Here is a 54,660-nt window from a genome sequence, read left to right as displayed (position 1 = left end):
AGCAGAAAGGTTGCCGGCATTTCCAGCCGGTGAAAAGTCACGGTTGATTTTTTCGCGCGTTGCATCCCGCCGCGCGACGCTTACGGACATTCCGTTTCTGCGACGGCTTTACTGGTCATTCCGTATGGAGGAAATGGAACCCGTGCCGTGGCTGCAGGAGATGAAGCGGGCCTTCATCGACCGGCAATTTGATCTCCAGCACCGCCACTATGTCACGGTATTTTCAAATGCCGATTTCCTGATCGTGCAAGACAAGCGTAAGCAGATCGGACGGCTCTATGTCGATTCCACCGCCCAGCGTTGGCACATCATCGATATCGGGTTCCTACCTGAATGGCGCAATCGCGGCCGAGGGCTCGCCATGCTGAAGGCAATTCAACGCCAGGCGCAAAGCTGTTCGGCATCAAGCGTTTTCCTGCATGTTGAGCGGCGCAACATTCGTGCGCAGGCTCTCTACCGCCGCCTTCATTTTCACGAAGTCGATGCTACCGATACTCATATCGGGATGCAGTGGTCTACGGCCTGATCGCTCCGACTGGCTCTTCTTCAACCAGGCCTGTGGCCTCAATTGAAGACCGCCTGATAAACGATCCCTTCCTTGTCCCTGGCGACAGGGACAAGGAATATCTCGAGGTTGCCGAGAGTTGCGTTTTTCAACTTATAGAGTTTTTGCGGCAGCACGATCGGTGAGCCGCTTCGGAACATCAAGGAAAAGGGCGATCGACGCATTCCTGGAAACCCACTTTCAGGCAGTGGTCTGGCCTCCGACAGCGTCAGCGCCATCGAACTCTGCCCCATGTCGATGTCGAACGCACTGCCTACACAGCTGGCGAAGTGTTCCAGTGTCACAAGCCCCATAAGCTCATTGTCCTCAAATCGCACGCGATCCGGTCGATCACGCTCGGGTGTGCTAGTCTCTGATAGCGCGCGGTCCCGGCTGTTAATATCGCCCTGCCGCACCATACGAAAGACTTGGTGAATTTTTCAATACAGGCGAGACTTTGGATCGAAGCACTTGCGGTCGACTGTGTGCGAAAGCAGCATCCGCCAATATCGATTTCTAAACGAGCTGACAGATTGAGCCGATGCGCTTGATCGTGCGACGCAGTGTGAAAGGCCCTATGCCGGGGCTTTAAGCGCCAAAAGCCTTTGCGCCTCGACCACCACCTCCGCCGGCGTCACACTTTCCCCAGGCGCTGCCAAAAGCGTCGACGCATAGGGCCCGCGCGGACCGGTGAGACCGGGCTCGGTTGCCAGGAACACCGCGACCGTCGGCAGTCCGAAAGCGCTGGCGAGGTGGGTCAGCCCGGTGTCGGCGCCGATGACCAGCGTCGAGCGGCCGATATATGCGGCAACTTCGGCCAGTGGTGATTTCGGCACCACGATCGTTGATGGAACGGCTTTCGCGATCGCTTCAGCCACGGCCTTCTCCCGCTCGTTCGACCATGTGGTGACCGGCGCCATGCCGCGATCCACAATGAGGCGGGCGGTTTCGATCCAGTCATGGACGGGCCATTTCTTGTCTTCGCGGCTGGTGCCGTGCAGCAGGAAGGCGATTTTCCCGGAAATGCCGGCCAGAGTGCCGGCAGGCGGCACGATGCCGGAGTCCAGCGTCGAAAGGTCGGGCTGATAGCCGAGCGCCAGGCCGAACAGCCGCCGCGTCCGCTCGATGGCGTGCAGGTCGCGGGGCACGGCATAGGTGACGTCGTAGAACAGCGTCGCCGAGGGCTCGCGCGCGCTGGAGCGGTCGAAGCCGGCAATGGGGGCGCCTGCCTGTCTTGCCACCAGGGCCGATTTCAACAGGCCTTGCGCGTCGATGACAAGGTCGTAGCGGCAATCGCGCAAGGTGCGGCGCAAGGCGGCCGCCTCGCGCCATGTGCCGCCGTCGAGCAGCGCCTTGCGCCAGCGCCGGATCGCCACAGTGTGGATGCTGTAGATCGCCGGGTGCAGCGCGACGATGCCGGCGAATGCCTCTTCGACGCACCAGTCGAAGGTTATGTCCGGCAGCTGGCGGCGGGCGTCCTCGACGGCGGGAAAGGTGTGGATGACATCGCCCATCGACGATGTCTTGACGATCAGCACCTTCATGCCGCGGCCGGAATTTCCAGCAGCCGGTCCGCTGCCGCCGCGACCTGGCCGACTTCAAGCGTCTTCAGGCAGTTGAGGTGGCCGAGCGGGCAGACCTTCTGATGGCAGGGCGAGCAGGACAGGCCGAGCCAGACCAGTTCCCGATGCTCGGCCAGCGGCGGCGTGTTCTCGGGCGAGGTCGAGCCATAGACGGCTACGATCGGTGTGCCGACTCCCGCCGCGACATGCATCAGCCCGCTGTCATTGGACACCGCCAGCCTCGCGGCTGATATCAGGTCGATGGCGTCCTCCAGCCGCGTCTGCCCGGCGAGGTCGACAACGCCAGGGGCAAGGGCTGCGATCTCCGCCGTCACGTCGCGGTCGTTCTTTGAGCCGAACAGTGCGACCTTCAAGCCTTTGTCCATGAGATAGCGGGCAAGCCCGGCATAGCTTTCGCTCGGCCAGCGCTTGGCCGGGCCGAATTCGGCGCCAGGCATAAGTGCCACGAATTTCTGGGGCGCCAGCCCGAAGCGGTCGAGCAGGGCGACCTGGTTTTTCGTGTCCACGCTCAGCCGGGGCGCCCGGAAGCTGCCGCCCTGGGCGAGGCCGAAATAGGCCTGCGCGGTGCGTCGTTTGACGCTGTCGGGCAGCGGCACGATATAGGTCAACAGGCCATAGCGCATCTCGCGCAGATTGCCGACACGGCGCGGAATGCGGGCAAAGAACGGGATCAATGCCGACTTCCAACTGCCCGGCAGGATGTAGGCCATGTCGTAGCGGCCGCGCAGCAGGCGGCCGAAGCGGCGGCGATGGGTGAATTCGAGCGCGCCGGGTTTGAGCGGAAAGTCGATCTGCTGGCGGATTTCGGGCATGCGCTTGACCAGCGGCGCGGCCCATGCCGGCGCCAGCACATCGATGGCTGCGTTGGGATGCAACTCCTTCAGCGCCGAGAACAGGCACTGCGCCATCACCATGTCGCCCACCCAGCGTGGGCCGATCACGAGGATCGTTGGGCTTTCAGCCATTCGACATAGTCTCTGACACCGGTTTCCACTGTCCGGAATTGGCCATTGTAACCGGCCGCGCGCAAACGGGACATATCAGCTTGCGTAAAGCTCTGGTAGCTGCCCTTGAGGTGGTCGGGGAATTCGATGAACTCGATCTCGCCCTTGCCTAGCGTGTCGATCACCGTTTCTGCGATGGCGCGGAAGGGCTGGGCGCGGCCGGTGCCGCAATTGAAGATGCCGCTTGAGCCCCGTTTCCACAGCCACAGATTGACGTCGGCGACATCGCCGACATGGATGAAGTCGCGGCTCTGTTCGCCAGGTCCGAACCCGCCATAGGCGCCGAACAGTTTCGGGTTTTCGCCCCGATCGACCTGGTTGAACAGATGGAAGGCGACCGAGGCCATGGCGCCCTTGTGCGCTTCGCGCGGGCCATAGACGTTGAAGTAGCGCAGGCCCGCGACCTGCGAATGGTCGGTGTCGAAGACGATGCGCCTGACATAGTCGTCGAACAGTTTCTTCGAATAGGCATAGACGTTGAGCGGCCGCTCGAGCGCCGGGTCCTCGCGAAACTCCGAGCCGCCGCCATAGACGGAAGCCGAGGAGGCGTAGAGGAAGGGCACGCGCAGCGCCTGGCTTGCATGCAGCAGCCGCTTGGAGAAGCCGTAATTCACCTCCATCATGAACTTGCCGTTCCACTCGGTGGTGGTCGAGCAGGCGCCCTGGTGGAAGACGGCCTCGATGCGGCCGAGCGAGCCGGCCTCCATGCGAGGCAGGAAATCGTCCTTGTCGAGATAGTCGGCGACCTGCAAGTCGGCGAGATTGGCGATCTTGTGGCCGTCTGTGAGGTCGTCGACGACGAGGATGTCGTCATGGCCTTCGGCATTCAGCGCGGCGACGATATTGGAGCCGATCATGCCGGCGCCGCCCGTGACGATGATCATGTTGTTGGCCCTGATACGCGTTTCACTTGCCGATTCCGGCCCTTATAAGGGAGGCAGGGTGGGCTGTCGATAAAGCAGGCAACGGAGCGGATGTCACAGTGGCGCCGCAAAGCTTCCGCTTCAGTCGGTTCGTGCCGCCCGGCATGATCGTGAGGGACAAAGAAAAGAAATGCCGTCGACCGAACTGCTGCTGGCGTTTTTCGCCACCACGGCGATCTTCGCCTACATTCCCGGCCCGGCGATGCTTTACGCCGCCGCGCAGACGATGGCGCGCGGCCGCTGGTCCGGGCTGACGGCGGCACTTGGCATCCATCTGGGCGGCTATGTGCATGTTTTCGCCGCCGCCGCCGGCCTGTCGGTGCTGTTTCACGCCGTGCCGACGCTCTACATGGCGGTCAAGCTGGTCGGCGCGCTCTACCTGATCTGGCTCGGCGTCTCGCTGTTTCGCAAGCGCGTGGATGGCGATACGGCGCTGCCCGCGATCGAGCGGAAATCGGCACGACGTGCCTTTTTCGAGAGCATCACCGTCGAGGTGCTCAATCCGAAGACGGCGATCTTCTTCATGGCATTCCTGCCGCAGTTCATCGATGTGTCGGCGGCGTTTCCAGTCTGGCTGCAATTCGTCGTGCTGGGCACAACAGTCAATCTGATGTTCTCTTCGGCCGATGTCGTCTGCGTGTTCCTGGCGGGTGCGGTTATCGGCCGCTTGCGGCGTTCGAGCCGCGTACTGCGGCTGATGCAGCGGGCCGGCGGCGCGGTCCTGGTTGGGCTCGGGGTCCATGTCGCCTTGCAGAAGAGCTGACCGACCGGCCTTCGCGGTCATGCCCTGCCGTTGCACTGCATGGATTTGCGGTATATCGGCTTTCGCCATGAACGATCTGGGCCATGAACTGTCCGGCCTGTCTGACGATGATGACCAGCAAGATTGAAATCGGCCTTTTCCATGCGTTGCCAATGACATGATCAAGCACAATCCGCCTTCCCCCGAACCCCTGCATCGCGCCATTGCGCGGTTCGGCCAGGCCACCGTGCTGGTGGTCGGCGACTTCATCCTCGACCGTTTCGTCTACGGCGTCATCGAGCGGATCTCGCCGGAAGCGCCGATCCCGGTGCTGCACGGGCGCGGCGAGACCTCGACGATGGGCGGCGCCGGCAATGTCGTGGCCAACATCGTTTCGCTCGGGGCCACCGCCGTTCCCGTCTCGGTCATCGGCACCGATGTAGCGGGCGACAGCCTGGTGCGGATGCTCGGCGAGCTTGGCGTCGACACGGCTGGCCTGACACAGGATCGCGGCCGCATGACCTCGTCGAAGAGCCGCTTCAGCGCGCTCAACCAGCAGGTGCTGCGCTTCGACGAGGAGGAAATCAAGCCGCTGGGTGCCGCGGAGCGCGCCGGCCTGATCCGGCATTTCCGCGAGGCACTGCCGCGCGCCGACATCGTCATCCTGTCCGATTACGGCAAGGGCATCCTGCTCGACGGCGTCGCTGCTGATCTGATCGGCATCTGCCGCGAGGCGGGAAAACCGGTTCTGGTCGACCCGAAGGGCCGCGACTATGCGCGCTATGCCAGGGCGACCGCCATCACCCCCAACCGCAAGGAACTCGGCGAGGCCGTAGGCCACCCGGTGTTCGCCGATGACGAGATCGTGGCTGCAGCGCGCCAGTTGATTTCTGCACACGGCTTCGACTTCGTCGTCGCGACGCGTAGCGAAAAGGGCATGAGCGTGGTCGGCCCGACCGAGGCACGCCACATCGCCACCCAGGCGCGCGAAGTGTTCGACGTTTCGGGCGCCGGCGACACGGTCATCGCCAGCTTCGCGCTGGCACTGGCCGTAGGCGCTGATACCGTCATGGCGGCCTCGATCGCCAATGCCGCCGGCGGCGTCGTGGTGGGCAAGCGCGGCACCGCGCGGCTGACGGTCGAGGAACTCACCGGCGCACTGTTCCGCTCACACGGACCGACCGCCCACAAGGATGCCATCCTCGATGCCACATCGGCCGCACGCATGGTCGCGGCGTGGAAGGAAGAAGGCTTGAGCGTCGGCTTCACCAATGGCTGTTTCGACATCCTGCATGCCGGCCATGTCAGCCTCTTGCACGCGGCGCGCAGCCAGTGCGACCGGCTGGTGCTCGGCCTCAACAGCGATGCCTCTGTGCGGCGCCTCAAGGGCGTTGGCCGTCCGGTCAACGACCAGCACGACCGCGCCTGCGTGCTCGCGGCGCTCGCCTCGGTCGATGCGGTCGTGGTGTTCGAAGAGGACACGCCGCTGGCGCTGATCGAAGCTCTGCTGCCCGACATACTGGTCAAGGGGGCCGACTACACGGTCGACACCGTGGTCGGCGCCGATGTGGTGCAGAAGGCCGGCGGGCGCGTCGTGCTGGTCGATCTCGTCGCCGGCAAGAGCACCACCAACACCATTGGCAAATTGCGCGCCGGCGGCACCACAAACTGAGGGTTTCATGTCCGACTTGAACGATTACCTGGTCCGCTCGGCGGCTGCCATATCAGCCATGGTCGAGCGCGACCTCACCAGCGAGATGGAGCGGGCGGCGAGCGCTGTCGTGACGGCGCTTTCGTCGGGGAAAGCCTTGCTGATCGCTGGCAATGGCGGCTCGGCCAGCGACGCCATCCATATTGCCGGCGAACTGGTCGGCCGCTTCCTCAAGGAGCGCAAGGCCTACAACGTCATCGCGCTGCCGGCTAACGCCGCCGTGCTGACCGCCTGGGGCAATGATTATGGCTTCGATACGGTGTTTTCGCGCCAGGTCGAGGCGCATGGCGCGGCCGGCGGCGTGCTTCTGGCAATCTCGACCAGCGGCAATTCGCCGAGCATTCTCGCCGCCGCCGAACAGGCGCGGATGATGGACATGACGGTGATCAGCCTGACCGGCGACACCGGCGGCAAGCTGAAGCCGCTGTCCGACATCCTGCTCAATGTGCCGTCGACCTCAACGCCGATCATCCAGCAGGGGCATCTGTGCCTCTATCATTATCTGTGCGAGGTGGTCGAAGCGCGTCTCAGCAATGGCTGATTCCACGACGTCCGGTCCCTATCCGCTGGCGGAGCCCGGCCTATGGGTCGAACGAATAGGCTCGACGGTGTTTCCCCCCGGCGCGCCGGCGCTGTTCCTCGACCGCGACGGCACTATCAACGTCGATACCGGTTATCCCGACGATCCAGCCGAAATGGTGCTGTGCGCGGATATCGCCGCGGCGATCACTGCCGCCAACCGCGCCGGCCTTCCCGTCATCATCGTCACCAACCAGTCGGGCATCGCGCGCGGCTATTGCGGCTGGGGCGATTTCGCCGCGGTCAACGGCCGCGTGCTCGACCTGTTGCGCGCCGACAATGCGTTCGTGGATATGGTCGTCGCCTGCGCCTATCACGAAGCGGGCTCCGGCGCGCTTGCGGTTGCCGATCATCCGATGCGCAAGCCCAATCCGGGTATGCTGCTTGAGGCGGCCAAGCGCCTCGGGCTCGATCTGCAGCGTTCGCTGATCGTTGGTGACAAGAAGGCCGACATGGAGGCGGGACAGCGTGCCGGCCTCTCGCTGGGCTGGCTGGTCGACGGGCAAGCGGCTGTTCAATCGGGCTTCACGGTCAGGCCCTGGCGCGAGCGCGAGGATTTCGAAGGTCTGCTCGCAGCAATAGCGGCACTTGGCGCCGTGTCGGGCGAGCAGTGACGGCTCACACCGGATCGATGTCTCGCGAGGCTTCATAAAGCTTGGCCTCGGTGGCGAACGAATACACCATCACCATCATCGAATAGACGAAGCCGTGCCGGCCACACAGGAAGTAGCGCTTGGCCAGGTAGAATTTCAGGAAGTTGCCGAGCGGCGACAGCACCAGTTTTACCAGGCCAGGCTTCTTGCCCCTCTCGACCAGGGTGGCAACCTTGAGGCTGGAGTAGGTGTTGGCCCTGGCCAGGTCCTCCGCGATGGTCATTTCGCGACGGTGCAGCAGCACGCCGTTTTCAATCGTGCCGGTTTCGCCCGGCACCTCGAACGATTCATGGACCCGCAAGTTGAGGTCCATGGTGGCCTTGTCCCGGCGGAAAAGGCGCAGCAGCCTGTTGTGCAGCACCCAGCGGTGCGCATAGCCATAGCCTTTCAGTTTGTCGCGGCGCCTTATGTACCATCCGTCGAAGCCGACATTGCGAGACTGCGTCACGTCCATGATCGACTGCCTGAGCAGATCGTCGATGGCCTCATCGGCTTCAATTGAAAGGCACCATGGCTGCGTGGCCTGATCGAGGGCGAATTGCCGCTGACGGGGAAAACCCGGCCAGTCGTTGTGAAACAGCCTTATCGGGTAGCCCTTGGCGGTGAACTCCTGGACGACGTCCAGGGTGCTGTCCGTCGAGCCTGAATCGACGACGATGATCTCGGCGCAGAAGTCGACGCTTTCCAGGCACTGGCCGATCATGTCGGCTTCGTTCATGCAGATGACCAGCGCCGAAACCGGGCTAGCAAATCGAGTCATGGTCCCACCCCAAGGCACACTGTTCTCGGAATTGCGCTGCTTCGCCCCATCTGTTTTTGCGCAATCCCCAAGGGAAAGCGCTATGCGCTTTTCCCAGGAAAACCGTTACACACTTTTTTCGGAATTGCTTTAGGAAACCAACACGACGGGTCACGGCACAACGATCCGGCTTCTACACGACAGCCTATCGAATGCCAAAGCGGCCCTGATATGGCGAAGTCCGCAACCCGCGTCCGCCAGGTCCGACGCGGCGCTGACGTTCAACCGGCTCAAGGCTGTGCGAACGAGACCAGCCCTTCATCCTTGACCCGACGGATGGTGAGCGCGGTGCGCACCGTGTCGACATTCGGGGTCGAGGTCAGCTCCTCGATGACGAAGGTCTGGAAGGCGCCGAGGTCGCTCGCCACGCAATGCAGCAGGAAATCGGATTCGCCCGACACCATCCAGGCGTCGCGCACGATCGGCCAGCCGCGGGTGCGTTCGGCAAAGGTGCGCAGCTCGGCGTCGGCCTGGTGATGCAGGCCGATCAGGCAGAAGGCGACGACATCGAGGCCGAGCGCCGGTGCATTGAGCAAAGCGCGGTAGCCGCGGATGATGCCGGCTTCCTCCAGCCGCTTGACGCGGCGCAGGCATGGCGGCGCCGAAATGCCGACGCGGTTCGACAATTCGACATTGGTCATGCGGCCGTCGCCCTGCAGTTCGCGCAGAATCTTCCAGTCGATAGCGTCGAGGTCGGCCTTGAGCGGCATGAGGGCTCTCGAGAAGTCAGGGGCCACGCGCAAGAATCTTGCGTGATTTTGTAATTAAACGACTTCGCTGTCCATTCCATCCCTCGCCCGGAATATTTCGCAGGATCAAGCGGCAACAGGGTGCGACAAAGCTTTCCGGGGACGAACGCCAACTTGCCTTGCTGGCGTCGTGGGCAACACTTACATTACGCGCGACAACGATCGAGTTTTCCATGCCGCAATTGCCGGCAGCCCTCCGCAGAGGCTTTAGATGACCACCAAGCACGCGCCCGTTCTCATCATCGGTTCCGGCCCGGCCGGCTATACGGCGGCGGTCTACGCCGCTCGCGCCATGCTGAAGCCGATGCTGGTCGCCGGCCTGCAGCAGGGCGGTCAGCTGATGATCACCACCGATGTCGAGAACTATCCCGGCTTCGCCGACCCGATCCAGGGTCCGTGGCTGATGGAGCAGATGCTGAAGCAGGCCGAGCATGTCGGCACCGACATCATCAACGACATCATCACCGAGGTCGATCTCAACGTGCGGCCGTTCCGCGCCAAGGGCGATTCGGGCACCACCTATACCGCCGACGCACTGATCATCGCCACCGGCGCGCAAGCGAAATGGCTGGGCATTCCGACCGAACAGACCTTCATGGGCTTTGGCGTCTCGGCCTGCGCCACCTGCGACGGCTTCTTTTACCGCGGCAAGGATGTCGCGGTGATCGGCGGCGGCAATTCGGCGGTGGAAGAGGCGCTCTATCTGTCGAACCTCGCCAAGAGCGTGACGGTCATCCATCGGCGCAACGATTTCCGCGCCGAGCGCATCCTGCGCGAGCGGTTGCTGAAGAAGGACAACGTCCGCGTCATCTGGGACACGATCGTCGACGAGATCACCGGCCGACCCGGCAAGACGCCGCTGCCGCCCTCGGTCGAAGGTCTGAAGCTGCGCAACGCGGTAACCGGCGAGGAAACGCATCTGAAGATCGACGGCGTGTTCGTCGCGATCGGCCATGCGCCGGCGGTCGAACTGTTCGCCGGCAAGCTGAAGCAGAAGCCGAACGGCTATCTGTGGACGGCGCCGGATTCGACCCGCACCGACGTGCCCGGCGTGTTCGCGGCCGGCGATGTGACCGACGACATCTATCGCCAGGCGGTGACGGCGGCGGGGCTCGGCTGCATGGCCGCACTCGAGGCGGAGAAGTATCTGGCCGGCATCGAAGTGCACCGCGAAGCGGCCGAGTAGAGAGTTCAGAGAGCGGCTTAGAAACGCCGTGTAAAAGCCTGATTTTTCATTCAGACGCCAAAACGGAACGAGGGGTATCATGGCGTTGGACTGGGACAAGCTACGCGTGTTTCACGCTGCGGCGGAGGCGGGGTCGTTTACCCACGCGGCCGAGACATTGCATCTGTCGCAATCGGCGATCTCGCGACAGGTTAGCGCGCTTGAACATGATGTCGGCGTGCCGCTGTTCAACCGCCACGCCCGCGGGCTGGTGCTGACCGAGCAGGGCGAAATGCTGTTTCGCACGGCGCATGACGTGCTGATGAAGCTCGAGACCATCAAGTCACGTTTGACCGAGACCAAGGACCGCCCCTCCGGCGTGCTCCGGGTGACGACGACGGTCGGCCTGGGCGCCGGCTGGTTGACCGAGCGGGTGCAGGAATTCATCGAGCTCTATCCCGAAATCAGCCTGCAGCTGATCCTCGCCAACGAGGAACTCGACCTCACCATGCGCCAGGCCGATTGCGCCATCCGGCTGCGCCAGCCGCAGCAACCGGACCTGATCCAGCGCCGCCTGTTCACCGTGCATTTCCACCTCTACGCGGCTCCATCCTATGTCGCCAAGCATGGCAAGCCGGCTTCGGTCGCCGAGCTGAAGAGCCATCGCATAGTCACCTTCGGCGTGCCAGTACCGTCGCATCTGTCGGAGCTGAACTGGCTGGAAACGGTCGGCGATTTCGAGGGCGGACAAAGGGTGCCGACGCTGCAGATCAACGACATCTTGTCGATCAAGCGCGCGGTGCAGGGCGGCGCCGGCATCGCCATGCTGCCCGACTATGTGATCAGCAAGGACTCCGATCTGGTGCAATTGCTGCCGGAAACCGAGGTGCCGTCCTTCGACACCTATTTCGCCTATCCCGACGCGATGAAGAACCAGGCCAAGCTGCACGTGTTCCGCGATTTCATCATTGCCAAGGCCCGAAGCTGGTCCTTCTGAGGGGCATATCGATATTCAGGTGATGCCGACCTGCGAACGAGGGCTTTCTGCGCTTCCGGTACCCACGGACCCAAATGTCCGCTCCGTTCCGGTTCTCGGAATCCCCCGCTCTCGGCTCGGCCTGACCTGAATCTCAGCATGCCCCATGTGGCGCTGCTTCGACCTGAATCAGCCCCGCCAGGGCGTCAGGCGAGGCAGCCAGCCGGGCACGTTGCGGCGGTAGGTCTCGTATTCGGCGCCGTAGCGGTGGGCCAATGTCGGCTCTTCGTAGAACTGCACGAAGGAGCCCATGGCAATCGCGCCGATGACGGCATAGGCGACCAGCGTCCAGCTCGAGAACAGCAGCGCTTGGCCGAGGATGATCGACAGCACGGCGACATACATCGGATTGCGGACATGGCGGTAGATACCGCCGATCACCAGCCGCTCGGTCGGGGCGACCGGGGCGGGCGTGCCGAGGCCCTCAAGCGCAAAGCGGCCGAAGGCATGCAGCAGCACAGCGATCGCGGCGACGATCAGGAGCCCGCCAACGCGGACAAAGCCCGGCAGGCTTGACCACGGCAAGCCCCAGCGGTCGGTCAACAGCCAGGGCACCAGCCCGGCGACCACGCAGGGTGCCGCAATGAAGAAGGCCGCACTGCCGGCGATCGCCGAAAATGTCCGCATTGGCTGCTTCCCCCCAGATTGCCTTAGAAATGAACGCCTGCTGCCCGCTTCCACGTCATGACGCGGTTTTGGCAATTTGGGGCAAAAACCGGCGGCGATTGGCGATTCTCTAGTGACAATCGCCCGGCCAGCGCTCCATTTTGGCGATTCTGCTGGTCCTACTGGCTCCTGGAATGGGTTAGACCACAGCCTGCGTCTTTTTGCATGCGTGTGTTGCAAAATAGATGCTTGTTTCTTGGGCATGATGAGCACATATATAGTTCATCTCCTGGGCGCGTTCTCCTCCCATTAGCGCCCTCGAGTGTTCCCCTCTGGAGGTTAGCCTTAACAGGCACTTCCAATCAAACTCAGCCGGATCTTCGTTGATCCGGCTTTTTTGTTGCCTGTACCCTGCTGGGTCGGCCAAAAATTCCATCACAATTGCCACGTAACAGTGACATGTAACCTCTGGTAACATATCGCGGACGCCCGCGACCTGCTATGTACACCATAGGACGCGGTGTGGTTCGAACGGGAGATGGGGGCATCACTCGTACGGCCCGGGCTCAGGCGGCTACCGCGTCCGAACCGCTTCTTCCGCCGAAGTTCGGCGGCATCAAATGCGGCGGACCTGCCGTTTTACCTCCCAAGGAAACGGTCCGCGAACAAAACGACGCCCGGCCCCCGCCGGGCGTCGTTTTCTTTTTGCCCCTCGAATCGAGGTTCGAGGGGCGAGTGACGGTGCTATGGGTCAGGCAGCCTTGCCGTCGCTGTTCATCGCCTCGTCGGCCAGACGGCCGGTGAGTTCGGCCATGTGGTCGAAGACGGCACGGTAGCTGGCGACGCCCGCGGTCGCCGAGCGCAACTCGATGATGAGGTCGCCGATCTCGGCTTGCGGCATGGTTGCCTCGACGACATCCCAGCCCGGCCAGTCAGGCCGCGCGTCATAGCCGAGGATCTGGCCGCGCCGCTGCGGGATGAGCGCGATGATCTTCGAGGTGGCGTCGGACGGCGTGACGATCTCGACCTTCATCACCGGCTCCAAAAGCACCGGCGAGCAAGCGGCCATGCCTTCCTTCATGGCCAGCCTGGCCGCCATCTGGAAGGCCATGTCGGAGGAATCGACCGCATGGTAGGAGCCGTCGGACAGGTTGACGGCGACATCGACGACGGGAAAGCCGAGCGGCCCGGACTTCAGATAATCGCGCACGCCGGTTTCGACCGACTGGATATAGGTCTTCGGCACGACGCCACCAGTGATGGTGTCGGTGAACTGGAAGCCGGAGCCGCGCGGCAGCGGCTTGATCTCGATCACCACGTCGCCGAACTGGCCATGGCCGCCGGACTGTTTCTTGTGACGGCCGCGCTGCTGCGCCGGTTTGCGGATCGTCTCGCGATAGGGCACCGCCGGCGCATGGCCTTCGACCGGTATCTGGTTCTTGCCTTCCAGCCGCTCGCGCACGACACGCAGATGCATCTCGCCATGGCCCGACAGTACGGTTTCGGCCGAGTCCTGGTTGTGGCGCAGGCTGAGCGAGGGATCTTCCTCGGCCAACCGTTGGATGGCGGCCGACATCTTCACTTCGTCCTTGCGCTCCTTGGGGCGCAGCGCGAAGGCGAAGACCGGTTGCGGTGGCTCGAACTGGAACAGCTGTTTGGCGCCGCCCTTGGCCGAGCTCAGCGTCTGGCCGGTCTTGACCTCATCCAGCTTGCCCAGCGCCACCGTGTCGCCGGCCTTGGCGATGGTGAGCTTGGACTGGTCCTTGCCGAGCATCCTGTAGATGCCGGAGACCTTGGCCGTGTCGCCGCCGGGGAGCCAAAGTTCGGAGCCGTCGACGACCTGACCGGAGAGGACGCGCGACACCGACAGCTTGCCGCCATGCGGCGTGTGGATGGTCTTCATCACCTGGACCACGGTCGCCGCGCCGTCGGGTGCGCCGAGCCGCTTGCGGGTTGCCTCGATGTCCGGCGCGTCGTGGCGGATCGCCTTCAGGAGGCGCAGCACGCCGTTGCCTTTCTCGGCGGTGCCGATCAGCACCGGCGTCACCGCGCCGTCGCGCAGATCGGCGGCGAGATCGTCGAAGATCGCGTCCTTGGGTGGCTCGATCTCCTCGAGCAGCTGTTCCATCAGCTGGTCGTCATGGTCGGCCAGCGTTTCCAGCATGGAGAAGCGCGCCTCCAGCTCGCGCGCCTTGTCGTCGTCGGGTATCTGAGCCACCTCGCTTTCGGCATATTCGCGATAGATGTAGGCACGCTCCAGCGCCAGATCGATCGAGCCGATGACGACGCCATCCTTGCGCAGCGGAATCTGGCGCAACAGCAACGGCACGGCGCTGGCCGGCTGCAGCATCTTCAGCGTGTCGCGCACACCAGCGATTGCCTTGTCGACCTTGTTGAGGAACAGGATGCGCGGCACGGCGAGATCGTCGAGCTTGCGCATGATCAACTGCAGGGCAGGGATCTTCTTTTCGTCGGCCTCGGCTACGACGACCGCGAGGTCGCAGGCGGCCAGCACCGGCTCGGCCTCGAAGGAAAATTCGATGGAGCCGGGACAGTCGACGAAGGTGATCTGCTCGCCCATGAATTCGGTGGTGGCGATTGTCGCCTCGACGCTCATGCCGTGGGCGCGCGCCTCGGGCGAATGATCCGAAACTGTGTTGCCTGATGAAACGGGATTTTGTCGGGGAATTGAGCCCGTACGGGCCAATATGGCTTCGAGAAGTGTCGTCTTACCGCTTGCAAAGGGACCGACTATGGCAATGCATTTCGGTCCCGTGCGTCGTCCTCCGGCGCGAGTACCCATGACTGACCTCCACTCAGGCGTTTCCCGTAGGACCGACTGCATGCATGGTTCAGGCGTGGTCAATCGGTCCTGAGCGGCGGCCGGCCTGTTCGACCGTCGCGGGCGGGGTTCTTTTCAAGTGCCACCTGCCCAAATCCATCGTCCCACTTGTTTGCCGGCAGGGCAAGAAAAATAGAAATCCGCCGTCTCGTCGCCATGCGATAGCCAGATGCTGGCTTAGCGGCTTGGGGGCTGTTGCACGTTGGCCGATATCAGCCGAAACTGGGACGGGCAGTTTGTCGCCCTATCCGCTTCCGTTTCTGGGACCATCGACCATGAAGATCATTGCCTGCGGCAGCGTGCCGACCATCGTAGCACCGGAAAAATACTTCACCGGCCGCGTGCTGCAGACGCCCATCATCGAGAAAGAGGCTCCGGCGCGGTTGCGAGCCACACTGGTCAGCTTCGAGCCGGGCGCGCGCACCCACTGGCACACGCACCCGCTCGGCCAGACGCTCTATGTTACTGCGGGCGCCGGGCTTGCTCAGACATGGGGGCAACCGGTCCAGCAGATCAGGGCCGGCGACGTCATCTCGTTCGCGCCCGGTGAAAAACACTGGCATGGCGCGGCGCCGAAATCGGCGATGACGCATATCGCCATGCAGGAGGCAATCGATGGCGTCCATGCCGATTGGCTGGAAGCGGTCAGCGATGAGCAGTATGGCGACTGATGTTATCTGAGCCGATAGGAAAAACCCGGCGTCGAGCCGGGTTTTCACTGATTGTGATGGCCGTGCGCCTGATCAGGTCAACGATGCCGTAAAGCGCTGGATGCGCGTGCAGGCCTCCTCCAGCAGCGTCTCCGAGGTGGCGTAGGAGATGCGGAAGTTGGGGCCAAGGCCGAAAGCCGAGCCGAACACCACCGCGACACCCTCGGCCTCGAGCAGCTCCGAGCAGAAGGTTTCGTCGGTGTCGATCAGCTTGCCGGCCTTGGTCTTCTTGCCGATCAACTGGGCGCAGGAGGGATAGACATAGAAGGCGCCTTCCGGCGATGGACACGTAATGCCGCGCGCCTGGTTTAGCATCGACACGACAAGGTCGCGCCTCCCTTGAAAGATCGCCTTGTTCCTGGCGATGAAGTCCTGCGGGCCGTTAAGCGCCTCGACGGAAGCCCATTGCGCGATGGTGCAGGCGCCTGATGTCTGCTGGCCCTGGATCATGTCCATCGCCTTGATCAACTGGACGGGACCGGCGGCATAGCCGATGCGCCAGCCGGTCATGGCATAGGCTTTCGACACGCCGTTCATGGTCAGCGTGCGCTCGTAGAGCTTCGGCTCGACCTCGGCGATGGTCTTGAAGACGAAATCGCCATAGGTCAGGTGCTCGTACATGTCGTCAGTCAGCGTCCAGACATGCGGATGCTTCAACAGCACGTCGGCCAGAGCGCGCAGTTCGGCCTCGGTGTAGGCGGCGCCCGACGGGTTCGACGGCGAGTTCATCAGCAGCCATTTGGTCTTCGGCGTGATCGCCTTTTCCAGCACGGAAGCGGTCAGCTTGAAGCCGTTGTCGATCGAGGTGTCGGCAAACACCGAGGTGCCGCCGCAGATCGCCACCATCTCGGGATAGCTGACCCAATAGGGGCGGGGGATGACGACCTCGTCGCCGCGGTTCAGCGTTGCCATGAAAGCGTTGAACAGGATCTGCTTGCCGCCAGTGCCGACGATGGTCTGCTCGGGCTTGTAGTCAAGATTGTTCTCTCGCTTGAATTTCTTCGCGATCGCCTCGCGCAGCGGCACGATGCCCGAAACCGGAGGATATTTGGTTTCGCCACGGCGGATCGCCTCGATTGCCGCATTCTTGATGTTGTCGGGCGTGTCGAAATCCGGTTCCCCGGCGCCGAGGCCGATAATGTCACGGCCGGCATTTTTCAGCTCGCGCGCTTTCTGCGTCACCGCGATGGTGGCGGAAGGCTTCACGCGGGAAAGAGCGTCGGCAAGAAAGGCCATGACCAGATATCTCCAAACTAGGTCGGCGCGGGCCGGGAGCGGCCGCGGCGCTTCTCATGTCGCATGATTTCGCGCAGTGCAAGCATTGTCGGCTGATCCAGGTCTCAAGGAGCTGTGATCGGCAACAATAAATTCATTAACAGACGGTAGAGGCTTGAGTGGCAGGATTGCAATCCAATCGCGGAGCGAGGAACCGTGTCGCGCAGCGTCGGGCTTGCCCACATCATCCGTCAGGACGACGGCACCTCCACCGGTGTCTGGGGCATCTACACGCTGCAAAGCGCCTTCCAGCCGATCTTCGCCTTCAACGAAGGCAAGCTCTCGGTGGCCGCGTTCGAAGGGCTGATCCGGCCGTTCCGCGACGGCGAGCCGCAATCGCCGATGAATTTCTTCTCGACCTGTCCGGCCGCCGACCGCCTGCATATCGAGGCGCTGACCAGGACGTTGCATCTTCTGAACGCCGGCGCCTGCCTGCCGCAGGAGGCGTCGATCTTCGTCAATTTCGACCCGTCGGTGTTCACCGAGCGCACCGTTGCCGATGTCGCCTTGCGGGAAATGCGGCTGGTGCTGCATGAGGCCGGCATCGATCCGCGCCGCGTCGTCTGCGAGGTGACCGAGCAGCGGTCGACGTCGCAGGAAACCCTACACAGCTTCGTCGCGGCACTGAGGGCCAATGGCTTTCGCATCGCCGTCGACGATTATGGCGCCGACGATTCCGACATTAACCGCATCAAGGAGCTGAAGCCGGATATCGTCAAGTTTGACGCCTTCTGGATCACCCAGCTGATGGAATCCGGCGCCGGCTTCGCGCTTTTGACCACCATGGTGAAAAGTTTCGAGGAGCAGGACATCCGCACGGTGTTCGAGGGCATCGAGGAGGGCTGGCAATTGGAGCTTGCCGAGAAATCGGGAGCGTCGATGGTGCAGGGTTTCGTGCTGGCGCGGCCTGAACTGGCGCCGACCAGTTTTCGCGTCTTCGACAAGACCAGGCAGGCATCTGTCGCCGCCGCTGTCGGCGACACGCCTGATCCCGCCCCGGCACCGCATTCGGCGCGGCCGGTGAAGGCGTTCGGGCGCAGGGTGGCGCCATGAGGCCTGAACGGCGGCGTAATGTCGGCGATGCGATCCAGGTCGACGAAGTCGGCATCGAATACGGCATCTATGGCGAGTTCCGGCTGCGCAGCGCCTATCAGCCGATTTTCGCGCCGCGTGGTCGGTTCCTTCACGCGGTCGCGGTCGAAGCGCTGATCGAGCCGCACCGTGCCGGTCGGCCCGGCGCACCGCGGGTTTTCTTCGAAAGCATTGCCGCCTCGGACCGGCTGTTTGTCGAGACCATGTGCCGGGCGCTGCATCTCAGGAATTTTCGCAACATCGGTGTCGACGGGCTCGATCTGTTCTTCAACTACAATCCGCTGATCAACGACCATCCCGGGCGAGCGCTGGCCGAGATCCGGCTGATGACCAGGCATCTCGCCGATTTCGGCCTCGTGCCGGCCATGCTGGTCTGCGAAATCACGGAACAGGCGGCCGATGACGCGCTTCTAGCCCGGCTGGTGCGCGAAATGCGGCGCGACGGCATCCGCATCGCCATCGACGATTTCGGCACCGGGCACTCGACCGAGGAGCGGGTGAGCCTGCTCAGGCCCGACATCGTCAAGATCGACGGCACCTGGTTCGCCGAGTTCTGCCGCCACGCTGCCGCCGAGCGGTTCTTCCGCCCGCTGGTTAACAGCCTGCATGACCGAGGCGCCAAGGTGCTGGTCGAAGGCATCGAGCAGCCCACCCATCTGCGCGTCGCGCTCGAAGGCGGCGTCGACCTGCTGCAGGGTTTTCTTCTCGCCCGTCCGGCCTTGGCCGGCACGGTATTTGAGGAAAAGCCGCTCGTGATCGATGCCTTGTTGGGTAGAGACAACAAGGTTGTGCCGCTTTTCGGCTAGGCAACCTTGGCGATTGGGGGGACGCTGTACCACCAGGTTTCGCCAACTGCCTACGTTGCACGCGCCACACATCAGCGGGGCTGATGGTCGCGCCAAAACAAATCATTGGTTGAGGGCGCCGCCGCTGCGATAGTTGCGCCAGTGGAGACAGCGCTCCGGGGAACAGCCATGATACTTTACGGCATGATCGACAGCGGCAATTGCTACAAGCCGCGCCTGCTGATGGCCAAGCTTGGCCTTGCCTTCACCAATGTCGAGGTGAGTTCGCACACCGGCGATACGCGCAAAGCCGACTTTGTCGCCAAGAACCCGAACGCCATGGTGCCGCTGCTCGAGCTCGATGATGGCCGGCGGCTGGCCGAATCCAATGCCATCCTGCTCTATCTCGCCGAAGGCACGCGCTTTCTGGCGGTCGACAGATATGAGCGCGGGCTCGCCTATCAATGGCTGTTCTTCGAACAGTACAGCCACGAACCCTACATCGCCGTGCGCAAGGCGCTGCTGACCTTTCCCGAAAGAGCCGCGGATGCAACGCCTGAGCGGTTGGCGGTGACGCTGGAGCGCGGCAACAAGGCGCTCGGCGTGATGAACAAGTATCTGGAAAACAACGCCTTCTTCGCTGGCGGCGCGCTCAGCGTCGCTGACATCGCGCTCTATGCCTACACGCATACGGCAGAGCAGGGCGGCTTCCAGCTCGACGCCTATCCGGCGGTCGCCGCCTGGCTTGGACGAGTGGAGGCCGATCCGGGGCATGTGCCGATCGAGTGGCTGCCTTAGTTTTGTCCTCACGCCGTCGCCGCTTCGCGGCTGCTCCGGACGGGGCGCGCCAACAGGCGCGACGCCCGGTCGGGCTTGCGGCCTTCGGCCGGGGGATGGTTGGCTGAGGTATTGACTGCGCAATTCAGAGAGGACGGGCCCGGCCCGCGCGAACTTCAACCAAAGCCTTCTCTGCAAGCTTATCCAATCTACCGGCCTTGGCGTCGGCCTCGATCTGCTCATCCCAGATATCTCCCTGAAACGCCTTGAACCATTTGGCAAACGCCTTCAGTTCTTCGGAGCTTAGGGCTGCGACAGATTTTTCGATCTGTTCGAGCTTAGTCATGAAATGGAAATAACATGGTTGGCGTTGCGAAGCGAAATCGCTCAACCCCAGACAAACAAAAAGGCGGGATAAATCCCGCCTTCCCATTTCGGTAGCCTGATCCGGAGCGTCCGGTCCGGGCTGGCAGCTATCTGCTGATCCAGCGTGTCGGGTCTTTCCGCTCCAGCGCGCTTCTCACGCGACTGTCAGTACATCCGTGACTTGCCGCGCGCCCCGAGCTCTCGCCCGGCGCGCACTTCGCAAAATCAGGCTGCCTTGCTCAGAGATCCAGCGGACGACTTGCCAGTGCGGCGGTCCTGCTCGATCTCGAAGTTGATCTTCTGGCCTTCGACCAGGGTCGACAGTCCAGCACGCTCGACAGCGGAGATGTGGACGAAAACGTCCGCGCCGCCGGCGTCAGGCTGAATGAAGCCGAAGCCCTTGGTGGCGTTGAACCACTTGACCGTTCCAGTTGCCATTTTAGATAGTCCTTCAACATTTGCTTTAGTTTGACCGGACCGAGGTCCAGCCGGTGTGCATCGAGATTTTGGAGATAGACGTCAGCAAACGCGAAGATCGCGAGGCCCGGATCGATCGGCCGAAATATCAATGGAACGCATATAGGCCGGTTTCGCATAAAAAACAAGACTGCGTGAGAAAGCCGTGATCGAGGCGCTGCCCAACGGCTGCCCCAATCTGCTGAAAACGTTGCGACAGATCACGCTGTTCTTGAGCGGCGGATCAGGGGAGAGCACCATGAAAACCATTCTGCTTGCCGCCTGCCTGACGCTGGTGGCCGCCGAAGCGCAGGCGATCTCGCGCTACGACCCGACCCGCATGAGCTGCGGCAAGGTTCAGGCAACGATCGCCCGGCAGGGCGCCGTCATCCTGCGCTACCAGTCGACGCGGGTGCCGGGATTGCCGCTCTATGACCGCTATGTGCAGAGCCAGCAGTTCTGCACCATGGGCGAGGTGAGGACGCGCGCCTATGTGCCGAGCGCCGACACCAGGTCCTGTCCGGTCTATAACTGCAAGCGGCCGGACAATGAGCGGCATTTCCGCCGACGGTTCTTCCATAACAATTAGGCATCTGCCTGCATCAAAACCCGAAGGAGACCTGCGCCGGGGGCGGCGGGCCGACACGCACGCCTTCCATGGCCAGCATCTTCTCCTTGGTGACCGAGCCGCCCGGCGCCGAGAAGCCGCCGATCTTGCCGCCGGCGGCAAGGATGCGATGGCAAGGGATGACCAGCGGCACCGGATTGGCGCCAAGGGCGGCCCCGGTCTCGCGGGCGAGACCGGCATGGCCGGCGGTTTTGGCCAGTTCGCCATAGGTGGTGGTTTTGCCGAAGGAGAGTTTTCGCGCCGCGTCGTAAATGGCGAGGCGGAAATCGTCGACGCCGTCGAGATCGACCGGCACGGCGGAGAAATCGACGTCCTCGCCCGCCGCATAGGCCTTGATCGCTGCGATCAGTTCGACCACCCATGGCGGCTGGGCCGTGGAGGCGGAAACGCCGCCATGGCGCAGCAGGCGCCGCTCCACCGCTTCGCGGCTGCGTTCGGGCAGGCAGAGCCGGATCAGGCCCTTTTCGCTCCAGGCAATGCCCATGAAGCCGATCACTGTTTCTAACACTGCGTGGCCGGCCGTGATCGAAGCTGTCGTGTCCATGATGCGTTCCTTTCCGCAAAGTGGCGAAAACCGGGATTCGTCCCAGTACATATCCAGAACAATATGGCATCAGACCCCTGGTCTTGCCACCCGAAAACCACCTGATGGCCCCGATTGCCGCTCATGAACCGCTGGTGTAAGGGATTTCTTAACAACCGGACAAATCGGACCCGAGCGCGGCTTGCCAGCAAAATTCAACCTTATCGCGATCGGCGTGATCCTGGCCGCCGCCGGCATCAGCGGCTGCACGTCGACCTCGCAGATGAAGTCCGCGCCTGCTCTGACCGAAACCGCGACCGTCGCCGGCACTGACGCCGGCTTCACCGTGCCGCTGCCGGAGACGGTTTCGGTGCTGCCGGAATCGTCGGGTATTGCCCCCGTTCAGACAGCCGAATTGCCGCTCGATCCCGCCGCGCAACCGGCGGCAGTGACCGCCGCCTTTGCTGGATCGACACCCGCGGCACCAGCCGTGCCCGCCGTGATGACCGCCAATGCCTGGCAGGCGCCCCCGCCGGCGGATGCGGCTGAGCCGGTCAAGGCGGCCGAGAGCGATACGACCGCAGGGCTGGTCATGCCGGCGACCGCCAAGGGCGACCGGATGCCTGGCGTCCAGCAGGTCGCCTATGTCGTGCCGCAGAATCCGGCGGCCCTGGTGCAGTTCCCGACAGCACCTGTGGAAGAAGAGCACGCCACGGGCGTGCGTGGCGATGTCGAGCGGCTGATCGAGAAGTACGCCGTTCTCTACCAGGTGCCGGTGGACCTGGTGCGCCACGTCGTCAACCGCGAGAGCACCTTCAACCCGAAAGCCTACAACAACGGCCATTGGGGGCTGATGCAGATCAAGCACGCGACGGCGCGCGGCATGGGCTATGACGGACCGGCCAAGGGCCTGTTCGACGCCGAGACCAATCTGAAATACGCGGTGAAGTACCTGCGCGGCGCTTGGCTGGTGGCCGGCGGCAACGCCAAGCGCGCCGACTGGCTCTACCAGACCGGCTATTATTACGACGCCAAGCGCAAGGGCCTGCTTGAAGCGACCGGCCTTGGCCGCGACCGCCAGCGCCGCCGCCTGCAGCCCGACGCCTGAGCGCGATGCCTGAACCGCGCCCGCCGGCTCTGAACGACGTCCGGCTGCGCAAGATCCTCGACGAGACGCTGGTTCCTCCGCACTGGCCGGAGGGCTTTGTCATGCGCAGCTTCGAGCCCGGCGACGCGTCGGCCTTGCATGCGCTGTTGACCGAAGTGTTCGACGACGGCGCCGATGGCCCGTTCGATGAGTGGTGGCCGCGCATATCGGTTGATCCCGAATTCGACCCGGCACTGTGCTTCCTCGTCATCGACGCCAAGGGCCGGCTGGCGGCGGCGGCGCTGTGCTGGACCCGCGCCTTCGTCAAGGACCTTGCCGTTCATCCCGAGGCGCGCGGCAAGGGCATTGCCGAAGCGCTGATGTGGCACGCCTTCGCCATTTTTCGCGAACGCGGCGCCGACCATGTCGACCTCAAGACCAACACGGTCGAGAACGCCGCCGCCGTCCGGCTCTACGAGCGGCTGGGCATGATGCCTGTCGCCTGGGAAGGCTAAGAGACTGTTGGAAATTCTACTCTGGCGGCCATCTGATGGCGTTTTCTGCGCTTCCGGTGCTCACGTACCCAAAAGTACGCTGCGCTCCGGGTCTCGAAACCACCACCATATGACTCGCCAGAGCGAATTTCGAAACAGTCTCTAGGGCCGGCAATACAGCCGCGTGATTTGGGAACCCAAAGCGCTGCTTCGCATTCAATGGAGGGTGGGGTCTGACAAGCTGCCGGCGCGTGGGAGGATTTCCGTCGCCGGCTGCAGAGCGACATCCATCAAACTCTTTGCTCCGGGCTCGGTCGCTCCATGTCGATTGGTTGCGGCGGTTTTCCAGCGCATTGTGAACCGCTTCACATAGACGGCCGCCGGCCAATGCTAACGTTGCGTCACTACACCATTTCAGCCGATCCGGGATCGTCGATTGGCTGGGCACAGGGGGAGGCTGCACCGGCTTGCGTCAGCTCCTCCATGGCGGGTTCCGGGGCGGGTTTCGGAACCCGCCTTCTTGCGCGATCTTCTAGATATCCGGTGCGTTGCCGATCTTCTTCTTAAGCTCCAGCGCCCAGGCGCGGCCCTCGTCGCCGCCCCACAGCAGCCAGGCGATGTAGCCAGCCGACGGGTTTTTCTCATTGCCGTAGTTCCTGCCGCGCTTGTCGACCTCGTGGCGGGCGAAGTAGCTGACCATGCGGCGGATGGTGGAGGGGGCGAGCTTTTCGCGGTTCTTCAGTTCGGTGGCGCGGGCCACGCCGATCTCGGTGCCGCCACGGCCGAATTCTCCGCGCAGCCTGAGGCCCTTGGCGGCATTGTCGGCCACCACTTGCGGGCAGCGCAGGTCGATCTCTTCGTCGTGCATTTCGTCCCCTAGGCGCGCAAGCTTTAACCCGCGGTGAGAATGCCGGAAAAGCCGGACGGGTTCCATCGCCGAGTATTCGGAAAGGAACTGTCGACCAAGGCGGCAGGCCGCATCTTGCCTGCACTCATCCGGTTGCTAAGCTTCGCCTGCGTGGGGGCTTTGCCAGAACCGGAGGAAAACACGATGCGGCTTCTGCTCTCCAGCCTTGCCACCCTGATGCTTGCCGCTCCGCTCATTGTGAGCCCCGCGAGAGCCGCCGACGACTGCGCCAATGCGCAGGACCAGGCCACCATGGACGAATGCGCCAGCAAGGATTTCGACGCAGCCGACAAGAAGCTCAACCAGGCCTACAAGCAGATCGAAGGCCGGCTGAAGGACAATGCGGGGTCGAAGAAGCTGCTGGTCGATGCGCAACGCGCCTGGGTCGCTTTCCGCGACGCCGAATGCGCCTTCCAGGGCGGCCCGCCCGAAACCGCCGGCAGCGTCCGTCCGATGGTGGTCGCCAATTGTCAGGCGGGGCTCACCAACCTCAGGCTGAAGGATTTTCAGGGCTATCTGCATTGCGAGGAAGGTGTGCTGGACTGTCCGGTGCCGGCGGCAGAGTAGCGTTTGTCCGCGCTCTCGGGAGGTATGCTCCTCGCCGCCACGCGGCGTACAAAAATGTCGGAACCGATCGTCGCCAAACGTCCTTGGGTCGCAGAGCAACCGCGCCGGGACGCCGGCGCCGCGACTTGAAGGAGCCGACCATGATCACCTTTCCCAACGAATCCGCCAGATACCGCACCGCGCGTGAAAAACTGCTGCGCAAGGAAATCGAGCTGCGCCGCGTCATGGAAGAGGTCGCCGAGGCTCGGCGCGCGCTTCCGCCAGGCGGGCCGATCCGCCAGGACTATGAGTTCGACGCGCTGGATGCCCATGGAAGGCCGGCCAAGGTCAAACTGTCGGAGTTGTTTGCCCCGGGCAAGGACTCGCTGATCCTCTATAACATGATGTTTCCCCGTCATCCGCAGGAGGCGCGCGAGGTGGCAGCGAGCGGCGGCACGGCGAGGCTTGCGCGACAGGACCAGCCATGCCCGTCCTGCACGGCGCTGCTCGACCAGTTCGACGGCGCGGTCGGCCATCTCCAGGCAGCTGGCTTCAATTTCGCTGTGGTGGCCAAGACCAAGCTCGAAAACCTGGTCACGCTTGGCCGCGACCGTGACTGGCGCAACATGCGGCTGGTGTCGTCGGCCGGCAACAGCTTCAAGCGCGACTACAATGCCGAGGATGCCGACGGCGCGCAGATCCCGCTGCTGTCGGTGTTTCATCGCGACGCCGACGGCATCCGCCATTTTTGGAGCTCGGAGCTCGGTTTCGCACCAACGGAACCCGGCCAGGATCCGCGCGGCCTCGGAACCTGCGAGATCCTGTGGAACTTGATGGATTTCACGCCAGAGGGCCGGCCGAACTGGAACGAGCAGCTGCAGTACGGGTGTTGCCATTGAGGGGCAGGTTCGCCTTCCCTTCTCCCCTTGTGGGAGAAGGTGGCCTCGCGAAGCGAGGTCGGATGAGGGGTGTTCCAGTGAACGCCAACTTTACCTATTGTCCCGCAATGCCACACCAACCCGTCCTACCAGACAAAAGGCGTTCTGCCCGAACCTTACGACGCGAACCGACCGAGGCCGAGGACAAGCTTTGGCATGAGCTACGCGGTCGAAAACTCGACAGAATCAAGTTCCGTCGCCAAGTGCCGATTGGACGGTTCATTGCCGACTTTCTGTGTGTGGAGGCAATGCTGATCGTTGAGATAGACGGTAGCCAGCATGCGGATTCGGGCCGTGATCGTGAGCGGGACGCCGAACTGAAACTGCGGGGTTTCCGCGTATTACGCTTCTGGAATGATGATGTGTTGCGAGAACTGGATTCAGTCTGCGACACCATCATCGCCTATGTTCGGGACACAAGTTTGCAACCGTGGCGGTGATGGCGGTGCCTTCTCGTCTTCCGGCGTTGGTGGGTGGCTTTGAATAGGGCGTATCGCCAAGCTGGAGCACCCCTCATCCGACCGAGCTTCGCTCGGCCACCTTCTCCCACAAGGGGAGAAGGGAAGGGCGCTAGATTGCCACCATCAATCCATGGAGGCACCCATGCCTAAGATCGACCTCTCATCCGTTTCCATCCGCAAAGGCTCCGGCTACCCCGCACCCTTCGACGCCCCCTGTGCCGACCGTACCCGCCGCCGCCTTGGCGATGCCGGCGGCCTCACGGATTTCGGCGTCAATCTGATGACATTGCCGCCCGGCGGCTGGTCCAGCCAGCGCCACTGGCACAGCCATGAGGACGAGTTCGTCACCGTTCTGGAAGGCGAACTGACGCTGGTCGAGGATGGCGGCGAGACGCTGCTCAGGGCCGGCGACTGCGCGACCTTCGCCAAGAACAGCGGCAACGGCCATCACCTGATCAACCGGTCCGCCACGACGGCACTCTACCTGGAGGTCGGCTCGCGCAATCGCGACGATGTCATCACGTGCTCCGATATCGACATGATGAGCCCGAGTTCCGACGGGCGCTTCCTGCACAAGGATGGAACGCCCTATCCGGGGCAGAGGTGAGCCCTGGACCATGCGTCGCCGCTGGTGTTTCGCCGGTGCCGGGATAAGCTCCCTGCGAACCCAGGGAGGAGTGCCATGAAGAAGGAAATTATCGAAGTGCCGGTGCTGTCGGCTGCCGTGCGGGCGCTCGGCGTGCCGCTGTCGCTGGTGACCAGGGCCGCGGGGCTGGTCTTCGTGTCCGGCACGCCGCCGCTCGATATTGCGACCGGCAGGCTGGTCAAGGGCGACATCGAGGTGCAGACCGAAGCGTCGCTGAGGGCGCTGAAACACTGCCTGGAAGCGGCCGGGACATCGCTCGATAATGTGGTGATGGTGCGCATCTACGCCGTCAATTCCGGCTTCTACAACGCCATCAACCGCGTCTATGCCAGGCATTTCCCCGACAATCCGCCGTCGCGAACCTTCGTGCCAGTGGCGTGCTGGCCGATGGAGTTCGATATCGAGATCGAGTGTGTGGCGGTGGCGTGAGGGCGCCTCAATAGAGCCTCGTCTTTCCATCCCTGTCGATGATGTCCTGCATCTCGGCAACGCCAAGCGCCAGCTTGCCATGCGCCACCATTGCCTGGGCCAGCGACGGGACGCATGACGAGTCCGGCCATGTCTCCTGGCGCCAGAGGCCGGCCCGCACCGTGCTCTTGGCGCAATGCAGGAAGGCTTGCCGCACCGTGACCAGGAGGACGAAACGCGGTTCCTTTCCATTGACCGGATAGCGGGCGAGCAGTTCGGGGGCGCGGCTGATGCGGCCTTCTCCGGCAACGCGAAGCGTGTCGGTGTGGCCTGGAATGAGGAAGATCAGGGCAAGCGAAGGCTCGGCGATCAGGTTCTCGTAGCTGTCGAAACGGCCATTGCCGAGACGGTCGGGAATGGCAAGTGTCCTGGGATTCAGCACATCGACAAAGCCGGCGGGATCTCCCTTGGGGGAGAGATCGAGCAAACCGTCGCGCCCCCGCGTCGCCAGGACGAGATAGGGCGACATCGAGATGAAGGTCGCGCAAATCGCGTCGATATGGTCGATCGTCTTGTTCGCCACCTTCTCGCCCACCGGACCGACGATCTCGCGAAGCTGGGCCACATCAGTCAGAATGTTGGGGTCGGCCTGCGCCATGGTTCGAACCCTCCCTGGATTGCCGCAACGGATGCCGTCGCGACGCGGAGGCAATGCTTGCACCGGATGGGAGGGCCGACTAGTCCAGAAGCTGGACTGGTCGTGGCGCGCGCGCAGGCCTATACAGGGCAGGCAGTCTGTTTTCCGACGCAGCGGACCGGTGCAAAATGCAGGAACGCAATGGCTACGGTCAGTATTGTCCGCTCTCGATGGCGGCGGAGATTCTGTGCACCCGCTGGACCGTGCTGATCCTGCGACAATTGCTCGAAGGTGCGAGCGGGTTCAACGAGATCCGGCGCGGCGTGCCGCTGGTGTCGCGCACGCTGCTGGCGCAGAGGCTGAGGGAGTTCGAAGCCTTCGGGCTGGTCTCGCGCGGCAGCGAAGGCCCCGGCAAGCCGGCCGCCTACCGGCTGACGGAAGCCGGCAAGGCGCTCGGCGAGGTGGTGCGCGCGATCGCGGTCTGGGGGCAGGAATGGATCGATGTCGAGCCGTCGCTCGCCGATGTCGATACCGATTTCCTGATGTGGGACATCAGGCGCCACGTCCGCCGCCTGTCCAGCCTGCCCGACCGTTTCGTCGTGCGCTTCCATTTTCCCGACGCGCCGGAAGGCAAGCGGCTGCACTGGCTGGTGTTCGAGCGCGGCGAGGTCGATCTCTGCTATGTCGATCCGGGCTTCGAGATCGACGTGCAGGTCGAAGCCGCGCTGAAAACCATGGTGCGCATATGGATCGGCTCGCAGGGCCTCTCCGGCGCCCTTGCCAGCGGTGACATCCAGATCGATGGCCCGCGCAAATACACGTCCAATGCGGCTGATTGGCTGGGGCTCGGCTCTCTGGCCGCGATACAAAAACGCCCGGCGGAGTTGCGTGTGCTGCGGGCGATTGGATAGGTCGCTGAAGGCGCTGAAACATTGCCTGGAAGCGGCCGGCACCTCGCTGGAAAACGTAGTGATGGTGCGCATCTACGCCGCCGGCTTCTACAACGCCATCAACCGGGTTTATGCGAAGTATTTTTCGGCGAGCCCGCCGGCGCGGAGTTTTGTACCAGTGGCGTCTTGGCCGATGGAGTTCGATATCGAGATCGAGTGTGTGGCGGTGGCGTGAGGGTGAGCCTGTTCCTAGATTTCATCAGAGATCTTTTTCATGAGGGACTTAAGCGAAATGCTCTCTTCTTCCGCAAACTCGGCGACGATTAGATCTCTTATCCGCACCGCCCCGCCTCTGCCGCTAAGACCAGAAAAATCTCCACCGTTCGACCAGTTCCAACTTTTGCCAGAACGCAAAACGGCTAACATATCATCAGGTTTGTAGCCGCCCTTTGCCAAGGCTCTATCGATGACTTCAGCGCCTAAAAAGCAAACGCCCCAAAAACCCGCACCACGCAGCATCACATACTGCCTTGGTGATGTCCAAACTGAGGGTTCCCATTTTTTTAGCGCAGAAAGGTAATTTTTGATAACTTTTATCTGTATGTCGATGTCATCTATAGCTGTCAGTCTAGTCGGCCTAGAGAACATATATTCAATACCGCTCTTTAATGTTCTAAGAGGCACGATTTTTGCAACGTCTTTCGCTCCGCCATAGAAAACCATTCCCTTCAGAGGGCTATCTGAGTCTTTTGCTAGGCGATCTGCAATATATAGCTTTGGGTCTCGTGTCGCAAGCTCACTTCTATCGCTTAGGCGCACCTTTATATTCTCAAGATGGCTGGTATTCATCCTTCTCTGGTTGTTATTTATGTCCCGGAAAAGCTTTATTTCTTGTTCTAGAGTTAGGTTTACAGCCAAACAAAACGAGACGATTTTAGTTATGGGTGGATATCCTTCAGAAGTGCCATCTGCGTAGTGAAGGCGATGGTTTCCGTCCACGCGTGAGATCAAGATCTTCGAGCTTGATGAAATCAGATCTACGTCAACCGAAAGCGAGCCGATCACTGAATTAGGAGTTCCTGCAAAACTCCAAACAGCTGAGTCGCGTGCGCTCAAAAAGATCTCAGGCCAGAATGCCAGTTCCTCTTGCCTAACGTACAGGTACGCATCTCGCGCGTGTTTTGGGCTTAAATCTCGCTGCGTGCCGGTCGGATTTTTATGTGCATCATAAATGTCTGCTTTGGAGAGCGCTGATAGATCACAAAGACGAGCAAATCCTCTGATGACTTTTACGCCGAGAACCTCATCAGAAATAGCCTCTATCTTGAGCTTTCCGCTCTTTATAGCATGTTCCATCTACGCTACCCTCTGCTCGGTTCCAAGTATGAGTTTATTCAAATGGTTGTCCCATTCGGTTTTATTTCTAACTGTCAGAAAATTCATTTTGTACAAAATTGATAGTTTTGCAATATCTACTATTTTTTCCCACTCATCTTCGAGTTTTTCTTTATTCTTAACTTCACCTCCGTGAACTATCGCGCTCCTCGCGTCGTACAGAATTTTCATCAGTTCGAAGGCGGGATCTCTTTTATCTATTTCAATAGTAGATATTATAGCATTATAAAGGGAAAATCTGAACTTAATTTCTTGAGAGGATGAGAATAGCGACTCCAAGCAAATAGCCATATCGATTACCCTGCTTGGAAAATCAGACCGTATTATTCCTGAAACAAATCGATCGAGTGTGATCACCATACTCTTATCTGAGTTGACCGACTTGAGAGATGAAACTAATACGGTATCAATCTCTTTTGATTTAGCTGCGTTTTTCAATTTGAAATCGATGTCGCCTGCCTCAGATGACAAGATCCGATTGGCAAGAGGTGTCTCTCGAAGGATCTTAAATTTTCGCTTTTTCTCCGTGGTAAAGACTCTATCACACGTTATAGCTCCTTCGTCGGCGAAGAAATTTAACGAGAACGAAAGGCATAGGCTGATATTCTCAAGAGTGTGAGTGGCTATTGCATCGTGATCATGCGGTATTAAGAAGCATTTCTTCTTCGGCGTAACGATAGAAGCCAGAGAAGAGCGAAACCCGATAATGGACCCAAGGTGATCGTCCTGAATTTGCTTCAGGATTATTCCACCTGCTAGCACGATAGGGAAACCTTTTTGCAGGGTGCAATTTCTATTCGCCACCAGAAATATAAGAGGTTTCTCCATATGGAATGTCACTCTATTTCGTGAGAATTGAATATCTCAGAAAGCTAAAATTTGCCGAGGTCTTTTGCAAGTGATAACGAGATTGAGGGTCGGACACGGTCCATCTATGCCCTCGGTTCCGAAGGGTTTTACTCATTGCGAGAGGAACAGGGCTCAGCGGAGCCAAGGGTGTGACGCCTGAATCTGTAAGTTCGCCGCGCTGCCCCTCATCCGCCTGTCGGCACCTTCTAGCCGTTGAACGGGGAGAAGGGAGCTAAGCAAAATACTCCTGCAGCGGCCTGACCTCGAGGCTTCCCGCCTTCAGCGCCGCAATCGCCTCCGCCACGGCGGCCGCACCCGACATCGTCGTGTAATACGGCACCTTCTGCATCAGCGTCGCTCGGCGCAGCGACTTGGAGTCCGACACCGCCTTCTGGCCGTCCGTGGTGTTGAAGACGATCTGCACCTGGCGGTTGCGGATGGCGTCCTCGATGTGGGGGCGGCCTTCCAGCACCTTGTTGATTTTTTGGGCGTCGACGCCGTTTTCGGCGAGGAAACGTTGCGTGCCGGAGGTCGCCAGCACCTTGAAGCCGAGGCCGGCGAGGCGCTTCACCGCCGGCAATATGCCTTTCTTGTCCTCGTCGCGGACCGAGACGAACAGCGTGCCGGAGCGTGGCAAGTCGACGCCGGCGCCCAACTGGCTCTTGGCGAAGGCGAGCGCGAAGTCGCGGTCGAGGCCCATGACCTCGCCGGTCGAGCGCATTTCCGGGCCGAGCAAGATGTCGACGCCGGGGAAGCGGGCGAAGGGGAACACCGCTTCCTTGACCGCGATGTGGCCGGGATTGCGGGGATCGGGCATGGCGCCGTAATGGGCGAAGGCGTCTTCCAGTGTCTCGCCGGCCATGATGCGGGCGGCGATTTTCGCAATGGGCCGCCCGATGGTCTTGGCGACGAAGGGCACGGTGCGGGACGCGCGCGGATTGACCTCCAGCACATAGACCGTGCCGTCCTTGATCGCATACTGCACGTTCATCAGCCCGCCGACATTGAGCGCGCGGGCAAGGGCCGCCGTCTGGCGCTCCAGCTCGTCGACCAGTTCCGAAGGCAGCGAGTGCACCGGCAGCGAGCAGGCACTGTCGCCCGAATGGATGCCGGCCTCCTCGATGTGTTCGAGAATGCCGGAGACGAAGGTCGACTTGCCGTCGCAGAGGCAGTCGACATCGACCTCGATGGCGCCACTGAGATAGGTGTCGAACAGCAGCGGGTTCTTGCCCAGCAGCGTGTTGATCTGGCCGGTCTTGTCGTTGGGGTATTTCTGCTTGATGTCCTCCGGCACCAGGCCGGGCACGGTGTCGAGCAGGTAGGATTGCAGCATGCCCTCGTCATGGATGATCTGCATGGCGCGGCCGCCCAGCACATAGGACGGGCGCACCACCAGCGGGAAGCCGAGCTCGCCGGCGACGAGGCGGGCCTGCTCGACCGAATAGGCGATGCCGTTCTTCGGCTGGGTGAGGCCGAGCTTGTGCAGCAGCTTCTGGAAGCGGTCGCGGTCTTCGGCGAGATCGATCATGTCGGGCGAGGTGCCGAGGATCGGGATGCCGGCCTTCTCCAGCGCATCGGCGAGCTTCAGCGGCGTCTGGCCGCCGAACTGGACGATGACGCCGACCAGTTCGCCCGAGGCCTGCTCGGCGCGCAGGATCTCCAGCACGTCTTCCGCCGTCAGCGGCTCGAAATAGAGCCGGTCCGAGGTGTCGTAGTCGGTCGAGACCGTCTCCGGGTTGCAGTTGATCATGATCGCTTCATAGCCGGCGTCGCGCAGCGCAAAGGCGGCGTGGCAGCAGCAATAGTCGAACTCGATGCCCTGGCCGATGCGGTTCGGGCCGCCGCCGAGGATGACGACCTTTTTCCGCGACGAGACCTGTGCCTCGTTGGCGAGCGCGCCGGCAAACGGAACTTCATAGGTCGAGTACATGTAGGCGGTGGGCGAGGCGAACTCGGCCGCGCAGGTGTCGATGCGCTTGTAGACCGGATGGACGTCGAGCTTTTCGCGCGCCTTCTGGATCACTTCGATATCGGTCTTGGTCAGTGAGGCGAGGCGGGCGTCCGAAAAACCCATCGCCTTCAGCATGCGCAGATTGACGGCGTCCTCAGGGATGCCGTGCTCGCGGATGCGGGCTTCCATGGCGACGATGCCGGCGATCTGTTCGAGGAACCACGGGTCGATCTTGCACATGGCGTGCACGTCTTCCAGCGAGGTGCCCATGCGGATCGCCTGCGCCACCATGCGCAGCCGGTCGGGCGTCGGCGTGCCGAGTGCAGCGCGAATGGCGTTGCGGTCGTCGGCATGGTTGGCAGCGCCGTAGCCAAGGCCGGGGATCTCGATCTCGTCGAGGCCGGTGAGGCCGGTTTCCAGCCCACGCAAGGCTTTCTGCAGCGATTCCTGAAAAGTGCGGCCGATGGCCATGACTTCGCCGACCGACTTCATGGCGGTGGTCAGCACCGGCTCGGCGCCGGGGAATTTCTCGAAGGCAAAACGCGGGATCTTCGTCACCACGTAATCGATCGACGGCTCGAAGGAGGCAGGCGTGGCGCCGCCGGTGATGTCGTTCTCCAACTCGTCCAGCGTGTAGCCGACGGCGAGCTTCGCCGCGATCTTGGCGATGGGGAAACCGGTCGCCTTGGAGGCCAGCGCGGAGGAGCGCGAGACGCGCGGGTTCATCTCGATGACGACGAGGCGGCCATCGGCCGGGTTGACGGCGAACTGGACGTTGGAGCCGCCGGTCTCGACGCCGATCTCGCGCAGCACCGCGATCGAGGCGTTGCGCATCATCTGGTATTCTTTGTCGGTCAGCGTCAGCGCCGGGGCGACGGTGATCGAATCGCCGGTGTGCACGCCCATCGGGTCGATGTTCTCGATCGAGCAGACGATGATGCAATTGTCCGCCTTGTCGCGGACGACCTCCATCTCATACTCCTTCCAGCCGAGCACGCTCTCCTCGATCAGCACTTCGGTGGTCGGCGAGGCGTCGAGGCCGGACTGGACGATCTCGTAGAATTCGGCGCGGTTGTAGGCGATGCCGCCGCCGGTGCCGCCCATGGTGAAGGACGGGCGGATGATGGCGGGCAGGCCGACATGGTCGAGCGCCTGGGCGGCGATCGCCATGCCATGGCTGATGTAGCGCTGCTTGCGGTCGCCTTCGCCGAGGTTCCAGCGGGTTTCCAGCGCGTCGAGCGCGGCGTCGAGATCGGCAGGCGCCTCGGCCTTGACTGCGGCGCGCTCGGCCTCATGCGTCTTGCGGTCGGTGTTCTTGACGTCGGTGGCGTTGGCCAGCATCGACTTCGGCGTTTCCAGGCCGATCTTCTTCATCGCCTCGCGAAACAGCGCGCGGTCCTCGGCCTTGTCGATGGCCGTGGCGTCGGCGCCGATCATCTCGACATTGTAGCGCTCGAGCACGCCCATGCGGCGCAGCGACAGAGCGGTGTTGAGCGCGGTCTGGCCGCCCATGGTCGGCAGCAGCGCGTCGGGCCGCTCCTTGGCGATGATCTTGGCGACGACCTCAGGCGTGATCGGCTCGATATAGGTGGCGTCGGCCAGTTCCGGGTCGGTCATGATGGTGGCCGGGTTGGAATTGACCAGGATGACGCGGAAGCCCTCTTCCTTCAGCGCCTTGCAGGCCTGGGTGCCGGAATAGTCGAACTCGCAGGCCTGGCCGATGACGATGGGGCCGGCCCCGATGATCAGGATCGACTTGATGTCAGTGCGTCTTGGCATGTCATAGGTCCGTTTGGCGGGCGGCTTGCACAAAAAACCGGGACGGGAAGACCCGGCCGGTTGTGTTCGCGATTCTGGTATCAGGCTAGGAGGGCCTTATAGGGAAGAGTTTGCCCGATGTAACCCCGAAAATGAGGGATTAGGCAGTAGGGATTGGGGATTAGGCTGTAGGCAATAGGCAAGCCCTACTGCCCAAGCCCTACTGCCTTGGTCCCGACAACTAATCCCCGAATGCGACGGCGTCTGTGATCTCGAAGCGTTCGGAGATGCCGACGCGGATCATGTTCAGGCTGCCTTCGCGGGTGAAGCGGAAGTCGCTGGGCGCGTCGGAGCTGGCCGGCTGGCCGCCGCGGAAGGAAATCACGCGCGTGCCGCCATCGGGCCAGGTGACCGTGACGTCCACGTTGTCACTGCCCTTGCGCTCGACGCTGATCTCGCAACGCGTCATCGGCTCGCCGACATAGCGGGCGCAAGGAATTTCGCTGACACCCCGGGCAGAAGCGGGATCCGGCGCGGCGTCGGTCGCCGCCAGTGCCAGGCGGTAGGCATCCTGCATGGCGGCGCGGCCGATTTCGGCGCCGGATTTCGGCGTGCTTTCGGCTACCGGACCGGCGCCGCCAAGCCGCGCCGTCAGGTCGGGCGGCGCGACTGGCGCCTGGGCCCGGACATCCGCGCCGGCGGCTACCGTGCTGTTCGCCGATGCCTGGTCGGCCTCATTGCCGCTCCCCGTGGAGGCAACCACGGGTGCATGGGCCCGTCTTGTCTCGCCTTCGACATAGGGGGCCGGATTGAGAGGGATGAGGTAGCGCGCTGGCGCCCATCCGCTCAGCTTTTCCTTGCCGGTGGTCTCGATCATGCACCATTTGTAGCCATTGACGTCATTGCAGCCGAGATTGGTAACGCTGTCGCCTCCAGCCAGACGCGTTTCGACCTTGGCTATCGGCGATGCGGCGGTGCGGACCTTGAGAAGATCGTCCGGCGCCAGGCCGATGACGATGGAGATGACGAGATCCGGCGCCTCTTCGGCCGTGACAATGACCGGCCATGCCGCCATCAGCAGCGGGGCGGCAATCAGCGCATGCAGGGTTGTTCGGAGCGTAACTGTGCGCCTCATCGTTTGGCCGTGCGCTGATACTCAAGACACCACGCAGCGACGGATCGCGGCCCGCCGCATGCCCGGCGGATTTTATAAGGGACGACGCGCCGCCATGTAAGCCCGAAAATTCGACCGCCGTTTCGCCTGTGCCAGCCCGCCAGACTGTGAGCCAGTTCAGCCGGGATGAACGCAAAAGCGTTCAGCCTCGACATGAACGCAAGGGGGTTCAGTCGGGAGGCATCACCAAGCTCAGCCTGAGGCATGAACGCAAAAGCGTTCAGCCTGAGATAAATCCGGTCCTGAGCGCGTGAGCCCATTCCGGCCGGCCCGCCTGCTCGGCCTGTCTGGCCGCGGCCTCATGGTCGTAGTCGACGGCGATAGCCTCGAAGCGGTCGGCCTGACCCGCGCTGCCCAAGGTGACGATGCCATAGCGGGCATGTGGCGAGCCCTGCTCGGAGAGATGCGCCGGCGGGGTGGAATCGTCATAGGCGGGGCAGCCGATGCTGCCGGGGTTGAAGATGATGGGACCGTCGGGGATGCGGATCAGTTCCGCGCGGTGGCTGTGGCCGCACAGCGCGATGCGGCAGGCGAGGTCCAGCGCCTTCAGCCGGCGCCGGATCGCCGCCAGCGGCGCGCGCACCAGCTGGCCATTGACGATCGTATCGGCGAGATATTTCTCGTCGTGGTCGGGGCGGGCGTGGAAAGCGATGATTCCGGGCGCGATCTCCAGCGTCAGCGGCTGGGCGAAAAGCACCTGGCGCTGTGCCTCGGTCAGCCGCTCCTGCGCATAGACATCGGAGGCCCACATGGTCTCGTCGGCCGGATCGGCCGCGACGCGGCGGTCGTGGTTGCCGCGCACCGTCGGCAGGTTGAGCGCCTCCAACCGCGCAAACGTCTCGCGCGGCCACAGCGGGCCGGAAACGCTGTCGCCGAGATTGACGGTCAGATCGGCACCGCCGCGCTGGCGCAGATCCTCAAGCACGGCGTCGAGCGCCAGGACGTTGCCGTGGATATCAGCGAGGACGGCGATCCGCATAAGGGGAGCTCCGGTGGTGAGACAGCGTTTCCTCTCCCCCGTTTCGTGGGAGCGAGGAACATCCTCAGGCGTGGATTTCGATGTCGTGGTCGCCGACCGCCGGCAGGGCCCGATCGTCGCCGGCGGCGGCGATGACGCTGTCGAGCAGGCCGGGGAAGCGGGCGTCGAGATCGGCGCGGCGCAGCGTGATCATGCGGTTGGTACCTACCACCTCGGCGCGGGTGACGCCGGCTTCGCGCAGTTTGGCGAGGTGGTAGCTCAGATTGGTCTTCGAGCCGAGATCGAGGAACTGGCTGCAGTTCAGCGGCACGCCTTCCTTGCTCGCGAGATAGCGCACGATGGCGAGCCGGGTCGGGTCGCCGAGCACGCCGAGCACGATCGGTAGGCTGATCTGATCCGTATTGGGGTGTGGCAAGGTCATGGCTCGAAACTAAGCACAGTCGGGGCCGATTTCAACGCATCCGTCCTTTTGTGCCCGTACACACTGTTTCTCCGCTTCTCGACCGTGCCGACCGACCGTGCTGACACAGGGCTGTCAGGAGGGTTCTGCTATTTTCCCCTGGCTTCATTGACATCATGCCTCGTTATGTCCAATTGTTCAATAACTTTTGAACTAAGGACACCGCCCCATGGACAAGCGCCTCTTCTGGCTTGCACTCGGATCGTTCACGATCTCGACCGAAGGCTTCGTCATCTCCAGCCTTCTGCCCGACATCGCCGCCGACGCCGGCATTTCCATTCCGCTGGCCGGCACGCTGATCACCGCCTTCGCGCTCGCCTACGCGGTCGGTACGCCGATCCTGGCGACGCTGACCGGCGAATGGGACCGGCGCCGCGTCATCCTGTGGACGCTGGTGTTCTTCGTGCTCGGCAACATCGCCGCCGCCCTGAGTTCCTCCTTCGAGCTTCTTCTGATCGCGCGCATCGTCATGGCGCTGTCGTCGGGCCTGTTCGCGGCAACCGCGCAAGGAACCGCGGTGGCGCTGGTCGATGACCATCACCGGGCGCGTGCCATCGCCGTCGTCGTCGGCGGCACCACGGTGGCGGTTGCCGTCGGCGCGCCGCTCGGCGCCCTCGTCGCGGCGTTTGCCGGCTGGCGTGGCACCTTCTACGCCATCGCCGGCCTCGGCGCGCTCGCCGGCGCCATCCTGTGGTACCGGCTGCCGCGCGGCATCGTCGGCACCAAGCTGCCCCTGAAGCGCAGGCTGGCGGCCGCCATGCGTCCCGGCGTGATGCCGATCCTTGCAACGACATTGCTGGCGCTGACCGGTGCCTTCACCGTCTTTGCCTATGTCGCGCCGCTCGCCATCGAGGGCGGCGGGCTCAGCCAGATCGCGCTGCCCGGCATGCTGCTCGCCTTCGGGGTCGGCGCGGTCATCGGCAACATCGCAGGCGGCCAGGCGGCCGACCGGTTCGGCGCGACCCGCACCGTCGGCTGGTCGCTGGCACTCAGCGCCGTCATGCTGGTGATGCTGTCGGTCATTCCGACTTTCCTGCCGCCGCATATTGCCGGGCCGGCGCTGATGGCGATGATGGTGCCGTGGGGCATCGTCGGCTGGGCGTTCCCGCCGGCGCAGGCCAGCCGCATCATCAAGCTGGCGCCCGACGCCGCCCCGATCGTGCTGTCGCTCAACGGTTCGGCGCTCTATCTCGGCGTGGCGCTGGGCGCCGTGGTCGGCGGTGCGGTGCTGCGTTACGGCGCGCCGGCCGATCTTGGCCTGATCGCCGCGGCCTTCCCGATCATCGGGCTCGGCATCGTGCTGGCCGGCCGCTGGGCCGCCCGGCCGGTCGCCATGCCGGCTGAGTAGAGACTGTTGGCAACGCCGGCCCAACGCCTCAGGGCGTGGCCGGCGGCAGATCGAAATCCAGCGCGGCGATGTGATCCAGTGCCGCGCGCAGCCTTTCCGCCTGTTCCTTGCCGGCCACGTCCTCGAAACGCTGCTGGGCAATGTGCCACAGCTTCATCGCCTCATCGAGCTTGACCAGACCTTGCGGCGTCAACCGCACGCGCTTGATGCGGCGATCGTCCGGGTCGGCGAAGGTCTCGACATAGCCGTCGCGGATAAGCGGCTTCAGCGTATGGCCGAGCGCCGACAGATCCATGATCAGCGACGCGGCAATGGCGCCCATCGCCGGCTCGTTGCCGATATGGATCTGGTAGAGCAGGCCCTGTTGCGTGGCCTTCAGGCCCGAAGGCGCCATGACATCATCATAGAACTGGCCGAGCTTGCGCGCCGCGCGACGCAGCATGGCGTTGTTGCAGAGTGTGAGGCCGGGCAGGGTGTCCTTTGACATGACGGGTCCTTGGCGCCGGCGAATGATGTCCGGCCGCTGCCACTCAAATAATCCTCGTTGCGGTCATTGACAAGATAGTGGCATATGCCTATTTCGTGGTAGTGGCATATGCCACTAAATGAAATCAGATGGCTTTGCCGGCAGGGCGAGGGTGATTGCTCACGGGGCCGGCGGCCAGGTCGAAACGAAGCAAATCAATCGAAGAAGGAACAGGACAATGAGTGGACAGAGCAACAGGGGCACCGCGGTCGTCACCGGTGCTTCGGCGGGCATCGGCGCGGTCTATGCGGACCGGCTGGCGGGGCAGGGCTACGATTTGGTGCTGGTGGCGCGGCGCGCCGACCGGCTGGAAGAGCTGGCCGAGAAGCTGCGTTATGTCTACGGCCGCAAGGTCAGCTTGATCAGCGCCGATCTCGCCGACGACAATGACGTCCGCCGCGTCGAGCAGGCGATATCAGCCGACGACAGCGTGACGCTGCTGGTCAACAATGCCGGCATTGGTGGTGCGCAGGTGGTGGCGACGGCCGACGCTGATGCAGCCGAGCGCATGATCAAGGTCAATGTCATCGCCTTGACGCGCCTGACCCGCGCCGTGCTGCCGCGGTTTTTGGCGCGCAACCGCGGCGCCGTCGTCAACATCGCCTCGGTGCTCGCCTTCGACACCTCGTTCGGCGGCATCTATAGCGGCACCAAGGCCTATGTCGTCAACTTCACCGAGGCCCTGCAGCGTGAGGTCGCGGGTACGCAGGTGAAGGCCCAGGTGGTGCTGCCCGGCGCAACCCGGACCGATTTCTGGGAAATTGCCGGCAGCGATATCGACGCCCTTCCGCAAGAGATCGTCATGACGGCCGACGATCTGGTCGATGCCGCACTTGTCGGCCTGGCGAAGGGCGAAGCCGTTACCGTGCCTGGACTTGCCGACGCCGCCAAGCTGGACATTTTCCTTGGCGCCCGGCAGACCTTCTACGGCAGCCTGCACGCCGACAAGCCGGCAGCCCGCTACGCGGCTTGAGGGTTGGCGAGGCTGGTTCGCTTTGCGAACCAGGACCCCACCCCGCTGCTCCGCAGCGACTTGCCGGGGCGAGCCACGGGTCTCGCCCGTCCTTCGGACCCCCACAAGGGGAAGGGTGAGGAAGCGCCTTGTCAGCCCATGCGACAATGGTCTTGTGGGGGACGAAAAAGCTGGACTCCCTCCCCCTTGTGGGGAGGTAGGACCGAAGGTCCGGGTGGGGGTACTGGCGCGGATTTTGGCTTGAGCGCTTTACGCCGACCGCCACATCGGAATGATCGAGGCGGCCAGCACCAGTGCCAGCACGATGTTGAGCGCGCGCCATTGCCACTCGGTCTTGAGCAGCCGGGCAAGCAGCATACCGGCCACGCACCACAGCGACAGCGAGGCGGCGGCAGCGAGACCGAAGGTGGCACCGAGCAGCAGCGCGAGCTGCATCGGCCCGCTGGCCAATGCCGCGAACGAGGCGGCGGCGCCCAACCCCATCGCCCAGCCCTTCGGGTTCATCCACTGAATGCCGGCGCCGCCGAGAAAGCTGTTCGGCCTGGCCATGGTCACGTCCAGATCGGGCGGTCCGCTGCGGCCGATCTTGATCGCCAGCCAGACGAGATAGAGCGAGCCGATGACCTTCATCGCCAGTTGCAGCGAGGGCATGGCAAGCAGCAGGCCGGCAAGCCCGGCCGCGGCGGCGCCCGTCACCGTGGCGAGGCCGGCGGCGCTGCCGACCAGCAAGGGCACGGAGCGGCGAAAGCCGAACTGCGCGCCGGACGCGGTCGAGAGGGTCGTAGCGATGCCGGGCGTTGTGGTGGCAATGACGGCGAAGAGGATGAGCGGGATGATGGGCTCTAGCATGGGACGTCCTTTTTCGAGGCTCCATGGTAGACTTGGAATAGCATCAGTAAATGCAATGTTTGCGATGTTCAGCATTAGCATCTATAATGTTAGCCATGATCCGAAATCTCGACATGGCGCTGATCCGCACCTTCGTCACCGTCGCCGATAAGGCCAGCATGACGGCGGCGGCCAATGCGCTGCACCTGACACAGGGCGCGGTCAGCCAGCAAGTCAAGCGGCTGGAGGAGGCGCTCGGTTCCAGCCTGTTCGAGCGTGACCGGCGCCGCTTGCGGTTGACGCGTGCCGGCGAACAGCTGTTTGGCAAGGGCAAGCGGCTGCTGGCCTTGAATGACGAGATCTGGGCCGAAATGGCTGAGACACCGGTGGCCGGCCAGGTGAGGCTCGGCGTGCCTTACGACCTTGTTGGCACCTTGCTGGCGCCGGTACTGAAGACCTATGCCGAGACCTATCCGCAGGTCGAGATATCGCTGGTCTGCGCCTCGTCGCCGGAACTGACTGCTGCCCTTGCGGCCGGGACCATCGACCTTGCGGTAATCGAGGAACGCGTCGGCTCGTCGGCGGGCGAATGCCTTGCCATCGACCGGCTGGTCTGGGTCGGCGCCAAGGGCGGCGTGGCCCGCGCCAAGCGGCCGCTGCCGGTCTCGATCGTCGCCGACACCTGCGCTTTTCGGCCGGCAGTGCTGGCGGCGCTCGGCGAGCATGGGCTGGAATGGCGCACCGTCTTCGAAAACGGCAACATCGACGCGACGACGGCGACGGTGCGTTCCGACCTCGCCGTCACCGCATGGCTGGCCTCCACGGTGCCGGCCGATCTCGACATATTGCCATCAGAGTCCGGCCTGCCGCCGCTGCCGAATTTTGCCATCAACCTGCATCTGCCAAGGCATGGCGTCGGCCCGGCGGCGCAGGAATTCGCGCGGCATATCCGCGACGGGCTGGCGCGGCGGCCGCAGGCGGCTTGAAGCTCCTCAGAACCTGGGTTCCTCGCATCCACGAATGTGGCGGAGGTGGCTCGGCGAAGCCGAGATGGAGCGGGGAGGCGATCTTTCATAGAAGCAATGCTTCCGTCTGGCCTGAGTCTTCTCGCCCGTCTGATAGATGTGGGTCGGATCGGCGCTCGTCGTCGTGACCTTGCCGTTGCCGGCGATGATCATCCACGGTCCGGGGCCGAGAAACGCTTCGCGCGGCACCTCGGCGAAAACCGCCTCCAGGCGTGGGTCGGGCGAACCGGCATTGGCGGCCATCAGCCGCGCGTAGAATTTCCTGATGTCTTCGATCCGGGTCATGATGCCGGAGAACATAGCGCGGATTGCCGATTTGTCGCGGCACTCCCCGGTGCACGGAGGGTAGCCGATTTTCCCGGCGAGGCGGAGCTCAGCCGACCCCGAACGTGGTATCGTAAAGCAGCTTGAAGTTGAGCACTAGGATGATGGCGGCAACCACCCAGGCAAGGGCTGCGACGCCGCGCGGAATGGCGAGGTTGCCCATCTTCTTCTTGTCGGAGACGAACTGCACCAGCGGGACGACCGCGAAGGGCAACTGCATCGACAGGATGACCTGGCTGAACACCAGCAACTGGCCGGTGCCCTTTTCGCCATACAGCGCGGTGACGACCACCACCGGGATGATGGCGAGGCCGCGGGTCAGAAGCCGGCGCGCCCAGTTGGGGATGCGCAGGCGCAGGAAACCTTCCATCACGATCTGGCCGGCAAGCGTTGCCGTCACCGTCGAGTTCAGGCCGGAAGCCAGCAGCGCGACGGCGAACAGGATCGAGGCGATGCTGAGGCCGAGCAGCGGGGACAGCAACTCGAAGGCCTGATCGATCTCGGCGACGTCCTGGTGGCCTGTGTTGTGGAAGGCGACCGCCGACACGATCAGGATCGACGCGTTGACGAACAACGCCAGCATCAGGGCGATGGTCGAGTCCGTCGTTGCCCATTTGATGGCGTCGCGCTTGCCCTTGTCGGTGCGTTCATAGGCGCGAGTCTGCACGATCGAGGAGTGCAGATAGAGATTGTGCGGCATGACGGTGGCGCCGATGATGCCGATGGCGATATAGAGCATCGCCGGATTGGTGACGATTTCCGACGACGGCACGAACATGGCGTGCAGGATCGAGCCCGCCGGCGGGGCGGCGACGAAGATCTGGATGGCGAAGCAGCTGAAGATGATGATCAAAAGCGCGATGACGAAGGCTTCGAGATAGCGGAAGCCCTTGTTCATCAAGAGCAGTACAAGGAAGGCGTCGAGCGCCGTCAGCATCGCGCCGCCGATCAGCGGAATGCCGAACAAAAGCTGCAGAGCGATCGCTGTGCCGATGACCTCGGCAAGGTCGCAAGCGATGATGGCCAGTTCGCAGGCGATCCACAGCACGAAATTGACCGGGCGGGGGTAATAGGCCCGGCAGGCCTGGGCAAGGTCGCGGCCGGTGGCGATGCCGAGCCGTGCCGCCAGCGCCTGCAGCAGGATCGCCATCAGGTTGGAGAGCATGATGATGAACAGCAGCGTGTAGCCGAACTGCGCGCCGCCGGCGAGGTCGGTCGCCCAGTTGCCGGGATCCATATAGCCTACCGAGATCATATAGCCGGGTCCCATGAAGGCGAACAGGCGACGGAACCAGACGCCCGAACTCGGCACGGCGATGGAAGAATTGACTTCGCGCAGGCTGGGCTGTTCGTCCTCATCCGGCCTGGCGAACCGCCAAGAGGAACGGGGGGCTGTGGCTTCGGCTTCGGACATGGGGAGAGCTTTCCGCGAGACTGGGCGATGCTGCCTTAAGCTATGCCATGGCTCAACATTATTCAATATGCTATATTTCATTGTTCGTGCTTTTTATCAGGCGGCAATCGGAGACGCCGGTTGCGCCTGCGGCGTAATGCAAATAAACGGCCTGAAGAATCAGAGCCCGTGCTATGAATGCATGGACAGCAAAAGCCTCGGGAGGAGCGCGCATTGGCGCTGAAGAACAGACCGGTCCCGCGCGAGCCGCTGCCCGACGCCGATGTCCATTCGGAAGGGTTCCGGCAGACGCGCGAAGCGCGCCGCAGCGCGCTGGTCGAGGATTATGTCGAGCTGATCGCCGACCTGATCGAGGACGGCAACGAGGCGCGCCAGGTCGACATCGCAGCGAGGCTCGGCGTCGCCCAGCCTACCGTGGCTAAGATGCTGACGCGGCTGTGCGCCGACGGTCTGGTGTCGCGAAAGCCCTATCGCGGCGTGTTCCTGACCGATACTGGGCGCAAGGTCGCGGAGGAAAGCCGGATCCGCCACCAGACGGTGGAAGCTTTTTTGCGCTCGCTCGGTGTCAGTGCCGAAACGGCGCGCATCGATGCCGAGGGCATCGAGCATCATGTCAGCGCCGAGACGCTGGAAGCCTTCCGCAAGGCGATGACGGCGGCGCACTGAACCGCACTGCCGTCGGATTTCCCCAGCCTCCGGAACCCTCGCGCGCTAAGCACGTTACTTCTGACACCGCGCGATGTCGCGCAGCAAGGGAGGAAGCGATGGGCGTTGAACAGGCACCGACCGCAAAGGGCAAGCAGGCGGCCAAGGGACTGAAACAGGCGGCGGCGAGAGATGAGCGCAAGACCGAGGCCGAGACCGGCCATCCGCTGAAAAAAGGCGCGGCGCGTTTCGAGGAGCGTTCGAAGAGCTCCGACGGCAAGAGCGCCGGCGCCAAGCAGAAAGATTAGACGTCTGTCAGGCTGACGTCAGCGGCTGTAGGCAAAGGCTGGCTGTTGGGACGTGGTGACGGCGCCTTTCTTGCGGCAGTATCGCTTGGCCCTCCGCTATGGCTCCGGGCGTTCGAGCCCTTTGAAAGGTCCACTGGACCTTTCAATTTTCCTGCGGCAAACCGGTCTCTCACCCCCTGACATCCTGCACCCAGCTTCTGGGATGCCCGTCGACGCGAAACTGGAAGATGAAATAGGGCGGAATGCAGGTGCCCTTGCCGGTCCTTGCTTGCGCCAGATCGTCGTAGCCGGCGGTGCAAATGTAGTCCTCGCGGCAGGGATGCGCCTTGTCGCAGGAGCGCAGGCCGCCGGTCTTGGTGAACTCCCTGGTGCAGAATTTGTGGTATTTGCCCGACGCGATGCAGTCGTTGAAGCCGGTCTTGGCCAGACGTCCGCACGTCGCCTCGTCGGGTAGCTTGTCGCAGCTTGCCTTGCGCAGCATGCCGCCGGGAAAGCCGCCGGTCTTCTGCTGCGGATTGTCGTAGCGCTGGCGCGCCGCGCCATAGCCGGCGAGCTTCACCAGCGGCTTCTTGTCCCGCGCCGGGTCGATGGCGCAGGCCTTGGCGGTGGCGGGTGACAGGCGGCAATACTGGTCGTTGCCCCATGTCGACATTTTGATCTCGCCGAACTCGACGGGATCACCGACCGCCGTGCCGGCCTCGCTGACGCAGGTGCCGAAGCCCGGATGGATGGCGCTTTCATGGACGCCGGCGCAGCGCAGGCCCGTGCCGCAGATCCAGTCCCTGAAGCTTGGATCCTCGCCGCGATAGCAGATCGAGCCCCAGCCATTGTAGAGGTCGGTGCCTTGCAGCGCCTCGGCATATTTCGCGTCGGGACGGGCGGCGAAGCCGCGCGTAAAGTCCGGATGGCCGCCGGCGGCGAACTGCTCGACGATGGCGCGGCGGCGCGGCAGGTCGGCAAAGAACACGGCCGAACCGGGCACGAAGACGGCGTTGCGGCGGGGCTCGCTGGCCGGGTCGGCGCCGGTGTAGTGGAACCCAGCAATGCCATGCGTCTGGTGGCAGCCGGTACAGCTCATCTCGTTGAGCCGCAGGTCGAAGCCGGCCACCGACTTGATGGTGGCGAGCGTGTTGCCTTTGGCGACATAATCCTTCAGCGCCTTGTCGATGTCGGCATCGTCGACCAGTCCGTAGGCGATGTTGTTCTGCGACCGGCTCAGCCCGCCGGGTGCAACGGAGACGGCGCTCCTGGCCAGGAACTTTTCGTCGATGACCAGCCGGCCATGATCGAGGTCGTAGATGTTGCGGTCGGTGAGCAGCCATTTGGCGAAGGACTGCTTGTCGGCCAGCACAGTAGCGCGGTCGATCTGGTTTTCCATCTTCGCTTCATAGAAGCTGGACATAGCCGGATCCCATTTGAAGATCTTCAGCAGGTACTCCGCATGGCCGCCGAAATCGCGCCGCGTCGAGGCCGACAGCCTGAGCACCTGCATGTTGAGCTCGAGCCGCATGACCTGCGACGAATTCAGCATGGCACCTGACAGCGGCCCTTCCTCGGAGCGCAGCCAGGCGGCAAGCTGGTCGGGTGGCAGGTCTTTTTTTCCGGCTGCCAGCCAGCGCTGGGCGACATCGGCGCAGGACACTTCGGTGCCGGCAGGCAAATCCTTCGAGGCGCGGGCTTGTGCCTGCCTGGGCTTGGCGTTGAACACCAGGCTCATGGTCAGCGGCAGGCGCGAGGAAATGCGCTGGGCGGCCTTTCCCTTGGCTGGCTTTTCCGCGACGGAATAGTGGAACCGGTAGATCAGCCGGATTTCGCCGCATTCGGTGTGGCCGAGATAGCCGCGATCCATGCGGTTGACGACGCCGGTCAGGTCCAGCGTCGAACCGTCGTCATCGATGTATTTCGGATTGAACTTCTGGCTGGTGTCCTTCGACTTCGCCATGGCAGCGACATAGGGGTCGGGGCTGGTCTTCGGTTCGTCGGCGATCTGCTGTTTGACTGTGTCGCGCACCGTAGCCAGTGCCGGCACCGAAAATAGGCCGCGATTGTCGACCTCGCGGGTGAGGCCGAGCGCCGGTCCGAGCAGACGGCTGATCGACAGGCCGCCGCGCTCCAGCGCCTGCAAGGTGGCGGGGTCGGTGACGGCAACGCTGGAATCGAGCGTGACGGCACGGGCGGTCCCGATATCGAAACTAGTCAATGCCGTCAGCAACAGCAGGAATTGGCCGATCTTCCGCAAAGCGCCCCCGCTACCCAGAGCATTGGATATTAGCGGTCTTCCATGGTCTCGGCCATGGGGACGATTACGACGTCGTGCTACGCGCCGCAACGATCCTGACCGCAAGGCGACCCTGTGGCCAAAAGGCCGTCGAAAAATGCTGTGACTTGGTGCAACCATTGGGATAATTGTTTGTTGGGTTGAGCCCCGGAACAACGGGGAGGTTCGCAGCACGAGGAGTTGCCATGCTCTGGAAGGGCCGTCGTCAGAGTGACAATATCGAGGACGACCGCAGCGACAGCGGCGGCGGAATCGGCGGCGGCAGCCCTGGTCAGTTCCGCATCCCGATCGGCGGCCGTGCCGGTGGCGGCGGCAGCATCTTCCTCGTCATCCTGGTCGTGCTGGCCGGATGGTATTTCGGCTTCGATCCGTCGACGATCCTGGGTGGCGGCGACGGTGGCCTGCTGCCGGGCGGCGGCGGTCAGATCACCGACAACAGCGGCGGTGGCCAGGACAGCGGCGCGGGTACGCCCGCCAATGACGAGATGAAGCAGTTCGTCGCGACCGTGCTGGCCGAGACCGAGGACACCTGGACCGGCATCTTCAAATCGCAGGGGCTGACCTATGAAGATCCCAAGCTGGTGCTGTTTTCCGGCCAGGTCCGCTCGGCCTGCGGCTTTGCCTCCGCGGCGGCGGGACCGTTCTATTGTCCTGGCGACCACAAGGTCTATCTCGACATGACCTTCTTCCAGCAGCTCGACCAGCAATTCGGCGCTTCGGGCGAATTCGCGCGAGCCTATGTGGTCGCGCATGAGGTCGGGCACCACGTGCAAAACCTGACTGGCATCATGTCCAAGTTCAACCAGATGCGGCAAGGCATGAGCGAAGCCGATGCCAACCAGCTGTCGGTGCGCATCGAGCTCCAGGCCGACTGCTTCGCCGGTGTGTGGGCGCATTACACCGCGCAGAAGGGCATATTGGAGCAGGGCGACATGGAAAGCGCGCTGAACGCCGCCAAGCAGATCGGCGACGACACGCTGCAGAAGAAGACACAAGGCTATGTCGTTCCGGAAAGCTTCAATCACGGCACCTCGCAGCAGCGGCAGACCTGGCTGGCGCGCGGTTACAAGAGCGGCAAGCTTTCGGATTGCAACACTCTGAGCGGGCCAATTTGATTAGCCGCTTCCGGGCACTGACCTGACGGCCAAATGCCGTCAGGGGCTGTCAGGATGAAAGACTCCGGACTGTTCCCTTATTGTTCCTTGCTGCGGGCTCGCCTATAAGGTGCGTCCGCCTGCGCCCCCGGGCGACCACAGGAGCCTGGCCATCATGATCGATCCCAAAACCGCCAGACGGGGCCTTGCGCTCGTCTTCACCACGCTGCTGCTCGACATCATCGGCTTCGGCATGATCATGCCGGTGCTGCCGGCCTATCTCAGGGAATTGACCGGGGTGAGCATCAGCGGCGCGGCGATCGAAGGCGGCTGGCTGTTCTTCGTCTACGCGGCGATGCAGTTCGTCTTCGCGCCCATCATGGGCGGCTTGAGCGACCGGTTCGGGCGGCGGCCGATCCTGCTCGCCTCGGTGCTGACGTTTTCCATCGACAACCTGATCTGTGCCGTTGCCTGGTCCTATCCGATGCTGTTCATCGGGCGCGTGCTGGCCGGCATTTCGGGCGCCAGCTACTCGACGACATCCGCCTTCATCGCCGACATCTCGAACGATGAGAATAGGGCGAAGAATTTCGGCCTGCTCGGCATCGCCTTTGGCGTCGGCTTCGTCATCGGGCCGGTTCTGGGCGGGCTGCTCGGCACGTTCGGACCACGCGTGCCGTTCTATTTCGCCGCCGGGCTCGCCTTCGTGAACTTCCTGATCGCGCTGTTTTTCCTGCCGGAAACGCTGGATGACAAGCATCGCCGCCGCTTCGAGTGGAAACGCGCCAACCCGGTCGGCACGCTTCTCCAGATGCGCCAGTACCATGGCATCGGCTGGATCGGGCTTGCCTTCTTCCTGATGACGCTCGGGCACATGATGTATCCGGCGGTGTGGTCGTTCGTCTCCAACTATCGCTATGGCTGGAGCGAGCAGCAGATCGGCTTCTCGCTCGGGGCCTTCGGGCTGTGCGGGGCGATCGTCATGGCGACGGTGCTGCCGCGCGTGATCCCCAGGCTTGGCGAATGGAAGACGGCGGTGATCGGTCTTGCCTTCACCGCGCTCAGCGCCTTCGGCTACGCCTTCGCGTCGCAGGGCTGGATGATCTATGCGGTGATCGTCGTCGGCTGTCTCGAAGCGCTGGCCGACCCGCCATTGAGGAGCCTCGCCGCAGCCAAGGTGCCGCCTTCGGCGCAGGGTGAGTTGCAGGGCGCGATGACCTCGATCTTCTCTATCACCTCGATCATCACGCCGCTGCTCTATACGGCGATCTTTTCGTGGTTCACCGGGCCGAACGCGCCGGTGACCTTCGGCGGCGCGCCCTACCTGGTCGGTGCGTGTTTCCTGACACTGGCAGTCATCGTCTTTGTGACGAAAGTTGCGCGGCCCGCGGCGCTCGGAAATGTCGCGGCCATCGAAAACAACGCAAATTAATTAAGAGGTCAAAAGAAGAAACGAGCAGATCACCAATATCATTATTATCTGCTCAAATCTCATTTTACGTGATCTGTATGCACCAAATTTATCTACGAGTATTTTGTCGTGGCTATCATATTTTATAAGGCCGTAAATCATCAATATAACTATTGCTAATAAAAACACGGCCGTCCTGTTGCGGTCTCTGAGAAAGTTTTCTCTATTGAATATAACAATCCATCCGCCTATCCCATTTGCAACTAAAGTAAATATAGAAAAGACGATAAAAATAGATAACGCATATAACTTCTTTAAAATTCCGGTCATAGAGTTGGCTCAGTTTGTTTGACGGGAGATTCCCAATCTATAACTGGAACACTGCCATTGGTTAGGTCGCCTCGGCAAAACGGTATCATGGTGAAGTAGGCTTCTTCAGGCAAGCGCGGAATCGGACGTTTTTCGGTGGGCGCGAGGCGCGGGTGCGGGCAGCACTCGCGGCAGTGGCCGCCGAGATCGGTGCCGGCGATCTGGCGGCCGTCGCCATCGCCTGGCTGCTGCGTCATCCGGCCCGGCTGGTGCCGGTGCTGGGCTCGATGAAGCCGGAACGGCTGGCCGCCATGGTCAAGGCGCTCGACATCGTGCTCGACCGCCAGCAATGGTTCGCCATCCTGGAGGCTAGCGAAGGCCGGCCGGTGGCGTAGATCAGGTACTAGGTTTCGATCCATTCGCTGGGAATATCCAGCGTCTTTGCCAGCATGGCACTGGTCTGCGCCGATGGTTTGCGACGATTGGATTCGAGGTCCGACAGGAAACCTTGGCTGACACCAATGGCAGTCGCCAAATCGGCCTGTGTCAGGTTGCGCCAATTGCGCAGCGCCTTTAGCCGGCTCGAGCCCCGCAAGATATCCATGGTCACGGCAGCGGGCAGGTTTTTTTCCGTTTTGAGCTCGGCCTTCCGTTCATCGTAGATCGCCACATCCGCAGCGTCTTCCACGGCTTCTTCGGCGGCATGCAGCAATGCCTCGTAGTCAGCCTTCGGGATGACGACCAGTTCTTCGCCGGTTGAGGTCTTGATGATTTGCGGGGCGTTCATGATGTCCTGTCCTATGGCTCCTATGGCCGACTGTAGGTCGTCGTTTCACGCTTGCCGATGTAGATCGCGAGGATCGTGGTGCGGTCTTCGTCGAATATGACGCGGTAGCGGCCAATCCGCAGTCTATAACCGTTCCGGCCGGCAAGACGCTTTACATCTCCACGGCCGCTGACGGCGTAAGTGATCAAACCTTCGGAGACCTGCTCGCGGACATCGGCCGGCAGGTTGTCGAGATCGCGAGCCGCCGATACCGAAAGGATGATCGTCTTCACAACGAACAATATCGCAGATTTATCGCTTTGTGTTAAGCGATATTATAGCTAACGGCCGGTCCTGGAGGGATCAGGCCCGCTCGGCCAGCAATTCCTCGCCGCGCTTTTCGCGGATCAAATTGACGAAGCGGCGGAACAGATAGTGCGAATCCTGTGGGCCGGGCGAAGCCTCGGGGTGATGCTGGACCGAGAACACCGGCCGGCCGGTGAGCGCGATGCCGCAGTTCGAACCGTCGAACAGCGAGACATGGGTTTCCTCGACGCCTGATGGCAGCGAGTCGGCATCGACGGCGAAGCCATGGTTCATCGAGACGATCTCGACCTTGCCAGTGGTGTGGTCCTTGACCGGATGGTTGGCGCCGTGATGGCCCTGATGCATCTTGGCGGTCTTGCCGCCCAGCGCCAGCGCCAGCATCTGGTGGCCGAGGCAGATCCCGAACACCGGGATGTCGGTCTTCAACAGATCCTGGATGACCGGCACGGCATAGTCGCCGGTGGCTTCCGGGTCGCCAGGGCCGTTGGAGAGGAAGATGCCGTCCGGCTGCATGGCGAGGATTTCCTCGGCGCCCGTCTTGGCCGGCACCACGGTGACCTTGGCGCCAAGGCCGGCGAGCAGGCGCAATATGTTGCGCTTGACGCCGTAGTCGATGGCAACGACATGCATTGTCGGCTCGGTCTGTTCGCCAAAGCCTTCGTTCCACACCCAGGGCGTCTCGCGCCAGACCGAGGACTGGCCCGACGTGACCTCCTTGGCGAGGTCGAGCCCGATCAGGCCCGACCATGCGGCGGCGCGGCGCTTCAGATCGTCGAGGTCGAACACGCCATCGGGCGCATGCGCGATGACGGCGTTGGGCATGCCCTTTTCGCGGATCAGCGCGGTCAGTGCACGGGTGTCGATGCCCGACAGGGCGACGATGCCACGCTTCTTCAGCCATTGGTCGAGGCCGGTGCCGGCGCGGTAGTTGGACGGGTTCGTGACATCGGCCTTGAACACGGCGCCGACGGCGCCGGCGCGGGCGGCCGGATTGAGGTCCTCGATGTCCTCGTCATTGGTGCCGATATTGCCGATATGCGGGAAGGTGAAGGTGACGATCTGGCCGGCATAGGACGGGTCGGTGAGGATCTCCTGGTAGCCGGTGAGCGCCGTGTTGAAGCAGACTTCGGCGACAGCGGAGCCGGTGGCGCCGAGGCCGCGACCTTCGATGACGGTGCCGTCGGCCAGCACCAACAGCGCGGTCGGCTTTTCGGTGGTCCAAGGGGCGGTCATCGTGGCCATGGCGGCACTCCTAAAAGGCTACGCCCTTCGATTGGCCCGGCGGACCTTGGCGCAGCAAACGGCGCACGGCAGCGATTTCGCAAGCCTGCGCGCAGTCAAAACTCAGTTCATGCAAGGCCCAGTACATAGGGGAAGGGGCCAAAGCGGTCAATGATGCCGGCACCGAGCGGCATGGATTTATTTCATCGAACAATATCAGCTATTTGACGTCTGCCTTCGGGATTTGCCTTGCGCATTCCCCGGCGCTATTGTCCGCGCCGATCGAAGGAGAATACACCATGCGCGGAAAAATCGCCGAATCCCTGAAGAGCGCGATGAAGGCGCAGGACAAGCACCGGCTGCCGACATTGCGGCTGATCCAGGCCGCCATCCACGACCGCGACATCGCCAATCGCGGTTCGGCAAAGGAGCCGGCCAGCGACGAGGAGATCCTGCAGATCCTGGCCAAGATGGTGAAGCAGCGCGAGGAATCGGCCAAGGCCTTCGACGACGGCAAACGGCCGGAACTGGCCGCGCAGGAGCGCGGCGAGATGGAGATTATCCGCACCTTCCTGCCGACGCAGTTGGACGATGCCGCCATCCAGGCTGCGGCGCGCGAGGCGATTGCGGCGACGGGAGCAGCCAGCCAGAAGGACATGGGCAAGGTGATCGGCGCGCTGAAGCAGAAATATGCCGGCCAGATGGATTTCGGCAAGGCGAGCGGCATCGTCAAAAGCCTGTTGCAGTAGGGGACTGAGGTCCGCAATCCAGCAGAGTGAAGCGGACTTCACGGCCCCTTGCAGATCGGTACCGGCTGCGGCGGCGGTGCCGGGTGATCCTTCCTGTATTGAGCGATGATCGGCTCGAGGGTCTTTCGCGGCCAGAATTTCGGCTTGCCGATTTCCTTCAGGCAGGATGCGTTCCAATAGGCGCCCGACTGCGAAGGGTTGGCGGCCACCGCGGCGATGTCGCCTGATTCGGGATAGATGTAGAGCGTCGTCGGATTGTCCTTCACCATCGAGATGATCTGCCGGGCATCCGTCGGCGACCAACTGGTGCAGCCATTGCTGCGGCCGCCAGTATAGGCGACCAGCTTGCCGAACGGCACCAGACCGTCATGATCGGCATATGAGCTGTTCGGATTTTTGCGCATGCACTGGGCGCGCAGCACCTGCGCCGCGTGACCGCCGATCACCCGCTGCCTGGCGTTGGCGGCTTCGCCTTCGCCGTCGAACTGTATGAAGGTGCGCAGGAAAGCCGCATCCTGCTTGGCGCCGGTGCTATAAAAGCCTTTGAACGACGTTTTCGCCTCGTGCGTCATATAGGCTCCGCCGGCCGTGAGTTCCGAATCCATGGCGTTGCCGAAGTTCTTCGAGCACCGCCTGCCATTCGAAAAATCGACAGTGCCTTTCAGGTTGCGGCCGCCGCCATGACCCGACGAGATCGCGCGAAACGACTGGCTGGCTTCGCAGATGACATAATACCGGCGCCCGAGCACGCCATTACCCAGATCGCCGGGGCGTGTTGCATCCATGGCAAAGTAGCAGGGGTTCTTGACGGCACCTTGCGCCACCTTCTTCAGGTAAAGCGCGCGCGCCCGTTCCAGCACCACTTGTGAGATCTGACCGTCGCTGTCGCCGACATGGGCCTGCAGCCAGGCTGGAACGCCTGATGGTGCGGCTGAGGATCGAGCCGACACCGTCAAGGCAATGACGGCGACGAGGAGGCTGAGGATCGGGACGATACCCACAGGGATGAATCTCAACCGCACCGGTCACTTCTCCTGCCAAAGCCGTTTGCTTGCGGTGTTGCCGCTGGGAATCGATCATAAAGGGCCTTGCATTATCAGGCGAAACACATCTTGTTTAGCGCCCCCTTTGTTTGCGCGCCCTTTCTGCGCAAACGGACCTACGCCGACCTGCTGGCTCCAGGCGTGCGGCGGACGTCTCCGCATCTTTGACTGTCCGCGATTTTCGATCCCTTCGGATTGAGCTATCATCTGATTCTGGCGCAGCCCACGCCTCCTCCCTCCGCTGGGAAAGCATCATTCATGCTGGGCTATCCGATTACCGAACCGACTGTTCGAGCACCGCTGCCAAACCGCCGCGCGGGTTGTCAGGGCATAAGGAGGGATTGCGAAAACGGCTCACACCAGGAGGTTTTGCGATGAAGCTGTCCGCGCCCATCCACCGTCTCAAGCGTCAAGCCAGGCTGTTGTCTCGCAAGGGCAAGATTGCGCTCCCACGAAGCGCTTGATCGTGTTGCAACCGAGGAAGGTTTCAGCAGCTGGAGTCTGCTTGCAGCCAGGGCAGTCGAGGTGGCGCCTGCCGGAACATTGTTTGCGCAACTAGCGCCCGGCGATCTGGTCCTGGTGGGTGCGCGGCCCGGCCACGGCAAGACGCTGATGAGCCTCGAACTCGCAATCGAAGCCATGAAGTCTGGCCATCGCGGCGTGTCTTTCACGCTGGAGTACACGCAAAGGGATGTGCTGGACCGGTTTCGCGCCATCGGGGCGGATCCGGTGCAGTTCAACGATCAGTTCACATTCGATAATTCCGACGCCATCAGCGCCGACTACATCGTCAGTGCGTTGAGCGACCCGTCGCGCGGCACGCTGGTGTTGATCGATTATCCGCAATTGCTTGATCAGAAGCGGGAAAACCCGGACCTGATGGTGCAGGCCGCACGCTGAAGGCGTTTGCCGGCGACAGGGGATTGATCCTCGTCTTCCTCTC

56 protein-coding genes and 4 pseudogenes (1 of these 60 running past the window's edge) are annotated in these 54,660 nt (G+C 62.7%); 31 read left to right on the top strand and 29 right to left on the bottom strand.

Going from position 1 to position 54,660, the window contains the following annotated elements; all coding sequences use genetic code 11:
- Positions 1–10 precede the first annotated feature (10 nt).
- On the top strand, positions 11–526 hold the full coding sequence (locus ASD99_RS22335) for a GNAT family N-acetyltransferase (protein WP_162256718.1): 516 nt from the start codon (positions 11–13) through the stop codon (positions 524–526).
- Positions 527–564: 38 nt separating this feature from the next.
- On the opposite strand, the gene ASD99_RS22330 is transcribed toward ASD99_RS22335, so the two are convergent.
- The 4 genes from ASD99_RS22330 to rfaD all read right to left on the bottom strand — a co-directional run bounded on the left by ASD99_RS22330 (position 565) and on the right by rfaD (position 4,015).
- Positions 565–858, bottom strand: coding sequence for a DUF6916 family protein (locus ASD99_RS22330; RefSeq protein ID WP_057144940.1), 294 nt, complete (start codon positions 856–858; stop codon positions 565–567).
- A 261-nt stretch (positions 859–1,119) separates the two neighbouring features.
- Positions 1,120–2,088, bottom strand: coding sequence for a lipopolysaccharide heptosyltransferase I (waaC, locus tag ASD99_RS22325; RefSeq protein ID WP_057144886.1), 969 nt, complete (start codon positions 2,086–2,088; stop codon positions 1,120–1,122).
- A complete protein-coding gene (waaF, locus tag ASD99_RS22320; RefSeq protein ID WP_057144885.1) occupies positions 2,085–3,092 on the bottom strand; it encodes a lipopolysaccharide heptosyltransferase II in 1,008 nt (335 codons plus the stop codon). The genes waaC and waaF overlap by 4 nt, the downstream gene beginning before the upstream one ends.
- Positions 3,065–4,015 (bottom strand): ADP-glyceromanno-heptose 6-epimerase, encoded by a 951-nt coding sequence (rfaD, locus tag ASD99_RS22315; protein WP_057144884.1) that lies wholly within the window; start codon positions 4,013–4,015, stop codon positions 3,065–3,067. Before rfaD ends, waaF begins: the two co-directional genes overlap by 28 nt.
- A 169-nt stretch (positions 4,016–4,184) precedes the next feature.
- Here rfaD and ASD99_RS22310 point away from each other — a divergent pair, with 169 nt between their 5' ends.
- The 4 genes from ASD99_RS22310 to ASD99_RS22295 all read left to right on the top strand — a co-directional run bounded on the left by ASD99_RS22310 (position 4,185) and on the right by ASD99_RS22295 (position 7,700).
- Positions 4,185–4,817 (top strand): LysE family translocator, encoded by a 633-nt coding sequence (locus ASD99_RS22310; RefSeq protein ID WP_057144883.1) that lies wholly within the window; start codon positions 4,185–4,187, stop codon positions 4,815–4,817.
- A 157-nt stretch (positions 4,818–4,974) separates the two neighbouring features.
- Positions 4,975–6,468 (top strand): D-glycero-beta-D-manno-heptose-7-phosphate kinase, encoded by a 1,494-nt coding sequence (rfaE1, locus tag ASD99_RS22305; RefSeq protein WP_057144882.1) that lies wholly within the window; start codon positions 4,975–4,977, stop codon positions 6,466–6,468.
- A 7-nt stretch (positions 6,469–6,475) separates the two neighbouring features.
- Positions 6,476–7,048 carry an SIS domain-containing protein gene (locus tag ASD99_RS22300; RefSeq protein ID WP_057144881.1) on the top strand — a complete coding sequence of 191 codons (573 nt, stop codon included), beginning with the start codon at positions 6,476–6,478 and terminating at the stop codon, positions 7,046–7,048.
- Positions 7,041–7,700 (top strand): HAD-IIIA family hydrolase, encoded by a 660-nt coding sequence (locus ASD99_RS22295; RefSeq protein ID WP_056595433.1) that lies wholly within the window; start codon positions 7,041–7,043, stop codon positions 7,698–7,700. The genes ASD99_RS22300 and ASD99_RS22295 overlap by 8 nt, the downstream gene beginning before the upstream one ends.
- Before the next feature lie 4 nt (positions 7,701–7,704).
- Here the strand turns inward: ASD99_RS22295 and ASD99_RS22290 are convergent, their stop codons facing one another.
- On the bottom strand, positions 7,705–8,499 hold the full coding sequence (locus tag ASD99_RS22290; protein ID WP_057144880.1) for a glycosyltransferase family 2 protein: 795 nt from the start codon (positions 8,497–8,499) through the stop codon (positions 7,705–7,707).
- Between the two features lie 269 nt (positions 8,500–8,768).
- Positions 8,769–9,248 (bottom strand): Lrp/AsnC family transcriptional regulator, encoded by a 480-nt coding sequence (locus ASD99_RS22285; protein ID WP_057144879.1) that lies wholly within the window; start codon positions 9,246–9,248, stop codon positions 8,769–8,771.
- Positions 9,249–9,498: 250 nt separating this feature from the next.
- Between ASD99_RS22285 and trxB the strand changes: the two genes are divergently transcribed.
- On the top strand, positions 9,499–10,473 hold the full coding sequence (gene trxB / locus ASD99_RS22280; protein ID WP_056595425.1) for a thioredoxin-disulfide reductase: 975 nt from the start codon (positions 9,499–9,501) through the stop codon (positions 10,471–10,473).
- A gap of 79 nt (positions 10,474–10,552) precedes the next feature.
- Positions 10,553–11,449, top strand: coding sequence for a LysR family transcriptional regulator (locus tag ASD99_RS22275; protein ID WP_056595422.1), 897 nt, complete (start codon positions 10,553–10,555; stop codon positions 11,447–11,449).
- A 168-nt stretch (positions 11,450–11,617) separates the two neighbouring features.
- Here ASD99_RS22275 and ASD99_RS22270 read toward each other — a convergent pair whose 3' ends face one another.
- A complete protein-coding gene (locus ASD99_RS22270; protein WP_057144878.1) occupies positions 11,618–12,115 on the bottom strand; it encodes a methyltransferase family protein in 498 nt (165 codons plus the stop codon).
- Between the two features lie 730 nt (positions 12,116–12,845).
- Positions 12,846–14,897 carry an elongation factor G gene (locus tag ASD99_RS22265; protein WP_057144877.1) on the bottom strand — a complete coding sequence of 684 codons (2,052 nt, stop codon included), beginning with the start codon at positions 14,895–14,897 and terminating at the stop codon, positions 12,846–12,848.
- 314 nt (positions 14,898–15,211) lie between these two features.
- Between ASD99_RS22265 and ASD99_RS22260 the strand changes: the two genes are divergently transcribed.
- Positions 15,212–15,607, top strand: coding sequence for a cupin domain-containing protein (locus ASD99_RS22260; RefSeq protein WP_057144939.1), 396 nt, complete (start codon positions 15,212–15,214; stop codon positions 15,605–15,607).
- 72 nt (positions 15,608–15,679) lie between these two features.
- Here ASD99_RS22260 and ASD99_RS22255 read toward each other — a convergent pair whose 3' ends face one another.
- A complete protein-coding gene (locus tag ASD99_RS22255; protein WP_057144876.1) occupies positions 15,680–16,882 on the bottom strand; it encodes a pyridoxal phosphate-dependent aminotransferase in 1,203 nt (400 codons plus the stop codon).
- A 195-nt stretch (positions 16,883–17,077) separates the two neighbouring features.
- Here ASD99_RS22255 and ASD99_RS22250 point away from each other — a divergent pair, with 195 nt between their 5' ends.
- From ASD99_RS22250 to ASD99_RS22240, 3 genes are all read left to right on the top strand, one after another.
- On the top strand, positions 17,078–17,974 hold the full coding sequence (locus tag ASD99_RS22250; RefSeq protein ID WP_056595407.1) for an EAL domain-containing protein: 897 nt from the start codon (positions 17,078–17,080) through the stop codon (positions 17,972–17,974).
- On the top strand, positions 17,971–18,819 hold the full coding sequence (locus ASD99_RS22245; protein WP_056595403.1) for an EAL domain-containing protein: 849 nt from the start codon (positions 17,971–17,973) through the stop codon (positions 18,817–18,819). The genes ASD99_RS22250 and ASD99_RS22245 overlap by 4 nt, the downstream gene beginning before the upstream one ends.
- Before the next feature lie 168 nt (positions 18,820–18,987).
- Positions 18,988–19,596 carry a glutathione S-transferase family protein gene (locus ASD99_RS22240; protein WP_057144875.1) on the top strand — a complete coding sequence of 203 codons (609 nt, stop codon included), beginning with the start codon at positions 18,988–18,990 and terminating at the stop codon, positions 19,594–19,596.
- A gap of 124 nt (positions 19,597–19,720) precedes the next feature.
- On the opposite strand, the gene ASD99_RS22235 is transcribed toward ASD99_RS22240, so the two are convergent.
- Both ASD99_RS22235 and ASD99_RS22230 read right to left on the bottom strand, forming a co-directional pair.
- The gene (locus ASD99_RS22235) at positions 19,721–19,921 is read right to left on the bottom strand and encodes a hypothetical protein (RefSeq protein ID WP_057144874.1); all 201 of its coding nucleotides are present in this window, start codon (positions 19,919–19,921) and stop codon (positions 19,721–19,723) included.
- 245 nt (positions 19,922–20,166) lie between these two features.
- The gene (locus ASD99_RS22230; RefSeq protein WP_010910991.1) at positions 20,167–20,379 is read right to left on the bottom strand and encodes a cold-shock protein; all 213 of its coding nucleotides are present in this window, start codon (positions 20,377–20,379) and stop codon (positions 20,167–20,169) included.
- Between the two features lie 277 nt (positions 20,380–20,656).
- On the opposite strand from ASD99_RS22230, the gene ASD99_RS22225 reads away from it, so the two are divergent.
- Complete coding sequence (locus ASD99_RS22225) at positions 20,657–20,986, top strand: hypothetical protein (RefSeq protein ID WP_056595968.1); 330 nt, start codon at positions 20,657–20,659, stop codon at positions 20,984–20,986.
- Between the two features lie 13 nt (positions 20,987–20,999).
- Here ASD99_RS22225 and ASD99_RS22220 read toward each other — a convergent pair whose 3' ends face one another.
- On the bottom strand, positions 21,000–21,569 hold the full coding sequence (locus ASD99_RS22220) for a methylated-DNA--[protein]-cysteine S-methyltransferase (protein ID WP_056595399.1): 570 nt from the start codon (positions 21,567–21,569) through the stop codon (positions 21,000–21,002).
- Positions 21,570–21,750: 181 nt separating this feature from the next.
- Between ASD99_RS22220 and ASD99_RS22215 the strand changes: the two genes are divergently transcribed.
- Positions 21,751–22,656 (top strand): lytic transglycosylase domain-containing protein, encoded by a 906-nt coding sequence (locus ASD99_RS22215; protein WP_057144873.1) that lies wholly within the window; start codon positions 21,751–21,753, stop codon positions 22,654–22,656.
- 5 nt (positions 22,657–22,661) lie between these two features.
- Complete coding sequence (locus ASD99_RS22210; protein WP_057144872.1) at positions 22,662–23,150, top strand: GNAT family N-acetyltransferase; 489 nt, start codon at positions 22,662–22,664, stop codon at positions 23,148–23,150.
- Between the two features lie 511 nt (positions 23,151–23,661).
- On the opposite strand, the gene ASD99_RS22205 is transcribed toward ASD99_RS22210, so the two are convergent.
- Positions 23,662–23,997, bottom strand: coding sequence for a hypothetical protein (locus ASD99_RS22205; protein WP_056595393.1), 336 nt, complete (start codon positions 23,995–23,997; stop codon positions 23,662–23,664).
- A 183-nt stretch (positions 23,998–24,180) separates the two neighbouring features.
- Between ASD99_RS22205 and ASD99_RS22200 the strand changes: the two genes are divergently transcribed.
- The 5 genes from ASD99_RS22200 (at position 24,181) to ASD99_RS22180 (ending at position 27,056) form a co-directional block, all read left to right on the top strand.
- Complete coding sequence (locus ASD99_RS22200) at positions 24,181–24,603, top strand: lysozyme inhibitor LprI family protein (protein ID WP_056595391.1); 423 nt, start codon at positions 24,181–24,183, stop codon at positions 24,601–24,603.
- 140 nt (positions 24,604–24,743) lie between these two features.
- Positions 24,744–25,481, top strand: coding sequence for a DUF899 family protein (locus ASD99_RS22195; RefSeq protein WP_057144871.1), 738 nt, complete (start codon positions 24,744–24,746; stop codon positions 25,479–25,481).
- Between the two features lie 107 nt (positions 25,482–25,588).
- The gene (locus tag ASD99_RS22190; protein WP_057144870.1) at positions 25,589–25,960 is read left to right on the top strand and encodes an endonuclease domain-containing protein; all 372 of its coding nucleotides are present in this window, start codon (positions 25,589–25,591) and stop codon (positions 25,958–25,960) included.
- 163 nt (positions 25,961–26,123) lie between these two features.
- Complete coding sequence (locus ASD99_RS22185) at positions 26,124–26,588, top strand: cupin domain-containing protein (RefSeq protein ID WP_057144938.1); 465 nt, start codon at positions 26,124–26,126, stop codon at positions 26,586–26,588.
- Positions 26,589–26,663: 75 nt separating this feature from the next.
- On the top strand, positions 26,664–27,056 hold the full coding sequence (locus ASD99_RS22180) for a RidA family protein (RefSeq protein WP_057144869.1): 393 nt from the start codon (positions 26,664–26,666) through the stop codon (positions 27,054–27,056).
- A gap of 7 nt (positions 27,057–27,063) precedes the next feature.
- Here ASD99_RS22180 and ASD99_RS22175 read toward each other — a convergent pair whose 3' ends face one another.
- A complete protein-coding gene (locus ASD99_RS22175) occupies positions 27,064–27,693 on the bottom strand; it encodes an MSMEG_1061 family FMN-dependent PPOX-type flavoprotein (protein ID WP_056595382.1) in 630 nt (209 codons plus the stop codon).
- A gap of 167 nt (positions 27,694–27,860) precedes the next feature.
- Here ASD99_RS22175 and ASD99_RS22170 point away from each other — a divergent pair, with 167 nt between their 5' ends.
- Both ASD99_RS22170 and ASD99_RS22165 read left to right on the top strand, forming a co-directional pair.
- Positions 27,861–28,583: a winged helix-turn-helix transcriptional regulator gene (locus ASD99_RS22170; RefSeq protein ID WP_082583383.1), complete on the top strand. Its 723-nt coding sequence runs from the start codon at positions 27,861–27,863 to the stop codon at positions 28,581–28,583.
- Positions 28,579–28,797: pseudogene (locus ASD99_RS22165) on the top strand (RidA family protein); the annotation flags it as partial. The gene ASD99_RS22170 and the pseudogene ASD99_RS22165, both read left to right, overlap by 5 nt.
- A gap of 14 nt (positions 28,798–28,811) precedes the next feature.
- Here the strand turns inward: ASD99_RS22165 and ASD99_RS32640 are convergent.
- From ASD99_RS32640 to ASD99_RS22135, 6 genes are all read right to left on the bottom strand, one after another.
- The gene (locus ASD99_RS32640) at positions 28,812–29,918 is read right to left on the bottom strand and encodes a DGQHR domain-containing protein (RefSeq protein WP_082583381.1); all 1,107 of its coding nucleotides are present in this window, start codon (positions 29,916–29,918) and stop codon (positions 28,812–28,814) included.
- The gene (locus ASD99_RS22155) at positions 29,919–30,785 is read right to left on the bottom strand and encodes a HEPN domain-containing protein (RefSeq protein ID WP_057144867.1); all 867 of its coding nucleotides are present in this window, start codon (positions 30,783–30,785) and stop codon (positions 29,919–29,921) included.
- A 253-nt stretch (positions 30,786–31,038) separates the two neighbouring features.
- Positions 31,039–34,536, bottom strand: coding sequence for a carbamoyl-phosphate synthase large subunit (gene carB, locus ASD99_RS22150; RefSeq protein WP_057144936.1), 3,498 nt, complete (start codon positions 34,534–34,536; stop codon positions 31,039–31,041).
- Positions 34,537–34,756: 220 nt separating this feature from the next.
- Complete coding sequence (locus tag ASD99_RS22145; protein ID WP_057144866.1) at positions 34,757–35,650, bottom strand: SH3 domain-containing protein; 894 nt, start codon at positions 35,648–35,650, stop codon at positions 34,757–34,759.
- 259 nt (positions 35,651–35,909) lie between these two features.
- Entirely contained in the window at positions 35,910–36,668 is a 759-nt protein-coding gene (locus tag ASD99_RS22140) for a metallophosphoesterase family protein (RefSeq protein ID WP_056595372.1), read from the bottom strand.
- Between the two features lie 64 nt (positions 36,669–36,732).
- Positions 36,733–37,089, bottom strand: a complete 357-nt coding sequence (locus ASD99_RS22135; protein WP_057144865.1) for an ArsR/SmtB family transcription factor — start codon at positions 37,087–37,089, stop codon at positions 36,733–36,735.
- A 208-nt stretch (positions 37,090–37,297) separates the two neighbouring features.
- On the opposite strand from ASD99_RS22135, the gene ASD99_RS22130 reads away from it, so the two are divergent.
- Positions 37,298–38,476 (top strand): MFS transporter, encoded by a 1,179-nt coding sequence (locus ASD99_RS22130; protein WP_057144864.1) that lies wholly within the window; start codon positions 37,298–37,300, stop codon positions 38,474–38,476.
- Between the two features lie 28 nt (positions 38,477–38,504).
- Here the strand turns inward: ASD99_RS22130 and ASD99_RS22125 are convergent, their stop codons facing one another.
- On the bottom strand, positions 38,505–38,963 hold the full coding sequence (locus tag ASD99_RS22125) for a MarR family winged helix-turn-helix transcriptional regulator (RefSeq protein WP_057144863.1): 459 nt from the start codon (positions 38,961–38,963) through the stop codon (positions 38,505–38,507).
- A 217-nt stretch (positions 38,964–39,180) separates the two neighbouring features.
- On the opposite strand from ASD99_RS22125, the gene ASD99_RS22120 reads away from it, so the two are divergent.
- A complete protein-coding gene (locus ASD99_RS22120; protein WP_057144862.1) occupies positions 39,181–39,975 on the top strand; it encodes an SDR family NAD(P)-dependent oxidoreductase in 795 nt (264 codons plus the stop codon).
- A gap of 249 nt (positions 39,976–40,224) precedes the next feature.
- Here the strand turns inward: ASD99_RS22120 and ASD99_RS22115 are convergent, their stop codons facing one another.
- Positions 40,225–40,824 (bottom strand): LysE family translocator, encoded by a 600-nt coding sequence (locus ASD99_RS22115; protein WP_056595362.1) that lies wholly within the window; start codon positions 40,822–40,824, stop codon positions 40,225–40,227.
- A 95-nt stretch (positions 40,825–40,919) separates the two neighbouring features.
- On the opposite strand from ASD99_RS22115, the gene ASD99_RS22110 reads away from it, so the two are divergent.
- Positions 40,920–41,789, top strand: coding sequence for a LysR substrate-binding domain-containing protein (locus ASD99_RS22110; protein ID WP_082583380.1), 870 nt, complete (start codon positions 40,920–40,922; stop codon positions 41,787–41,789).
- Between the two features lie 129 nt (positions 41,790–41,918).
- Here the strand turns inward: ASD99_RS22110 and ASD99_RS32635 are convergent.
- Together ASD99_RS32635 and ASD99_RS22100 are read right to left on the bottom strand one after the other, a co-directional pair.
- A pseudogene (locus ASD99_RS32635) lies at positions 41,919–42,113 on the bottom strand (SAM-dependent methyltransferase); the annotation flags it as partial.
- Positions 42,114–42,201: 88 nt separating this feature from the next.
- Positions 42,202–43,566, bottom strand: coding sequence for an Nramp family divalent metal transporter (locus tag ASD99_RS22100; RefSeq protein ID WP_056595357.1), 1,365 nt, complete (start codon positions 43,564–43,566; stop codon positions 42,202–42,204).
- Positions 43,567–43,779: 213 nt separating this feature from the next.
- Between ASD99_RS22100 and mntR the strand changes: the two genes are divergently transcribed.
- Together mntR and ASD99_RS22090 are read left to right on the top strand one after the other, a co-directional pair.
- The gene (gene mntR, locus ASD99_RS22095) at positions 43,780–44,232 is read left to right on the top strand and encodes a manganese-binding transcriptional regulator MntR (protein WP_056595355.1); all 453 of its coding nucleotides are present in this window, start codon (positions 43,780–43,782) and stop codon (positions 44,230–44,232) included.
- A gap of 98 nt (positions 44,233–44,330) precedes the next feature.
- Positions 44,331–44,519 (top strand): hypothetical protein, encoded by a 189-nt coding sequence (locus ASD99_RS22090; protein WP_056595353.1) that lies wholly within the window; start codon positions 44,331–44,333, stop codon positions 44,517–44,519.
- Positions 44,520–44,688: 169 nt separating this feature from the next.
- Here the strand turns inward: ASD99_RS22090 and ASD99_RS22085 are convergent, their stop codons facing one another.
- Positions 44,689–46,758 (bottom strand): hypothetical protein, encoded by a 2,070-nt coding sequence (locus ASD99_RS22085; protein WP_057144860.1) that lies wholly within the window; start codon positions 46,756–46,758, stop codon positions 44,689–44,691.
- A 224-nt stretch (positions 46,759–46,982) separates the two neighbouring features.
- Between ASD99_RS22085 and ASD99_RS22080 the strand changes: the two genes are divergently transcribed.
- The 3 genes and pseudogenes from ASD99_RS22080 to ASD99_RS22065 form a co-directional block, all read left to right on the top strand.
- Positions 46,983–47,912 (top strand): neutral zinc metallopeptidase, encoded by a 930-nt coding sequence (locus ASD99_RS22080; RefSeq protein ID WP_056595349.1) that lies wholly within the window; start codon positions 46,983–46,985, stop codon positions 47,910–47,912.
- A 154-nt stretch (positions 47,913–48,066) separates the two neighbouring features.
- Complete coding sequence (locus ASD99_RS22075; RefSeq protein WP_057144859.1) at positions 48,067–49,323, top strand: TCR/Tet family MFS transporter; 1,257 nt, start codon at positions 48,067–48,069, stop codon at positions 49,321–49,323.
- A 449-nt stretch (positions 49,324–49,772) separates the two neighbouring features.
- Positions 49,773–50,006: pseudogene (locus ASD99_RS22065) on the top strand (aldo/keto reductase); the annotation flags it as partial.
- A gap of 8 nt (positions 50,007–50,014) precedes the next feature.
- On the opposite strand, the gene ASD99_RS22060 reads toward ASD99_RS22065, so the two are convergent.
- From ASD99_RS22060 to carA, 3 genes are all read right to left on the bottom strand, one after another.
- Positions 50,015–50,398, bottom strand: a complete 384-nt coding sequence (locus ASD99_RS22060; RefSeq protein WP_057144856.1) for a helix-turn-helix domain-containing protein — start codon at positions 50,396–50,398, stop codon at positions 50,015–50,017.
- A 20-nt stretch (positions 50,399–50,418) separates the two neighbouring features.
- Entirely contained in the window at positions 50,419–50,670 is a 252-nt protein-coding gene (locus ASD99_RS22055; RefSeq protein ID WP_023809686.1) for a type II toxin-antitoxin system RelE family toxin, read from the bottom strand.
- A gap of 70 nt (positions 50,671–50,740) precedes the next feature.
- Positions 50,741–51,946: a glutamine-hydrolyzing carbamoyl-phosphate synthase small subunit gene (carA, locus tag ASD99_RS22050; protein WP_056595345.1), complete on the bottom strand. Its 1,206-nt coding sequence runs from the start codon at positions 51,944–51,946 to the stop codon at positions 50,741–50,743.
- A gap of 278 nt (positions 51,947–52,224) precedes the next feature.
- On the opposite strand from carA, the gene ASD99_RS22045 reads away from it, so the two are divergent.
- Positions 52,225–52,674, top strand: a complete 450-nt coding sequence (locus ASD99_RS22045; RefSeq protein WP_056595342.1) for a GatB/YqeY domain-containing protein — start codon at positions 52,225–52,227, stop codon at positions 52,672–52,674.
- A 38-nt stretch (positions 52,675–52,712) separates the two neighbouring features.
- On the opposite strand, the gene ASD99_RS22040 is transcribed toward ASD99_RS22045, so the two are convergent.
- On the bottom strand, positions 52,713–53,696 hold the full coding sequence (locus ASD99_RS22040; protein WP_056595340.1) for a hypothetical protein: 984 nt from the start codon (positions 53,694–53,696) through the stop codon (positions 52,713–52,715).
- Between the two features lie 395 nt (positions 53,697–54,091).
- Here ASD99_RS22040 and ASD99_RS22035 point away from each other — a divergent pair.
- A pseudogene (locus tag ASD99_RS22035) lies at positions 54,092–54,660 on the top strand (DNA helicase) (it continues 145 nt past the right edge of the window).

Source organism: Mesorhizobium sp. Root695 (assembly GCF_001428185.1).
Lineage (GTDB): Bacteria > Pseudomonadota > Alphaproteobacteria > Rhizobiales > Rhizobiaceae > Mesorhizobium.
This window is presented reverse-complemented; position numbering and strand designations above follow the sequence as displayed.

What these genes read in the sequence shown, in the direction of transcription:
- ASD99_RS22190 (WP_057144870.1), top strand. Translation starts at nt 25,589, where the DNA reads ATGCCACACCAACCCGTCCTACCAGACAAAAGGCGTTCTGCCCGAACC.
- ASD99_RS22270 (WP_057144878.1), bottom strand. Translation starts at nt 12,115, where the DNA reads ATGCGGACATTTTCGGCGATCGCCGGCAGTGCGGCCTTCTTCATTGCG.
- waaF (WP_057144885.1), bottom strand. Translation starts at nt 3,092, where the DNA reads ATGGCTGAAAGCCCAACGATCCTCGTGATCGGCCCACGCTGGGTGGGC.
- ASD99_RS22130 (WP_057144864.1), top strand. Translation starts at nt 37,298, where the DNA reads ATGGACAAGCGCCTCTTCTGGCTTGCACTCGGATCGTTCACGATCTCG.
- ASD99_RS22100 (WP_056595357.1), bottom strand. Translation starts at nt 43,566, where the DNA reads ATGTCCGAAGCCGAAGCCACAGCCCCCCGTTCCTCTTGGCGGTTCGCC.
- ASD99_RS22110 (WP_082583380.1), top strand. Translation starts at nt 40,920, where the DNA reads ATGATCCGAAATCTCGACATGGCGCTGATCCGCACCTTCGTCACCGTC.
- ASD99_RS22200 (WP_056595391.1), top strand. Translation starts at nt 24,181, where the DNA reads ATGCGGCTTCTGCTCTCCAGCCTTGCCACCCTGATGCTTGCCGCTCCG.
- ASD99_RS22125 (WP_057144863.1), bottom strand. Translation starts at nt 38,963, where the DNA reads ATGTCAAAGGACACCCTGCCCGGCCTCACACTCTGCAACAACGCCATG.
- ASD99_RS22135 (WP_057144865.1), bottom strand. Translation starts at nt 37,089, where the DNA reads ATGACCTTGCCACACCCCAATACGGATCAGATCAGCCTACCGATCGTG.
- ASD99_RS22075 (WP_057144859.1), top strand. Translation starts at nt 48,067, where the DNA reads ATGATCGATCCCAAAACCGCCAGACGGGGCCTTGCGCTCGTCTTCACC.
- rfaD (WP_057144884.1), bottom strand. Translation starts at nt 4,015, where the DNA reads ATGATCATCGTCACGGGCGGCGCCGGCATGATCGGCTCCAATATCGTC.
- ASD99_RS22225 (WP_056595968.1), top strand. Translation starts at nt 20,657, where the DNA reads ATGAAAACCATTCTGCTTGCCGCCTGCCTGACGCTGGTGGCCGCCGAA.
- ASD99_RS22310 (WP_057144883.1), top strand. Translation starts at nt 4,185, where the DNA reads ATGCCGTCGACCGAACTGCTGCTGGCGTTTTTCGCCACCACGGCGATC.
- ASD99_RS22235 (WP_057144874.1), bottom strand. Translation starts at nt 19,921, where the DNA reads ATGACTAAGCTCGAACAGATCGAAAAATCTGTCGCAGCCCTAAGCTCC.
- trxB (WP_056595425.1), top strand. Translation starts at nt 9,499, where the DNA reads ATGACCACCAAGCACGCGCCCGTTCTCATCATCGGTTCCGGCCCGGCC.
- ASD99_RS22170 (WP_082583383.1), top strand. Translation starts at nt 27,861, where the DNA reads ATGCAGGAACGCAATGGCTACGGTCAGTATTGTCCGCTCTCGATGGCG.
- ASD99_RS32640 (WP_082583381.1), bottom strand. Translation starts at nt 29,918, where the DNA reads ATGGAACATGCTATAAAGAGCGGAAAGCTCAAGATAGAGGCTATTTCT.
- ASD99_RS22330 (WP_057144940.1), bottom strand. Translation starts at nt 858, where the DNA reads ATGGGGCTTGTGACACTGGAACACTTCGCCAGCTGTGTAGGCAGTGCG.
- rfaE1 (WP_057144882.1), top strand. Translation starts at nt 4,975, where the DNA reads ATGATCAAGCACAATCCGCCTTCCCCCGAACCCCTGCATCGCGCCATT.
- carB (WP_057144936.1), bottom strand. Translation starts at nt 34,536, where the DNA reads ATGCCAAGACGCACTGACATCAAGTCGATCCTGATCATCGGGGCCGGC.
- ASD99_RS22115 (WP_056595362.1), bottom strand. Translation starts at nt 40,824, where the DNA reads ATGCTAGAGCCCATCATCCCGCTCATCCTCTTCGCCGTCATTGCCACC.
- ASD99_RS22255 (WP_057144876.1), bottom strand. Translation starts at nt 16,882, where the DNA reads ATGGCCTTTCTTGCCGACGCTCTTTCCCGCGTGAAGCCTTCCGCCACC.
- ASD99_RS22045 (WP_056595342.1), top strand. Translation starts at nt 52,225, where the DNA reads ATGCGCGGAAAAATCGCCGAATCCCTGAAGAGCGCGATGAAGGCGCAG.
- ASD99_RS22260 (WP_057144939.1), top strand. Translation starts at nt 15,212, where the DNA reads ATGAAGATCATTGCCTGCGGCAGCGTGCCGACCATCGTAGCACCGGAA.
- ASD99_RS22155 (WP_057144867.1), bottom strand. Translation starts at nt 30,785, where the DNA reads ATGGAGAAACCTCTTATATTTCTGGTGGCGAATAGAAATTGCACCCTG.
- ASD99_RS22220 (WP_056595399.1), bottom strand. Translation starts at nt 21,569, where the DNA reads ATGGACACGACAGCTTCGATCACGGCCGGCCACGCAGTGTTAGAAACA.
- ASD99_RS22060 (WP_057144856.1), bottom strand. Translation starts at nt 50,398, where the DNA reads ATGAACGCCCCGCAAATCATCAAGACCTCAACCGGCGAAGAACTGGTC.
- ASD99_RS22140 (WP_056595372.1), bottom strand. Translation starts at nt 36,668, where the DNA reads ATGCGGATCGCCGTCCTCGCTGATATCCACGGCAACGTCCTGGCGCTC.
- ASD99_RS22080 (WP_056595349.1), top strand. Translation starts at nt 46,983, where the DNA reads ATGCTCTGGAAGGGCCGTCGTCAGAGTGACAATATCGAGGACGACCGC.
- ASD99_RS22230 (WP_010910991.1), bottom strand. Translation starts at nt 20,379, where the DNA reads ATGGCAACTGGAACGGTCAAGTGGTTCAACGCCACCAAGGGCTTCGGC.
- ASD99_RS22195 (WP_057144871.1), top strand. Translation starts at nt 24,744, where the DNA reads ATGATCACCTTTCCCAACGAATCCGCCAGATACCGCACCGCGCGTGAA.
- ASD99_RS22265 (WP_057144877.1), bottom strand. Translation starts at nt 14,897, where the DNA reads ATGGGTACTCGCGCCGGAGGACGACGCACGGGACCGAAATGCATTGCC.
- ASD99_RS22145 (WP_057144866.1), bottom strand. Translation starts at nt 35,650, where the DNA reads ATGAGGCGCACAGTTACGCTCCGAACAACCCTGCATGCGCTGATTGCC.
- ASD99_RS22290 (WP_057144880.1), bottom strand. Translation starts at nt 8,499, where the DNA reads ATGACTCGATTTGCTAGCCCGGTTTCGGCGCTGGTCATCTGCATGAAC.
- waaC (WP_057144886.1), bottom strand. Translation starts at nt 2,088, where the DNA reads ATGAAGGTGCTGATCGTCAAGACATCGTCGATGGGCGATGTCATCCAC.
- carA (WP_056595345.1), bottom strand. Translation starts at nt 51,946, where the DNA reads ATGGCCACGATGACCGCCCCTTGGACCACCGAAAAGCCGACCGCGCTG.
- ASD99_RS22240 (WP_057144875.1), top strand. Translation starts at nt 18,988, where the DNA reads ATGATACTTTACGGCATGATCGACAGCGGCAATTGCTACAAGCCGCGC.
- ASD99_RS22180 (WP_057144869.1), top strand. Translation starts at nt 26,664, where the DNA reads ATGAAGAAGGAAATTATCGAAGTGCCGGTGCTGTCGGCTGCCGTGCGG.
- ASD99_RS22285 (WP_057144879.1), bottom strand. Translation starts at nt 9,248, where the DNA reads ATGCCGCTCAAGGCCGACCTCGACGCTATCGACTGGAAGATTCTGCGC.
- ASD99_RS22295 (WP_056595433.1), top strand. Translation starts at nt 7,041, where the DNA reads ATGGCTGATTCCACGACGTCCGGTCCCTATCCGCTGGCGGAGCCCGGC.
- ASD99_RS22175 (WP_056595382.1), bottom strand. Translation starts at nt 27,693, where the DNA reads ATGGCGCAGGCCGACCCCAACATTCTGACTGATGTGGCCCAGCTTCGC.
- ASD99_RS22120 (WP_057144862.1), top strand. Translation starts at nt 39,181, where the DNA reads ATGAGTGGACAGAGCAACAGGGGCACCGCGGTCGTCACCGGTGCTTCG.
- ASD99_RS22185 (WP_057144938.1), top strand. Translation starts at nt 26,124, where the DNA reads ATGCCTAAGATCGACCTCTCATCCGTTTCCATCCGCAAAGGCTCCGGC.
- ASD99_RS22245 (WP_056595403.1), top strand. Translation starts at nt 17,971, where the DNA reads ATGAGGCCTGAACGGCGGCGTAATGTCGGCGATGCGATCCAGGTCGAC.
- ASD99_RS22210 (WP_057144872.1), top strand. Translation starts at nt 22,662, where the DNA reads ATGCCTGAACCGCGCCCGCCGGCTCTGAACGACGTCCGGCTGCGCAAG.
- ASD99_RS22090 (WP_056595353.1), top strand. Translation starts at nt 44,331, where the DNA reads ATGGGCGTTGAACAGGCACCGACCGCAAAGGGCAAGCAGGCGGCCAAG.
- ASD99_RS22275 (WP_056595422.1), top strand. Translation starts at nt 10,553, where the DNA reads ATGGCGTTGGACTGGGACAAGCTACGCGTGTTTCACGCTGCGGCGGAG.
- ASD99_RS22300 (WP_057144881.1), top strand. Translation starts at nt 6,476, where the DNA reads ATGTCCGACTTGAACGATTACCTGGTCCGCTCGGCGGCTGCCATATCA.
- ASD99_RS22205 (WP_056595393.1), bottom strand. Translation starts at nt 23,997, where the DNA reads ATGCACGACGAAGAGATCGACCTGCGCTGCCCGCAAGTGGTGGCCGAC.